This window comes from Mesorhizobium sp. M0030 (assembly GCF_040323695.1).
Taxonomy (GTDB): domain Bacteria; phylum Pseudomonadota; class Alphaproteobacteria; order Rhizobiales; family Rhizobiaceae; genus Mesorhizobium.
In genome coordinates this window covers 1-55710 of record NZ_JAMYVE010000001.1, presented here as the reverse complement: position 1 = coordinate 55710, position 55710 = coordinate 1, and the positions used below count along the sequence as shown (strand labels likewise).

Annotated in this window: 55 protein-coding genes and 3 pseudogenes (1 of these 58 only partly in view); 24 read left to right on the top strand and 34 right to left on the bottom strand. The window is 60.7% G+C overall.

Features of this window, described 5'->3' with window-relative positions; all coding sequences use genetic code 11:
- Positions 1 to 1135, bottom strand: partial view of a PAS domain-containing hybrid sensor histidine kinase/response regulator gene (locus NKJ80_RS00285; protein ID WP_352496853.1) — the beginning only. 2369 nt of this gene lie to the left of the window's left edge; 1135 of the gene's 3504 nt are visible here — the first part of the coding sequence; its start codon is at positions 1133 to 1135; its stop codon lies beyond the left edge, outside the window.
- A gap of 252 nt (positions 1136 to 1387) precedes the next feature.
- Between NKJ80_RS00285 and mscL the strand changes: the two genes are divergently transcribed.
- Positions 1388 to 1807 carry a large conductance mechanosensitive channel protein MscL gene (gene mscL / locus NKJ80_RS00280; protein ID WP_023681933.1) on the top strand — a complete coding sequence of 140 codons (420 nt, stop codon included), beginning with the start codon at positions 1388 to 1390 and terminating at the stop codon, positions 1805 to 1807.
- 157 nt (positions 1808 to 1964) lie between these two features.
- Positions 1965 to 3131 (top strand): pyridoxal phosphate-dependent aminotransferase, encoded by a 1167-nt coding sequence (locus tag NKJ80_RS00275; RefSeq protein WP_352496852.1) that lies wholly within the window; start codon positions 1965 to 1967, stop codon positions 3129 to 3131.
- 18 nt (positions 3132 to 3149) lie between these two features.
- On the opposite strand, the gene hemA is transcribed toward NKJ80_RS00275, so the two are convergent.
- Positions 3150 to 4427: a 5-aminolevulinate synthase gene (gene hemA / locus NKJ80_RS00270; protein WP_352497090.1), complete on the bottom strand. Its 1278-nt coding sequence runs from the start codon at positions 4425 to 4427 to the stop codon at positions 3150 to 3152.
- Positions 4428 to 4706: 279 nt separating this feature from the next.
- Between hemA and galE the strand changes: the two genes are divergently transcribed.
- Positions 4707 to 5702: a UDP-glucose 4-epimerase GalE gene (galE, locus tag NKJ80_RS00265; RefSeq protein WP_352496851.1), complete on the top strand. Its 996-nt coding sequence runs from the start codon at positions 4707 to 4709 to the stop codon at positions 5700 to 5702.
- A 97-nt stretch (positions 5703 to 5799) separates the two neighbouring features.
- The gene (locus NKJ80_RS00260) at positions 5800 to 7050 is read left to right on the top strand and encodes a D-amino acid dehydrogenase (RefSeq protein ID WP_023829799.1); all 1251 of its coding nucleotides are present in this window, start codon (positions 5800 to 5802) and stop codon (positions 7048 to 7050) included.
- Positions 7051 to 7057: 7 nt separating this feature from the next.
- Here NKJ80_RS00260 and NKJ80_RS00255 read toward each other — a convergent pair whose 3' ends face one another.
- Entirely contained in the window at positions 7058 to 7267 is a 210-nt protein-coding gene (locus tag NKJ80_RS00255; protein ID WP_352496850.1) for a hypothetical protein, read from the bottom strand.
- Positions 7268 to 7413: 146 nt separating this feature from the next.
- Between NKJ80_RS00255 and NKJ80_RS00250 the strand changes: the two genes are divergently transcribed.
- Positions 7414 to 9240: an alanine racemase gene (locus NKJ80_RS00250; RefSeq protein ID WP_352496849.1), complete on the top strand. Its 1827-nt coding sequence runs from the start codon at positions 7414 to 7416 to the stop codon at positions 9238 to 9240.
- On the opposite strand, the gene NKJ80_RS00245 is transcribed toward NKJ80_RS00250, so the two are convergent.
- The 7 genes from NKJ80_RS00245 to NKJ80_RS00215 form a co-directional block, all read right to left on the bottom strand.
- Complete coding sequence (locus tag NKJ80_RS00245; RefSeq protein ID WP_023740724.1) at positions 9241 to 10617, bottom strand: FGGY-family carbohydrate kinase; 1377 nt, start codon at positions 10615 to 10617, stop codon at positions 9241 to 9243.
- The gene (gene rhaM, locus NKJ80_RS00240; RefSeq protein ID WP_023681927.1) at positions 10614 to 10931 is read right to left on the bottom strand and encodes an L-rhamnose mutarotase; all 318 of its coding nucleotides are present in this window, start codon (positions 10929 to 10931) and stop codon (positions 10614 to 10616) included. Before rhaM ends, NKJ80_RS00245 begins: the two co-directional genes overlap by 4 nt.
- Positions 10931 to 11926 (bottom strand): ABC transporter permease, encoded by a 996-nt coding sequence (locus NKJ80_RS00235; RefSeq protein ID WP_023699530.1) that lies wholly within the window; start codon positions 11924 to 11926, stop codon positions 10931 to 10933. The genes rhaM and NKJ80_RS00235 overlap by 1 nt, the downstream gene beginning before the upstream one ends.
- On the bottom strand, positions 11923 to 12900 hold the full coding sequence (locus tag NKJ80_RS00230; RefSeq protein ID WP_023699531.1) for an ABC transporter permease: 978 nt from the start codon (positions 12898 to 12900) through the stop codon (positions 11923 to 11925). The genes NKJ80_RS00235 and NKJ80_RS00230 overlap by 4 nt, the downstream gene beginning before the upstream one ends.
- A complete protein-coding gene (locus NKJ80_RS00225; RefSeq protein WP_023708171.1) occupies positions 12897 to 14438 on the bottom strand; it encodes a sugar ABC transporter ATP-binding protein in 1542 nt (513 codons plus the stop codon). The genes NKJ80_RS00230 and NKJ80_RS00225 overlap by 4 nt, the downstream gene beginning before the upstream one ends.
- Before the next feature lie 84 nt (positions 14439 to 14522).
- Positions 14523 to 15518 (bottom strand): rhamnose ABC transporter substrate-binding protein, encoded by a 996-nt coding sequence (gene rhaS, locus NKJ80_RS00220; RefSeq protein WP_023669661.1) that lies wholly within the window; start codon positions 15516 to 15518, stop codon positions 14523 to 14525.
- A gap of 48 nt (positions 15519 to 15566) precedes the next feature.
- The gene (locus NKJ80_RS00215) at positions 15567 to 16370 is read right to left on the bottom strand and encodes a DeoR/GlpR family DNA-binding transcription regulator (protein ID WP_023669662.1); all 804 of its coding nucleotides are present in this window, start codon (positions 16368 to 16370) and stop codon (positions 15567 to 15569) included.
- 183 nt (positions 16371 to 16553) lie between these two features.
- Here NKJ80_RS00215 and NKJ80_RS00210 point away from each other — a divergent pair, with 183 nt between their 5' ends.
- From NKJ80_RS00210 to ggt, 3 genes are all read left to right on the top strand, one after another.
- Entirely contained in the window at positions 16554 to 18656 is a 2103-nt protein-coding gene (locus tag NKJ80_RS00210) for a bifunctional rhamnulose-1-phosphate aldolase/short-chain dehydrogenase (RefSeq protein WP_023732397.1), read from the top strand.
- Positions 18657 to 18763: 107 nt separating this feature from the next.
- A complete protein-coding gene (gene rhaI / locus NKJ80_RS00205; RefSeq protein WP_023692509.1) occupies positions 18764 to 20056 on the top strand; it encodes an L-rhamnose catabolism isomerase in 1293 nt (430 codons plus the stop codon).
- Positions 20057 to 20195: 139 nt separating this feature from the next.
- Entirely contained in the window at positions 20196 to 21935 is a 1740-nt protein-coding gene (gene ggt, locus NKJ80_RS00200; RefSeq protein WP_352496848.1) for a gamma-glutamyltransferase, read from the top strand.
- Between the two features lie 17 nt (positions 21936 to 21952).
- Here the strand turns inward: ggt and NKJ80_RS00195 are convergent, their stop codons facing one another.
- From NKJ80_RS00195 to NKJ80_RS00185, 3 genes are all read right to left on the bottom strand, one after another.
- A complete protein-coding gene (locus NKJ80_RS00195; protein WP_032885862.1) occupies positions 21953 to 22300 on the bottom strand; it encodes a hypothetical protein in 348 nt (115 codons plus the stop codon).
- 185 nt (positions 22301 to 22485) lie between these two features.
- Positions 22486 to 23835, bottom strand: coding sequence for a sigma-54-dependent transcriptional regulator (locus NKJ80_RS00190; RefSeq protein ID WP_352496847.1), 1350 nt, complete (start codon positions 23833 to 23835; stop codon positions 22486 to 22488).
- Positions 23832 to 25691 carry a sensor histidine kinase gene (locus NKJ80_RS00185; RefSeq protein ID WP_023692505.1) on the bottom strand — a complete coding sequence of 620 codons (1860 nt, stop codon included), beginning with the start codon at positions 25689 to 25691 and terminating at the stop codon, positions 23832 to 23834. The genes NKJ80_RS00190 and NKJ80_RS00185 overlap by 4 nt, the downstream gene beginning before the upstream one ends.
- Positions 25692 to 25921: 230 nt before the next feature.
- Here NKJ80_RS00185 and NKJ80_RS00180 point away from each other — a divergent pair, with 230 nt between their 5' ends.
- Together NKJ80_RS00180 and NKJ80_RS00175 are read left to right on the top strand one after the other, a co-directional pair.
- Complete coding sequence (locus tag NKJ80_RS00180) at positions 25922 to 27256, top strand: dicarboxylate/amino acid:cation symporter (protein WP_023681916.1); 1335 nt, start codon at positions 25922 to 25924, stop codon at positions 27254 to 27256.
- Between the two features lie 138 nt (positions 27257 to 27394).
- Positions 27395 to 27976 carry a histidine phosphatase family protein gene (locus tag NKJ80_RS00175; RefSeq protein WP_023703410.1) on the top strand — a complete coding sequence of 194 codons (582 nt, stop codon included), beginning with the start codon at positions 27395 to 27397 and terminating at the stop codon, positions 27974 to 27976.
- A gap of 22 nt (positions 27977 to 27998) precedes the next feature.
- Here NKJ80_RS00175 and NKJ80_RS00170 read toward each other — a convergent pair whose 3' ends face one another.
- Positions 27999 to 28751 (bottom strand): pseudouridine synthase, encoded by a 753-nt coding sequence (locus NKJ80_RS00170; protein ID WP_023816204.1) that lies wholly within the window; start codon positions 28749 to 28751, stop codon positions 27999 to 28001.
- 148 nt (positions 28752 to 28899) lie between these two features.
- On the opposite strand from NKJ80_RS00170, the gene NKJ80_RS00165 reads away from it, so the two are divergent.
- Positions 28900 to 29061: a hypothetical protein gene (locus NKJ80_RS00165; protein ID WP_023669672.1), complete on the top strand. Its 162-nt coding sequence runs from the start codon at positions 28900 to 28902 to the stop codon at positions 29059 to 29061.
- A gap of 28 nt (positions 29062 to 29089) precedes the next feature.
- On the top strand, positions 29090 to 29299 hold the full coding sequence (locus tag NKJ80_RS00160; protein ID WP_023669673.1) for a DUF768 domain-containing protein: 210 nt from the start codon (positions 29090 to 29092) through the stop codon (positions 29297 to 29299).
- An 89-nt stretch (positions 29300 to 29388) separates the two neighbouring features.
- Here the strand turns inward: NKJ80_RS00160 and NKJ80_RS00155 are convergent, their stop codons facing one another.
- Positions 29389 to 29847 carry a hypothetical protein gene (locus NKJ80_RS00155; RefSeq protein WP_023669674.1) on the bottom strand — a complete coding sequence of 153 codons (459 nt, stop codon included), beginning with the start codon at positions 29845 to 29847 and terminating at the stop codon, positions 29389 to 29391.
- Positions 29848 to 30412: 565 nt separating this feature from the next.
- Here NKJ80_RS00155 and NKJ80_RS00150 point away from each other — a divergent pair.
- Positions 30413 to 30592, top strand: coding sequence for a DUF982 domain-containing protein (locus NKJ80_RS00150; RefSeq protein WP_352496846.1), 180 nt, complete (start codon positions 30413 to 30415; stop codon positions 30590 to 30592).
- Positions 30593 to 30662: 70 nt separating this feature from the next.
- Here NKJ80_RS00150 and NKJ80_RS00145 read toward each other — a convergent pair whose 3' ends face one another.
- Positions 30663 to 31802 carry a glycoside hydrolase family 25 protein gene (locus NKJ80_RS00145; protein ID WP_023703407.1) on the bottom strand — a complete coding sequence of 380 codons (1140 nt, stop codon included), beginning with the start codon at positions 31800 to 31802 and terminating at the stop codon, positions 30663 to 30665.
- A 359-nt stretch (positions 31803 to 32161) separates the two neighbouring features.
- Here NKJ80_RS00145 and NKJ80_RS00140 point away from each other — a divergent pair, with 359 nt between their 5' ends.
- Both NKJ80_RS00140 and NKJ80_RS00135 read left to right on the top strand, forming a co-directional pair.
- Positions 32162 to 33247 carry a DUF3616 domain-containing protein gene (locus NKJ80_RS00140; protein WP_084013093.1) on the top strand — a complete coding sequence of 362 codons (1086 nt, stop codon included), beginning with the start codon at positions 32162 to 32164 and terminating at the stop codon, positions 33245 to 33247.
- Positions 33248 to 33274: 27 nt separating this feature from the next.
- Positions 33275 to 33595: a hypothetical protein gene (locus tag NKJ80_RS00135; RefSeq protein ID WP_352496845.1), complete on the top strand. Its 321-nt coding sequence runs from the start codon at positions 33275 to 33277 to the stop codon at positions 33593 to 33595.
- Between the two features lie 192 nt (positions 33596 to 33787).
- Here the strand turns inward: NKJ80_RS00135 and NKJ80_RS00130 are convergent, their stop codons facing one another.
- A complete protein-coding gene (locus NKJ80_RS00130; protein ID WP_352496844.1) occupies positions 33788 to 34114 on the bottom strand; it encodes a patatin-like phospholipase domain-containing protein in 327 nt (108 codons plus the stop codon).
- 483 nt (positions 34115 to 34597) lie between these two features.
- Here NKJ80_RS00130 and NKJ80_RS00125 point away from each other — a divergent pair, with 483 nt between their 5' ends.
- Positions 34598 to 35344 (top strand): Crp/Fnr family transcriptional regulator, encoded by a 747-nt coding sequence (locus NKJ80_RS00125; RefSeq protein WP_352496843.1) that lies wholly within the window; start codon positions 34598 to 34600, stop codon positions 35342 to 35344.
- A gap of 369 nt (positions 35345 to 35713) precedes the next feature.
- Here NKJ80_RS00125 and NKJ80_RS00120 read toward each other — a convergent pair.
- From NKJ80_RS00120 to NKJ80_RS00105, 4 genes and pseudogenes are all read right to left on the bottom strand, one after another.
- Positions 35714 to 35997: pseudogene (locus NKJ80_RS00120) on the bottom strand (PilZ domain-containing protein).
- Between the two features lie 185 nt (positions 35998 to 36182).
- Entirely contained in the window at positions 36183 to 36425 is a 243-nt protein-coding gene (locus NKJ80_RS00115) for a DUF982 domain-containing protein (protein ID WP_023669677.1), read from the bottom strand.
- Entirely contained in the window at positions 36425 to 36655 is a 231-nt protein-coding gene (locus NKJ80_RS00110) for a hypothetical protein (RefSeq protein ID WP_352496842.1), read from the bottom strand. Before NKJ80_RS00110 ends, NKJ80_RS00115 begins: the two co-directional genes overlap by 1 nt.
- Positions 36656 to 36860: 205 nt before the next feature.
- Positions 36861 to 37778 carry an NADP-dependent oxidoreductase gene (locus NKJ80_RS00105; protein WP_352496841.1) on the bottom strand — a complete coding sequence of 306 codons (918 nt, stop codon included), beginning with the start codon at positions 37776 to 37778 and terminating at the stop codon, positions 36861 to 36863.
- Positions 37779 to 38015: 237 nt separating this feature from the next.
- Between NKJ80_RS00105 and NKJ80_RS00100 the strand changes: the two genes are divergently transcribed.
- Positions 38016 to 38225 (top strand): DUF3072 domain-containing protein, encoded by a 210-nt coding sequence (locus tag NKJ80_RS00100; RefSeq protein WP_031193277.1) that lies wholly within the window; start codon positions 38016 to 38018, stop codon positions 38223 to 38225.
- A gap of 68 nt (positions 38226 to 38293) precedes the next feature.
- Here NKJ80_RS00100 and NKJ80_RS00095 read toward each other — a convergent pair whose 3' ends face one another.
- Complete coding sequence (locus tag NKJ80_RS00095; protein WP_050588655.1) at positions 38294 to 38479, bottom strand: nuclear transport factor 2 family protein; 186 nt, start codon at positions 38477 to 38479, stop codon at positions 38294 to 38296.
- Positions 38480 to 38593: 114 nt separating this feature from the next.
- On the opposite strand from NKJ80_RS00095, the gene NKJ80_RS00090 reads away from it, so the two are divergent.
- The 4 genes from NKJ80_RS00090 (at position 38594) to NKJ80_RS00075 (ending at position 41479) form a co-directional block, all read left to right on the top strand.
- Entirely contained in the window at positions 38594 to 38746 is a 153-nt protein-coding gene (locus tag NKJ80_RS00090; protein ID WP_352496840.1) for a GNAT family N-acetyltransferase, read from the top strand.
- A gap of 485 nt (positions 38747 to 39231) precedes the next feature.
- Positions 39232 to 39465, top strand: coding sequence for a hypothetical protein (locus NKJ80_RS00085; RefSeq protein ID WP_050591009.1), 234 nt, complete (start codon positions 39232 to 39234; stop codon positions 39463 to 39465).
- Positions 39466 to 40126: 661 nt separating this feature from the next.
- Entirely contained in the window at positions 40127 to 40372 is a 246-nt protein-coding gene (locus NKJ80_RS00080) for a hypothetical protein (protein WP_198032070.1), read from the top strand.
- 759 nt (positions 40373 to 41131) lie between these two features.
- Complete coding sequence (locus NKJ80_RS00075) at positions 41132 to 41479, top strand: VanZ family protein (RefSeq protein ID WP_023686079.1); 348 nt, start codon at positions 41132 to 41134, stop codon at positions 41477 to 41479.
- An 844-nt stretch (positions 41480 to 42323) separates the two neighbouring features.
- Here the strand turns inward: NKJ80_RS00075 and NKJ80_RS00070 are convergent.
- Together NKJ80_RS00070 and NKJ80_RS31430 are read right to left on the bottom strand one after the other, a co-directional pair.
- Positions 42324 to 42730 (bottom strand): annotated as a pseudogene (locus NKJ80_RS00070) (transposase); the annotation flags it as partial.
- 524 nt (positions 42731 to 43254) lie between these two features.
- The gene (locus tag NKJ80_RS31430) at positions 43255 to 43488 is read right to left on the bottom strand and encodes a Y4oE-related protein (RefSeq protein ID WP_023699541.1); all 234 of its coding nucleotides are present in this window, start codon (positions 43486 to 43488) and stop codon (positions 43255 to 43257) included.
- A gap of 367 nt (positions 43489 to 43855) precedes the next feature.
- Here NKJ80_RS31430 and NKJ80_RS00065 point away from each other — a divergent pair, with 367 nt between their 5' ends.
- On the top strand, positions 43856 to 44047 hold the full coding sequence (locus tag NKJ80_RS00065; protein ID WP_023672259.1) for a hypothetical protein: 192 nt from the start codon (positions 43856 to 43858) through the stop codon (positions 44045 to 44047).
- 2309 nt (positions 44048 to 46356) lie between these two features.
- Here NKJ80_RS00065 and NKJ80_RS00060 read toward each other — a convergent pair.
- From NKJ80_RS00060 to hxsD, 4 genes are all read right to left on the bottom strand, one after another.
- Positions 46357 to 46911, bottom strand: coding sequence for a PH domain-containing protein (locus NKJ80_RS00060; protein WP_023706350.1), 555 nt, complete (start codon positions 46909 to 46911; stop codon positions 46357 to 46359).
- A gap of 112 nt (positions 46912 to 47023) precedes the next feature.
- Positions 47024 to 48190 carry a His-Xaa-Ser system radical SAM maturase HxsC gene (hxsC, locus tag NKJ80_RS00055; RefSeq protein WP_050588172.1) on the bottom strand — a complete coding sequence of 389 codons (1167 nt, stop codon included), beginning with the start codon at positions 48188 to 48190 and terminating at the stop codon, positions 47024 to 47026.
- Between the two features lies 1 nt (position 48191).
- On the bottom strand, positions 48192 to 49610 hold the full coding sequence (gene hxsB, locus NKJ80_RS00050; protein WP_352496839.1) for a His-Xaa-Ser system radical SAM maturase HxsB: 1419 nt from the start codon (positions 49608 to 49610) through the stop codon (positions 48192 to 48194).
- Positions 49611 to 49641: 31 nt separating this feature from the next.
- On the bottom strand, positions 49642 to 49974 hold the full coding sequence (gene hxsD, locus NKJ80_RS00045; protein ID WP_023672253.1) for a His-Xaa-Ser system protein HxsD: 333 nt from the start codon (positions 49972 to 49974) through the stop codon (positions 49642 to 49644).
- 777 nt (positions 49975 to 50751) lie between these two features.
- Between hxsD and NKJ80_RS00040 the strand changes: the two genes are divergently transcribed.
- On the top strand, positions 50752 to 51120 hold the full coding sequence (locus NKJ80_RS00040; RefSeq protein WP_023750018.1) for a sunset domain-containing protein: 369 nt from the start codon (positions 50752 to 50754) through the stop codon (positions 51118 to 51120).
- 14 nt (positions 51121 to 51134) lie between these two features.
- Here NKJ80_RS00040 and NKJ80_RS00035 read toward each other — a convergent pair whose 3' ends face one another.
- The 4 genes and pseudogenes from NKJ80_RS00035 to NKJ80_RS00020 all read right to left on the bottom strand — a co-directional run.
- Positions 51135 to 51395, bottom strand: coding sequence for a PIN-like domain-containing protein (locus NKJ80_RS00035; RefSeq protein WP_023672250.1), 261 nt, complete (start codon positions 51393 to 51395; stop codon positions 51135 to 51137).
- Positions 51392 to 51757, bottom strand: a complete 366-nt coding sequence (locus NKJ80_RS00030) for a hypothetical protein (RefSeq protein ID WP_023672249.1) — start codon at positions 51755 to 51757, stop codon at positions 51392 to 51394. The genes NKJ80_RS00035 and NKJ80_RS00030 overlap by 4 nt, the downstream gene beginning before the upstream one ends.
- 23 nt (positions 51758 to 51780) lie before the next feature.
- Positions 51781 to 52017, bottom strand: coding sequence for a hypothetical protein (locus NKJ80_RS00025; RefSeq protein ID WP_023672248.1), 237 nt, complete (start codon positions 52015 to 52017; stop codon positions 51781 to 51783).
- Positions 52018 to 52092: 75 nt separating this feature from the next.
- Positions 52093 to 52320: pseudogene (locus NKJ80_RS00020) on the bottom strand (helix-turn-helix domain-containing protein); the annotation flags it as partial.
- Positions 52321 to 52853: 533 nt separating this feature from the next.
- Between NKJ80_RS00020 and NKJ80_RS00015 the strand changes: the two are divergent.
- A complete protein-coding gene (locus tag NKJ80_RS00015) occupies positions 52854 to 53051 on the top strand; it encodes a hypothetical protein (RefSeq protein ID WP_023750022.1) in 198 nt (65 codons plus the stop codon).
- A 277-nt stretch (positions 53052 to 53328) separates the two neighbouring features.
- On the opposite strand, the gene NKJ80_RS00010 is transcribed toward NKJ80_RS00015, so the two are convergent.
- Positions 53329 to 54642 (bottom strand): HlyD family type I secretion periplasmic adaptor subunit, encoded by a 1314-nt coding sequence (locus tag NKJ80_RS00010; RefSeq protein ID WP_023724595.1) that lies wholly within the window; start codon positions 54640 to 54642, stop codon positions 53329 to 53331.
- The coding region (locus NKJ80_RS00005) for a type I secretion system permease/ATPase (RefSeq protein ID WP_352496838.1) at positions 54629 to 55710 on the bottom strand (1082 nt) is incomplete at its 5' end. The genes NKJ80_RS00005 and NKJ80_RS00010, both read right to left, overlap by 14 nt.

The following is a 55710-nucleotide window of genomic DNA, read 5'->3' as shown; positions in this document are numbered from 1 at the left end:
CATTCTCAGAGGTCGTGGTCTTGAGCAGGCGGCGCACGAACAGCGGGATGACGAGGTCGTTGGAGATCATGATCGACAGCGCCACGCTTTCGACGATCACCATGGCGGTCGCCGCCGACAGCCCACCGATGAAGGCGGCCATGGCGAGGAAGTCATGGCCGCCGAACAAGGGCAGCGCCAGCACATAGAGGTCACTGGTGGTTTTGGCGCCGACCAGCGCCAGGCCGGCGAAGGCGATCGGCAGCACGAACAGGTTTATCGCCACGAGATAGAGCGGAAACACCCAGGTCGCGGTGCGCAGTTCGGCCTCGCCGCGGTTCTCGACGATGGTGACGTAGAACTGGCGCGGCAGCATGATGATAGCAAAGCCGCTCAGGCAAGTCAGCACCAGCCAGGTGGCGAGCGAGGTGTTGTAGCCCATGGCTTGCCGCACCTGGCTGTTTTCGGCCAGCTTGTCGATCATGTCGCCCGGGCCACCGAAGATCAGGAAGGTGACCATCAGGCCGATCGCCAGGAAGGCGGCGAGCTTGACCACGGTTTCGACCGCCACCGCCAGCACCAGCCCGTCCTGGTGCTCGGTGGCGTCGGCATGGCGGGTGCCGAACAGCACCGCAAACAGCGCCAAGAGCATGGCCACCACCAGCGAGATGTCGCTGACGAAGGGATCGAAGGAGGGCGGCGATCCCGTATAATGCTCGACCATCAGGCCGACCGAACCGGAGATCGCCTTCAATTGCAGTGCGATATAGGGCACCGCGCCGATGGTGGCGATCAGCGTGGCGATCGCCGAGACGGCAAAGCTCTTGCCGTAGCGCGCGCCGAGGAAGTCGGCGATCGAGGTGATCTTCTCGCTCTTGGCCAGCCGCACGATGCGATTGAGCAGCGGAAAGCCGAACACGAACACCAGCACCGGCCCGGTGTAGATGCCCAAAAATTCGAGGCCGCGCTCGGACGACAGGCCGACCGAGCCGAAGAAGGTCCAGGAGGTGCAGTAGATGGCGAGGCTGAGCGCATAGATGAAGGGCCGGGCGCGGCCGGGTCCCAGCGCCGTTGAACGCCGGTCGCCGAGGCTGGCGATGACGAACAGCAGCGTTACATAGGCGACCGCAATGATGACGATGAACCAGCCCTGCACGGCCCGAAAATCCTCCTCGGCCAGCTTTCACCCCGGCCTGCCCAGAGGCAATCACAGCTCTAAGGTCAAGTCCATCGCGGCTTTCCGGCGCATGGCCGCGACGCCGCCCTGTCGAACCGTGACCTAAGGTAAGGAGAAAGCGGTGTTTTCCAGCTTTTGCTTCTGTTGCAACCGCAGGTTTTTGTTATGGTGCGCACGGGCCGACGCCGGAGGGACGGCGGCAGCGCGGTCCGTCATGACAAGGAGGGTCGAATGCTGAAAGAATTCCAGGAATTCATTTCCAAAGGAAATGTGATGGACCTTGCGGTCGGCGTCATCATCGGCGCGGCCTTCAGCAAGATCGTCGATTCTCTTGTCAATGACATCATCATGCCTTTCATCGGCGCACTTGGTGGCGTCGACTTTTCCAACTACTTCATAGGCCTCTCATCAACAGTGCATTCGACCAATCTTGCCGACGCGCGTAAGGAAGGCGCGGTGTTCGCCTACGGCAATTTTATCACCGTGGCGCTGAATTTCGTCATCCTGGCTTTCATCATCTTCCTGATGGTCAAGGCCGTGAACAACATGCGCAAGCGGCTCGAGCGGGAGAAGCCGGCCGCACCTGCGGCTCCGCCGCCGGCTGACGTCGCACTGCTCACCGAAATTCGCGATCTCCTCGCCAGGAAATAGACAAGGCCAGATTTCTGGACCAAAACCCCGGTCGTTCGCGGCCGGGGTTTTCTGTTGCCGCATCTGCTAAGAGCATCCGCCAATGCATGTCGCCCATAAGTGCGCAGCGGTTCTGGATAATGACATGCATCAAAGCAGACATCAAAACGGACCTGTCATGACCCTGATCGATAGCTTGCGCGCCGAAGCGGTGGCCGCCCCCGAAAGCGGCATTGTCGCCGTCGTCAATTACGGCCGTACGCGCGAGGGCATGATCCCGCTCTGGGCCGGTGAAGGCGATTTGCCGACGCCTGCCTTCATTTCGGAAGCCGCCGCCAAGGGGCTCGCCAATGGCGAGACCTTCTATACCTGGCAGAAAGGCATTCCGGAGCTGAGGCAAGCGCTTTCCCGCTACTATGCCAGGCATTTCGGCAAGAGCTTCGCCGAAGAGGAATTCATCGCCACCGGTTCCGGCATGCATGCCATTCAGTTGGCATTAGCAGCGGTCGCCGGCAGCGGCGACGAGGTGGTCTATCTCTCCCCGGCCTGGCCGAATTTCGCCGCCGCCGCCGGTATTTCCGGCGCTACCCCGGTTGCGGTCACGCTCGACCAGTCGGGCAATGGCTGGTCCTGCGATGTCGACAAGATTGCGGCTGCGGTGACGCCGCGCACCAAGGCGCTGTTCGTCAACACGCCATCGAACCCCACCGGCTGGACGGCCGATAAGGAAACGCTGCAGGCGATCCTGAATCTCGCCCGCCAAAATGGCCTGTGGATCATCGCCGACGAGATCTATTCGCTGTTCCACTACGGCCACGGCCGTGCGCCGTCCTTCCTCGACATTTCGACCGCGGAAGACCGCATCCTGTTCGTCAACTCCTTTTCCAAGAACTGGGCGATGACCGGCTGGCGCGTCGGCTGGATCAAGACCCATCCCGAGCTGCAGCAGGTGTTCGAGAACCTGATCCAGTATTCGACCTCAGGCGTCGCCCAGTTCATGCAGCGCGGCGCCGTCGCGGCGCTGGACCACGGTGAGGCCTTCATCGTCGAGCAGGTGGAGCGCGCCAGGAAAGCGCGCGACCTGGTCTGCGATATTCTCGGCGCAACCGGCAAAGCGCGCTTCACCGTGCCGCAAGGCGCGTTCTATTTGTTTTTCACGGTCGACGGCATCACCGATCCGCGCCGGGCTGCTTTCGACATCGTCGACAAGGCCAATGTCGGCCTGGCGCCGGGCACCGCCTTCGGCCCTGGCGGAGAGGCGTTTTTGCGCCTGTGCTTCCACCGCCGCCTCGACCAACTCGAGGAAGCGGCACACCGGCTGGCGGGATGGATGAGGACGGTTTGAGGTGAATGGGCGGCGGCTTCAGCCGCCCGACTTCGGCACAAGCAGCGGCACAATCCGGTCGCTCTTGGCGACAGTGGGCCGTCCGGCGGAGCCGTAGGGAATGCCGAGCGCATCCCATGTCTCGATCAGCGCGTCCTGAAGTCCCGCAATCAGCGCATCGGTATGGAACGGCGTCGGGGTGATGCGCAGCCGCTCGGTGCCGCGCGGCACGGTCGGATAGTTGATCGGCTGGATGTAGATGCCGTGCACGCCGAGCAGACGGTCGCTGGCCATCTTGCAGAGTTCGGGGTCACCGACCAGCACCGGCACGATGTGTGTCGGCGATTCCATCACCGGCAGGCCGGCTGCAGACAGAACCTCCTTGGTCCGCGACGCTTGGCGCTGTTGCGCATCGCGCTCGGCTTGCGACCGCTTGAGGTGGCGGATGGACCTGGTGGCGGCGGCGGCGACGGCCGGCGGCAGCGCCGTGGTGAAGATGAAGCCCGGCGCATAGGAGCGCACCGCGTCGATGATGGCGCTGTTGCCGGCGATATAGCCGCCCAGCGTGCCGAACGCCTTGGCCAGCGTGCCTTCGATGATGTCGATGCGGTCGGCCAGCCCCTCGCGCTCGGTGATGCCGCCGCCGCGCGGTCCGTACATGCCGACGGCATGGACCTCGTCAATATAGGTCATGGCGTTGTAGCGTTCGGCCAGTTCGACGATCTGCTTGATTGGCGCGATGTCGCCATCCATCGAATAGACGCTCTCGAACACGATCAGCTTGGCGCGTTCGCGGCCCGCCACCTGTAGCAGGCTTTCGAGATGCGCGACGTCGTTGTGGCGGAAAATCTTCTTTTCGGCACCCGAGCGCCGCACGCCTTCGATCATCGAGGCATGGTTGAGCTCGTCCGAAATGATCAGGCAATTGGGCAAAAGCCGCGCAATGGTCGAAATCGAGGCCTCGTTGGAGACGAAGCCGGAGGTGAAGACCAGCGCGGCTTCCTTGTCGTGCAGGTCGGCCAGTTCCAGCTCGAGCTCGACCAACGGGTTCGAGGTGCCGGAAATGTTGCGGGTGCCGCCGGCGCCCGAACCCATCTTGCCGGCTGCATTCTGGAACGCGGCAATGACATCGGGGTTCTGGCCCATGCCGAGATAGTCGTTGGAGCACCAGACGGTGATTTCCTCGGCGCGGCCGTTTGAACGCCAGATAGCGCGCGGAAACTTGCCGACAATGCGCTCGAGATCGGCGAAAACCCGGTAGCGCCGCTCGGCGTGGAGCTGATCGATCGCTTCCTCGAAGAACCGCTGATAGTTCATGTCGCCTTCCCAGTTTTGCGCGGGATCATAATCGTTGGCCGATTCGTCGTCCACCGGGCCGTTTTGGTCAAAATGCCACGCCCCAAGCCTGTTCCTAACGATGCCGGATCGTGGCCTATTCCCTTGATGTGGATCAATTTTGTTTCCGTACGATGCCACAGGCCGGTGAGACTGTTACGGATTTAACATTCAGGCGTTTCTAATGGCCTTGCCGCAGGCTTTCCAGTAAGGCGGTGATTGAGACAGTTTCCGATAAATCATGAGTAAAAGAGGACACGGATGACGGTTTTGGTAACGGGCGGCGCCGGTTATATCGGCAGCCACATGGTCTGGGAACTGCTGAATGCCGGCGAGAGCGTCGTCGTTCTCGACCGCCTTTCCACGGGCTTCGAATGGGCGGTGGCGCCGGAGGCCAAGCTGGTCGTCGGCGATGTCGCCGATAGGGAATTGGTCGGCCAGATCATCCGGGATAACAAGGTCGACGCGATCATCCACTTCGCCGGTTCCATCGTGGTGCCGGAATCGGTTGCCGATCCGCTCGCCTATTACGAGAACAACACCTCCAAGACCCGCACGCTGATCGAAACCGCCGTGCGCGAGGGCGTGCCGCATTTCATCTTCTCCTCGACCGCCGCCGTCTATGGCGGCGCCGGCCTGGAGCCGGTGCGTGAGGATGCCCGCCTGGCGCCGGAATCGCCCTACGGCCTGTCCAAGCTGATGAGCGAATGGATGCTGCGCGATGCAGCGCTTGCGCATCCCTTGCGCTACACGGCCCTGCGCTACTTCAACGTCGCCGGCGCCGACCCCAGGGGCCGGACGGGTCAGTCGACGCCTGGCGCCACGCATCTGATCAAGGTCGCCTGCGAGACCGCGCTCGGCAAACGCCCCTTCATGCAGGTGTTCGGCACCGATTATCCGACGCCGGACGGCACCTGCATGCGCGATTATATCCATGTCAGCGACCTGGCTGCGGCGCACCGGCTGGCGCTGCAGCGCCTGCGCGCCGGCGGCGGCAGCCTCGTCGCCAATTGCGGCTACAGCCACGGCTATTCGGTGCTCGAGGTCATCGACAGCGTGCGGCGCGCCTTCGGCCGGGATTTCGAGGTCAAGATGGGCGACCGGCGCCCCGGCGACGCCGCCGCCGTGGTTGCCAATTCGGACCTTGCACGCGCCGAACTCGGCTGGACCCCGCAACGCGACGACCTCGACCAGATCGTCGCCGATGCACTCGCCTGGGAGCGTATCCTCACCGGCAAGAACTCCGCGCGGGGCTGAGCCGGGCACTTCCGAGGGCTCGCAAGGCGCGCGGCGAAGCGCTATTGAAGCAATGGCGGTGCGGCGTGGAGGCGCTGTGCCGCGAAGAGGGGGTGGCATGAAGATAACGGTGCTTGGAGCCGGCGTTGTCGGTACCGCGGCCGCCTATTATCTGGCCGCCGACGGCCATGAGGTCACCGTTATCGAGCGCCATCCGGCGCCGGCGCGCGGCACCAGCCAGTCCAATGCCGGTCTGGTGTCGCCGGGCGACGCCACCGCCTGGGCCTCGCCAGCGGCGCTGAAGACCTTCCTGCGCGCGCTCTGGAACCATGATCTCGGCATCAAGGTCAGGCTGCGCTTCGATCCTTATTTCCTCGCCTGGAGCCTGCGCTTCCTGCGCCAGTGCACGGTGGCGCGCCTGCGCGCCAACAGCCAGGTCAAACTGCGCCTGGCGCTCTATTCGCGCGACTGCATCAACGCGCTCTCCGACGCCACCGGCATCCACTATGACGAGCGCAAGAAGGGCATTCTTTATTTCTTCCGCTCGCAGCACAGCCTCGACACCGGCACCGACAACTACCAGTTTCTGGCGAAGCATGGCCTGCCGATCGAGATCGTGGGCCGCGACCGGCTGGTCGAACTTGAGCCCGGGCTCGCGGGCGTGAAGGAAAAGATCGCCGGCGGCGTTTATTCGCCGATCGACCAGACCGGGGATTCCAGGATATTCGTCGACGGGCTCGCCGCCTATGCGGCCGAAAAGCTTGGCGTCAGATTCCTGTTCGACACCACGATCGAGGGGCTCGACATAGAGGGCGACTGGGTACGTGCGGTCATGACATCGGCCGGCCCGGTGACGGGCGACGCCGTCGTCATCGCCATGGGCCCCGAGAGCGGCCTGATCGGTCGCCGCTACGGTATCGACCTGCCCGTTTATCCGGTTAAAGGCTATAGCGCGACCATCCCGCTGGAGGACGAGAGCAAGGGACCGACCATGGGCGGCGCCGACGAGGACCGGCTGGTTGGCTACTCCAGGCTCGGAAACCGCCTGCGCATGTCCTCGACAGCCGAGTTCACCGGCTTCGACCGCAGCTTCAAGCCCAGCGACTTCAAGTCCATGCTGAGCACCGGCAAAGACCTTTTCCCTGGCGCTTTCGACGAGAAGAAGGCGCTGTTGTGGGCAGGTCTGCGGCCGATGATGCCCAACTCGGTGCCGGTCATCGGCAAGGCGAAATACAAGAACCTTTACCTCGACACCGGCCACGGCCATGTCGGCTGGACCATGGCCTGCGGCTCGGGCAAGTTCCTGGCCGACCTCGTCGCCGGCCGCAAGCCGGAGATCGACCCGCAAGGGCTGGTCTACGGGAACTGAGGGAGCTCTAGTCGTCGTGTTGGCATCGAGTCCATTCGCCGTGCACCCATTCGGCAAGCCATCCGCGCTCAAGCTGGCCAATCTGTGCCAAGTTTTCCTGCCTGGCGGTCAAATGGCCGAGACCGATAACTTCGAAACCTCCGCAGTCCGCGGGGTGATCATGTTCGCCGCAGGTCAGTTGCCACTCACCATCGAAATGATGAACGACCAGCGTCACCGGCCTCTCCGATCGAAAGACGTGCCCACATACAATTGCTCTGGTTTCCAACATTGAGACCGTCACTGCGCAAAGTTTGACAAATATCGTACGACGATCTGGAAGATGCATCTGACTGACAGATTCTACAAACCCTGAGTGACGAAATGTCGGGACCGCAAGTCGCTATCGACCTTGGCCGCATCGAGCGCAACGCCCGCACCATCGTCGAACGCTGCGCATTGTCTGATATCAAGGTATTCGGTGTCACCAAGGGCACATGCGGCATGCCGCAGGTGGCGCGGGCCATGCTGCGCGGCGGTGTTGCCGGCATCGCGGAATCGCGTTTTGAGAACATTCGGCGGCTGCGCGACAGCGGCATCAATGCGCCGGTCATGCTGCTGCGCAGCCCGCCCATGGCGCGCGTCGAGGAGGTCGTGCGCACCGTCGACATCAGCCTGCAGTCGGAACTGACCACCATCCGCGAGATATCGCGCATTGCCGAGCGCATGGGCCGCGTCCACGACATCATGCTGATGATCGATCTCGGCGATCTCCGCGAAGGCATCTGGCCAAGCGACCTGATCCCCACCGTCGAGCAGATCCTGGAATTCAAGGGCGTGCGCATCGCCGGCATCGGCACCAATCTCGGCTGCTTCGGCGCCATAATGCCGACCCCGGAGAACCTTGGCCAACTCGTCGCCCATGCCTACAAGACTGAGCGCCTGTCCGGCAAAAGCCTCGACTTCATTTCCGGCGGCGCCTCGTCATCGCTGACGCTGCTGCTCGAAGGCAAGCTGCCGCCCGGCATCAACAATCTGCGCGTGGGCGAGGCGATCCTGCAAGGCGGTGTCGAAACCTTTCGCGACGTGCCGTGGCCCGAACTCGAACCCGATGCCTGCCGGCTGACCAGCGACATCATCGAGGTCAAACTCAAGCCTTCGCGGCCGATCGGCACATCCGGCTACGACGCCTTCGGCAACCAGCCGGTCTTTGCCGACGAGGGCGACCGGCTGCGCGCCATCGCCAATATAGGCCGCGAGGACGTGCTGGTGGAAGGGCTGACGCCGATCGCCAAAGGGGTGAGGGTGCTCGGCGCTTCCAGCGACCATCTGCTGCTCGATGTGCAGGATGCCGATCCGCGACCCACCGTCGGCGACCGCGTCGCCTTCCGCATGAATTATGGCGCCATGCTTCTGGCGATGACCTCGGAATATGTCGAGAAGGCGCCGATGCACGACGTCGCGGATTTCTCCGGCCGCAAGATGGTGTCGATCTCGGCCGAACCGGAAGCCGGCGGGATTATCGCCCGCGAGGGAACCGGCGCGCGGCTGGAGGCAATGAATTTCGACGTGGTCGAACTCGCCGACGTCGAGCGGCCGCCCTCGGGCTTGATCCGGCTCGCTGCCGGCGCCGATCGCCGTATCGCCCACAAGGCGCTGACCGCAACGGCGCGCGCGACGCATTCCTTCGGCCTGATCTGGATCGATTCCATCGCCGCCCTGATGCCCGAGTACGAGGAGGCCAAAGACATGCCTGAAGTCTCGGTGCTGGCCCGCGCGCTCGGTCTCGATCACAAGCCCTGCGCACTGCAGCCGCAGCTGTCGCCGGAAAATGTCGTCATCGTCGGCCTGCGCCATGCCGATCCGGCGGAGGCAAGGGTGCTCAAGGATTCGCGTGTCTCGGCCTTCACCATGACCGACATCGACGCCATGGGCATGCGCGACCTCATGCATGAGGCGATCCGCATCGCGACGTCGGGCACGCAGGGCTTTCACGTCAGCTATTCGCCGACGGCGACCGAATTTACCGGCTGGGCTGCGGGCTCGGGCGGGCTGACGGTGCGCGAGACGCATCAGGCAATGGAGGCGATCTCGCTGTCCGGCGGTCTGCTGTCGATGGATGTTTCCGGGCTGACCGCCGGTCTGGAGCCGCGGATCGGCGCCGACGCCGTCAACTTCGTCATGTCGGCCTTTGGGAAGCGGATTTTGTGATCAGCCTTGCGCGTCGACTGCCGCGCGCCACGCGGTGACATAGGCCGCCCAGACCGGGTCGGTCTGCGGCTCAATTCTTTCGCCCTTGCCGTGCGTCACTGGCTGATCGGATGCGAGCAGTGCCGCGCCGATGCTGGTGCCGGTGGCCGCCTCGGAGGCGATGACGATGCGCGCGGTCGCTGCCGCCAGCATGCCGACAAAGAGCCGGTTGCGAGCAAACGGTCCTTCCACGGTGGTCGGGCCGTCGGCGCCGATCAGCTCGAGGCAGGTCGCCGTCATCAGTGCCAGATAGAAGGAAATGGCGGCGAACCGCTCGCCTTTGCTGATGCCCTCGGCACCAAGCCATGCCGCGGCATGGTGCGGGAACGGACCTGATCCCTGCTGGGTAGAAGGCAAAAGCAGCATCTTTTTTGTCAGAACGGCCAGCACCTCGCTGCCGCTGCAGTCCTGCGGCTTGTCCTTGGTCAGCTGGGAAAACTCGCGGCCACCCATGAACCGCGCCGAGGGGACGGGAGCGCCAAGCGCGCTGACATTGACCAGCGTGTCGCGCGCAGCATCGAGCGCAATCTCTCTGCCGCCGACCGCCATCGATACCACCCAGGTGCCGGTCGAGACGACCGAGAAGGGCGGCTCGTCGGACAGAAGATGCGGCAATAGGGAGGCGTTGGAATCGTGCAGTCCGCAGAAAACCGGGGTCTGCGGATCGAGCCCGGTGCGCGCGGCAAGCGCCGGCAGGATCGGGCCGAGCTGGTCCCTGGCCGGCCGCACCGATGCCATCAGCCTGCGCCAATCCAGCCTGTCGACCATCGAGGAAAAGTCCGCCTCCCAAGGGCTCCACAGATCGGTGTGGCAGCCGAGCGAGGTCACCTCGTTGGCGGCAACGCCGGTCAGGCGCAGCGCCCAGTATTGCGGATACATCAGCATCGCGGCGGCCCTGGCGAATTCGGTGGGAAAACGCTTCTCAAGCCAGAAGAATTGCGCACCGAGATTGAGGCCGAGCGGCAGGCGCGGCGTCCCGGTCTCAATGAAGGGCGGACGGATCGCACTATACTCTGTAGCCAGCCTGTCGGGGCCGTCGAACTCATAGTCGAGGACAGGCAGCACCAGTTCGCCCGCGGCGTCGACCAGCACGCCGGTCGCACCATGCGTGGTGATCGAAATCGCGTCGATACGCTGTTCGCGGTCGAGGCTGGCAAGGCTGTTGAGGATAAACGTCCACAGCGCCTCGACATCGTGATGCGGATAGGGCGCTTGTCGCAGCGGCGCGTTCGCCATGCGGCGCAACCCCACCTCGCTCAGCGTGACGAGATCGACCAGCGCCACCTTGGCGTTGGTCTTGCCGATGTCGATGACGGCGATGTGGCGCAGCGCACTCATGCCATATGGAACATTGTTTCCAGGGGGATGGCCACCGGTTGGTTGTCCGGCCTGGTCTCCATGATGTCGGCCATGTGCGCCCACCAGCGCTGCATCACCGGATGCTTCGGCAGGTCGGCCATGCCATGGTCGTCCCGCCGCCACAGCACGCCGAACAGGATGTTGGTGTCTTCATCGAGATGGATCGAATAATCGGCGACGCCGGCCTCTCTCAGCAGCGCCACCAGCGACGGCCAGATCTCATCGTGGCGCTTTTTGTACTCGGCTTTCATGCCGGGTTTGAGCTGCATCTTGAAGGCGTATTTCTCAGGCATCAGCTGTTACCACGCAGCTGTCGCCAGACGATCGGCAGCGCGATGACGAAGATCAAGAGCAGGCCGATGAAGATCGACATGACGATGCCGGGCACGTTGAGCAGGCCGAGGCCGAAGGTCACCAGCCCCATGATAAAGGCGGCGAGCACGACGCCAACAATGCTGCCGGAGCCGCCCAGAATGCTGACGCCGCCCAGCACCACCATGGTGATGACCTCAAGCTCGTAGCCCTGCGCGATGGACGGCCGCGTCGAGCCGAGCCGCGAGGTGATCAGCACCGAGGCGATGCCCGCCATCAGTCCGGTCATGCAAAACAGGATGAATTTGATGCGGCCGACGCGAACGCCGGAAAACTGTGCCGCGACCGGATTGTTGCCGATGGCAAAGACACGGCGGCCGAAGCTGGTGCGATGCAGCAGGAACCAGTAGGCGACGGCCGCGAGGAGGAAGAGCACCAGTTCGAACGACACCACCCACCAGACGTAACCCTGGCCCAAGAAAGCAAAACTCTCGGGATAGCCTTTGTAGGCCTGATCGCCCAGGATGATGAAGGCGATGCCGCGAAACAGGCTCATCGTGCCGATGGTGACGACGATGGAGGGCAGGCCGAGCCTTGTCACCAGGAGCCCGTTGAAGGCGCCGCAACCGAGCCCGACGACGATGCCGATAGCCACCAGCACCGGCGTGTCGGCGCCGGCCTGCACAGCCATGCCCATCATGGTCGAGGCGAGCGCTATGATGGCGGCGACCGACAGGTCGATCTCGCCCGAAATGATCAGCAGCGCCATCGCGAAGGCGATCAGGCCTTTCTCGGTGAAATTGAAAGTCAGATCCGACAGGGAGTAGGCGTCGAGGAAATAGGGCGAGGCGAAACTGTTGATGGCGAAGATGGCGACCGCCACGACGACCAGCAGCGCCTCCCAGGAAAAGATCGCCGAGGAGAGCGGCTTGTCGAGCCGGTCGGGAATGTGGCGCGGGGCGGGGGTGTCGGTCATGCCGCTTCCGCTTTCCTCAGGATAATCCGCCCCTGCTGACGTTCGCCACGCGCGTTGAGCACGACGGCCAGGATGATGGCGCTGCCTGAAATCGCCATCTGCCAGAAGGGCGAGATGTTGATGACGGGCAGCGCGTTGGAAATGATGCCGAGGAACAGCGCCCCTAACACCGCGCCCCCGACCGAGCCGATGCCGCCGGCAATCGAAATGCCGCCGATGACGCAGGCGGCGATGATGTTGAGTTCATAGCCGTTGGCGACCTCGACCGAGGCGATGACATAACGAGAAATCCAGAGATAACCGGCGAGCCCGCCGATCATGCCGGAAATGCAGAAGACGATGAATTTGGTTCGGCCGACATCGATGCCGGCATAGACCGACGCCGTCGGGTTGACGCCGATGGCATAGATCGAACGGCCAAGCGCGGTTCGCGTCATCACCACGAAGAACAGCGCGATGACCAGTATGGCGATCCAGGACAGAACCGGAATGCCCAGGAAAGCTGCGCGCTGGAAGCCGATGAACTCAGGGCTCATCTTGTCGGCATTGACCCATGCGCCGCCGGACAGGACGAAGGTGGCGCCGCGATAGATGGTGAGCGTGCCCAATGTCACCACGATCGAAGGGATGTTCAGCCGCCACACCAGCAGGCCGTTGATGGCGCCGAGCACCAGTCCGACGGCCAGCGCAATGACGATCAGCAGCGGGATCGGGATCGCCGGATGCGCGGCGTTCAGCATCGCCACCACCATGCCGGTGAAGCACAGGTTGGAGGCCATCGACAGGTCGATCGAGCGGGTCAGGATGACGACCATCTGTCCCAGCGCCAGGATCATCAGGATCGAGGTGTCGTTGAACACCTGGGCGAGATTGCCGGGGTCGGCAAAGGCCGGGAAGCGCGTCGAGATCAGAGCAATCAAAGCGACGATCGCCGCTGCCAGCCAGATCTCGCGGAATTTCAGGAGAGCCTTCATGCCGCGATCCCCGCTGCCGTCCGGACCAGCGTTTCGGCGTCCAGCCCCTTATTATCGTAGACCGCCGCAACCAGCCCTTCGCGCATGACGACGACGCGGTCGGACATGCCCAGAATCTCCGGCAGTTCCGACGACACCATGATCACCGACAGGCCCTGCGCGACGAGCTCGGCCATGAAGCCGTGGACGGCGGCCTTGGAGCCGATGTCGATGCCCTTGGTCGGCTCATCCAGGATGATCACCTTGGGCGCCGTCGCCAGCCATTTGGCGATGACGATCTTCTGTTGGTTGCCGCCCGACAGCGTGCCGACATCCTGGCTGAGCGAGGAGGCCCTGAGGTCAAGCCGCTCGGTGTAGGAGCGGGCGAGCGCGAATTCTTCCGACAATCGCAGCAGGCCGGATTTGGAGGTGCGCTTCAGCGAAGGCAGCGAGACATTCTGGAAGATCGGCAGGCCGATCACCACGCCCTGCTTGCCGCGCTCTTCCGGCACATAGACGATGCCGGCTTCGATGGAATCCGCCGCCGATTTCGGCGTGATCGTCTTGCCTTCCAGCGTGATCGTTCCACCCGATATGCGGGTGATGCCCGATATCGCCTGCATCACCTCTGACCGCCCGGCGCCGACAAGGCCGTAGAAACCGAGGATCTCGCCCTTGTGCAGTTCGAAGCCGATGTCGTTGAATTCGGTCGGGTGCGAAAGGCCAGCGACCGACAGCACCGGCGCGCCGATCTCGGCCTTGCGTTGCGGAAAGATGTGATCGACCGAGCGGCCGACCATCATGCGCACGATCTGGCTCTGGCCGGTATCCTTGATAAGGCCCTCGCCAACCATCTCGCCGTCGCGGAACACGGTGTAGCGATCGGCGATCCGATAGATCTCGTCGAACTTGTGGCTGATGAACAGGATCGCCTTGCCTTCCTCCTTGAGGAATTCGATCAGCAGGAAAAGCTCCTCGATCTCCTTCATCGAAAGGGCTGCGGTCGGCTCATCCATGATGACGATCTGCGCATCGATCGACATCGCGCGAGCAACCGCTACCAGATGCTTGTTGGCGATGCCGAGGTCTTTCAGCCGCGCATCGGCGTTGATATGGCCGGCATGCATGGTGTCGAGCACTTCGCGCGCGTGTTTTCGCATGGTGCGCCAGTCGATGGTGCCTAGCCGCGTGCGCGGCGCATGGCCGAGAAAAATGTTTTCGGCGACGCTCAGATCGTCGAACAGCACGGTTTCCTGATGAATGGCGGTGACGCCGTGGCCGAAGGCGGCATGCGCGCTGGGCAGGGTGACGGCCTGGCCGTCAATGCTGATCGTGCCGGCGTCGGGCTGGTAGATGCCGGTCATGATCTTGACCAGCGTCGACTTGCCGGCACCGTTTTCACCGATCAGCGCCGTAACCTGGCCGGGGTAAAGCGACAGGCTGACATTGTGCAGCGCGCGCACGCCGGGAAAGCTTTTGGAGACGCCGGACAGCGTCAGGCGCGGGGCAGGACCCGTGGGCTCCTCCTTCGCAATGCCGTGCTGGGCTGTCGTGTCCATATCCGTATCAAGCCCTGAAACAAGGTCCGTTTAAAGTCGCGGCGGGATTTTGGTCCCGCCGCGCTTGGTCCGAGACGTCCGAGATCAATAGATCTTGGAGAACTTTTCGATGTTGGACTTGTCGAACTGGAAGGGCGGAGCCATCGCAGCCGAGTTGCTGTCATCGAGCGTGACCTTGCCGACGCGGCCGATCGACAGCGTTGCGCCCGGCTTTGCCTCTTCCTTCTTCACCGCCAGATCATGAGCGAGGTAGACGGCGGAATAGCCGAGGTCGATCGGATTCCAGAGGGCAACCGCCTGGCTGGAACCGTTGTCGATGAACTTCTTGAACTCCGACGGCAGCGCCAGACCCGTGACATTGACCTTGCCGATCAGGTTCGCGTCGGTGACGACCTGGGCAGCGGCAACGACGCCGACGGTGGTCGGCGCGATGATCGCCTTGAGGTTCGGATAGGATTTCAGCAGGCCCTTGGCTTCGTCGGTGCTCTTGGCCGAATCGTCATCGCCGTAGACGGTGGCGACGAGTTTGATCTTGGGGAATTTCTCCGGCAGGATCTTCTTGGCCGCGTCGATCCAGGCGTTCTGGTTGGTCGCGGTCGACGAAGCCGACAGAATGGCGACTTCGCCGCCTTCCGGCAGATAGTCGGCGGCCAGCTTGATGATGGTCTCGCCGATCAGGCCGGTGTCGGACGGGTTGAGATGCAGCTGGCGGCCTTCCTTGGCGACGCCCGAATCCCACGAGATGACGGTGATGCCGCGCTCCATGGCCTTCTTCAGCACCGGCACCAGCGCGTCGGCGTCATTGGCCGAAATCGCAATGGCGTTGACCTTCTGCGCGATCAGCGAATTGACCACTTCGATCTGCGCTTCGGCGGTCGCCTTGGTCGGGCCGGTGTAGATGATGTCGACATCGCCGAGTTCCTTGGCCGCCTCTTCGGCGCCCTTGTTGGCGGCGTCGAAGAAGCCGTTGCCGAGCGACTTCACCACCAGCGCGATCTTGACGTTCTCGGCATAGGCGGCATTCACGAACATGGCGGCCGAGAACGCGGCCGTCACCATCAATTTCTTCAGAAAGCTCATCGTATTTCCTCCCTTGAGCGTTGCATTCCATCGTCGCTGCGGTTGGCCTCAGGCCTGCAGCGAGGATTCTTCCTTTGCCGACTTGCGGGCGACGATCAGCGTCACACCCGCGGCCTCCAGCATGTTGGCTTCGCGATCCTCGATGCCGTCATCGGTGATGACGGTGGCGATGCGCTTGAGCCCGCACAGGATCAGGCTCGAGCGCTGGCGGAATTTCGATGAGTCGACCAGCACCACCAGTTCGTCGGCCTGGTCGATCAGTTTCTGCTCCGCCTGGATCAGCAGCGGGTCGCCTTCCATCAGGCCAAGCGGCCCGAGCCCTTGAGCGCCCATGAACATGCGGCGCGCGTAGAAATTACGCGTCACGTCATTGTCGAAGGGCGAGAGGATGATGTTCTGCTCGCGGTAGATGGTGCCGCCCGACAGCATGACGGTGTTCTTCGAATGCTTGAGCAGGTGCTCGGCGATGGGGAACGAATTGGTGAAGATCGGCATGCGGCGTCCGGTCAGGAAATGCACCATCTGGAAGGTGGTGGTGCCGCCATTGATGATGATCGGTTCGCCGTCCTTGCACAGCTCCACCGCTTCGCGCGCAATCGCGCGCTTCTGCGAAGCGTTAAGCGTTTCGTTGACGGAAAAGGGCCGGCCGGCGAGGCCGATGAACTGCGGTGGCGAGATCGCCTCGGCGCCGCCACGCACGCGACGCAGGCGCTTTTGCACATGAAGAGCCGCGATATCGCGCCGGATCGTCGCCTCGGAGGAGTCCGTCAGGTCGACCATCTCCTGCACCGTCACCACAGGCTTTTCCTGGACGGCGGACAGAATGATCCTGTGGCGCTCTTTTTCGTGCATGGTTCCTCCCTGCATGGTCATGAGGCACTAGAAAACCACCAGTGTCAATCATTTCCGCTCATATAATTTCATTGTGCAGTGCAATATGATCGATCTTGATCGTTTATGATTGACAACCGAGATGCTTGCGTAGACATTTCCGGCAAAATGGACCGCGCCTTTTGCGTCCCAGGGAGGATAATCATGCTCGACAAGCGCTCCGGCTCGCGCCTTGCCAACCTTTGGGACGATGCTAAAGCCAAGGGGCTGAGCGAGCCTGAGCTTCTGGTCTATCGCTCCAACACGCTCGGCTCCGACAAGCGTGTCACCAATTATGGCGGCGGCAACACCTCGTCCAAGATCCGGCAGAAGGACCCGCTCTCTGGCGCCGAAGTCGAAGTGCTATGGGTCAAGGGCTCGGGCGGCGACAGCGCCTCGATCAAGCTGGACGGTTTCGCCACGCTTTACATGGACAAACTGCAGGCGCTGAAAGGCCTTTATCGCGGCGTCGCGCATGAGGACGACATGGTGGGCTATCTTCCCCACTGCACCTTCAATCTCAACCCGCGCGCGGCCTCGATCGACACGCCGCTGCACGCCTATGTGCCGAAGCCGTTCGTCGATCACATGCATCCCGATGCCATTATCGCGATTGCCGCGGCCAAGGATTCCAAGGCGTTGACCAAGGAGATATTCGGTGACGCCATCGGCTGGCTGCCGTGGAAGCGGCCGGGCTTCGAACTTGGCCTCTGGCTGGAGAAATTCTGCGTCGAACACCCCGAGGCTAAGGGCGTCATCCTCGAAAGCCACGGCTTGTTCACCTGGGGCGACACACCCAAGGAGTGCTATGAGACGACGATCTCGGTCATCAACCAGGCGATCGAATGGTTCGAGCGCCGCTCCGAGGGTCTCGCCATCTTCGGCGGCGAAGTCGTCAAATCGCTAGACGCCGCTGAGCGCCGCGCCATCGCGGCGAGACTGATGCCGAGGATCCGCGGCCTGATTTCGGAGAAGAGCCACAAGCTCGGCCATTTCGACGATTCCGCCGCTGTGCTCGAATTCGTCAACTCCAGGGATTTGCGCCCGCTGGCGGCACTCGGTACCTCATGCCCGGATCATTTCCTGCGCACAAAAATCCGCCCGCTGGTTATCGAGTTCGACCCAGCGAAGCCCGACGTCGAAGCCGTGATTGCGCGCCTCGCCGACGATATTGCTGAGTACCGTGTCGGCTACCAGGCCTATTACGACAGCTGCAAGCATCCGGACTCGCCCCCGATCCGTGACCCCAACGCCGTGGTCTACCTGATGCCCGGCGTCGGCATGTTCACCTTCGCCGGCGACAAGGCCACCGCCCGCATCTCTGGCGAATTCTACGTCAACGCCATCAATGTCATGCGCGGGGCCTCGACCGTTTCGTCCTATGTCGGCCTGCCGGCGCAGGAGGCCTTCGACATCGAATACTGGCTGCTCGAGGATTTGAAGCTGCAGCGCATGCCGAAGCCGAAGTCGCTCGCCGGCCAAATCGCGCTGGTCACCGGCGGCGCCGGCGGCATCGGCCGCGCCACCGCCAATCGCCTGCTGCGCGAAGGCGCCTGCGTCGTGCTGGCCGATATCGACGAGACCGCACTTGCCAACGCCAACGACGAACTGGCGAAAGCCTATGGCAAGGACTTCGTCCGGCCGGTGCTGATCAACGTCACCGCGGAGGAGCAGGTGATTTCCGGCTTCGCCCAGACAGCCGTCGAGTTCGGCGGCATTGATATTCTCGTCTCCAACGCAGGCCTCGCCTCCTCGGCGCCGATCGAGGAGACGACGCTGGCGCTGTGGAACAAGAACATGGACATATTGTCGACCGGCTATTTCCTGGTCTCGCGCGAAGCCTTCCGGCTGTTCCGGGCCCAGAAGATCGGCGGCAATGTCGTCTTCGTCGCCTCCAAGAACGGTCTTGCCGCGTCACCCAATGCCGCCGCCTATTGCACCGCCAAGGCGGCCGAAATCCATCTCGCCCGCTGCCTGGCGCTGGAAGGCGCGGAAGCCCAGATCCGGGTCAACGTCGTCAATCCGGACGCCGTGCTGCGCGGTTCGAAGATCTGGACCGGCGAGTGGAAGGAACAGCGCGCCGCCGCCTACAAGATGTCGACCGACGATCTGGAAGAACACTACCGCTCGCGCTCGATGCTGAAGCGCTCGGTGTTTCCCGAAGACATCGCCGAAGCGATCTATTTCCTGGCGTCCGACATGTCGGCCAAATCCACCGGCAACATCATCAACGTCGACGCCGGCAACGCGCAGAGCTTTACGCGCTGAGTTAAGGGCGGAGCGCTTCTCTTCTCCCCGTCACTATACGGGGAGAAGGTGGCCCGAAGGGCCGGATGAAGGGCAGCGCTGACTGAACGCATTGGGAGGAATAGCACTTGTCCGAAACCATCATCGCCGCCGATCTCGTCTCCAGCCACAACGCCCAGCGCAAACCCGACCTCGAGCGCGACTACGCGTCGCTCGGCGAACGCCTCGACCGCCGCGGCATCGCCATCGATGCCATCCGCGACAAGGTCGAGAAATTCGCCGTCGCCATTCCGTCCTGGGGCGTCGGCACAGGCGGCACGCGGTTTGCCCGCTTTCCCGGCGCCGGCGAGCCGCGCGACATTTTCGACAAGATCGAGGACTGCGCCGTCATCAGCCAACTGACGCAGGCGACGCCGACCGTCTCGCTGCATATACCGTGGGACAAGACCGATCCGAACCGGCTGAAGCAGGCGGCCTCGCGCTTCGGCCTCGGCTTCGACGCCATGAATTCCAACACCTTCTCGGATGCCAGGGACCAAAAACTGTCCTACAAGTTCGGGTCGCTGTCGCATGCCGATGCCGGCACGCGCCGGCAGGCAGTCGAGCACAATCTGGAATGCATCGAGATCGGCAAGACGCTTGGTTCCAAAGCGCTGACGGTGTGGATAGGCGACGGCTCGAATTTCCCCGGCCAGGTCAATTTCGCCAAAGTCTTCGAGCGCTATCTCGACGCGATGAAGGAGATCTATGCCGGACTGCCCGCCGACTGGAAGCTGTTCACCGAACACAAAATGTACGAGCCGGCCTTCTATTCGACGGTCGTGCAGGACTGGGGCACTAACTACCTCATATCCAAGGAGCTGGGCAACAAGGCCTACTGCCTGGTCGACCTGGGCCACCATGCGCCCAATGTCAACATCGAGATGATCGTGTCGCGGCTGATCCAGTTCAAGAAACTCGGCGGCTTCCATTTCAACGATTCGAAGTATGGCGACGACGATCTCGATGCCGGCTCGATCGATCCCTATCGGCTGTTCCTGGTCTTCAACGAACTGGTTGATGCCGAGCTTTCCGGCGCCGAGGGTTTCGATCCCGCTCACATGCTCGACCAGAGCCACAACGTCACCGACCCGATCGAAAGCCTGATGCTGTCGGCAGTCGAGGTGCAGCGCGCCTATGCGCAGGCGCTGCTGGTCGACCGCAAGGCGCTCGAGGGTTTCCAAGACGGCAATGATGCGCTGATGGCGACGCAGACGCTAAAAGCTGCCTACCGCACCGATGTCGAGCCGATCCTTGCCATGGCGCGGCTGAACACAGGCGGCGCCATTGATCCAGTCGCCGCATATCGCGCGGCGGGCTACCGGGCGAAGGTCGCGGCGGAACGGCCGGCGGTTGTGGGCGGGTCAGGCGGGATTGTTTGAGATTGGCTAATCTCCACCACGGGGGGAGATTAGCTTGCCTCTGCCGGCAGGCGAACACCAATATGTGTTAGCTCATATTGATGATGGACTCGGCCGCTCCATGTAGCTCTTCTAGGCACACCGCACTTGGAGCACCGCCATGCCCTTGACCCGCCGGACGCTGATTGGCGTCACCCTTTCGTTCGCAATTGCGCTCGCGCCATCCGGCGCGCTCCATGCCGCATCGCCTCAACCTGCGAAGGGCGAGCACGGCATGGTCGTCACCGCCCAGCATCTGGCGTCGGAAGCCGGCGTCGAGGTGCTGAAGAAGGGCGGCAATGCCGTCGATGCGGCGGTCGCCGTCGGCTATGCGCTCGCCGTCGTCTACCCTAATGCCGGCAATATCGGCGGTGGCGGGTTCATGACCATCCGCTTCAAGGACGGCAAATCGACCTTCCTCGATTTCCGCGAGCGCGCGCCGCTGGCGGCAACCAAGACCATGTATCTCGACAAGGACGGCAATCCGGTGAAGGGCGCCAGCCTTGATGGCTACCTCGCGGTCGGCGTACCGGGTTCCGTGGCAGGGTTCGAGATGGCTCGTGAAAAATATGGCACGCTGCCACGCCAGGATTTGATGGCGCCGGCAATTGCCTATGCCAAGGATGGCTTCATCCTCGACCAGGGCGACGCTGCTTCATTCGCAAGCAATGCCGCACGGCTGGCGAAGGACCCTGCCGCCGCCGCCATCTTCCTGAAGCCGGACGGCAAACCCTATGGCGCCGGCGAGCGTCTCCTCCAGCCCGATCTTGCAGCCTCGCTCGCCGCCATCTCCGAAAAAGGCGCCGACGCCTTCTACAAAGGCTCCATCGCCGGCGCCATCGTCAAGGCGAGCGGCGCCAGGGGCGGCATTCTGGCCAAGGCAGACTTCGAGCAATATAAGGTACGCGAGCTGCAACCGGTGAGCTGCACCTATCGCGGTTACGAGATCGTCTCTTCGCCCCCGCCAAGCTCGGGCGGCGTCATCATCTGCGAAATCCTCAACGTGCTGGAGGGCTACCCGCTGTCCTATCTTGGCGCCGGCTCGGCCGAGACGGTGCACGTCATGGTCGAGGCGATGCGCTACGCCTATGTGGACCGCAACTCGGCGCTCGGCGATCCCGATTTCGTCGACAATCCGGTCTCGAAACTGCTCGACAAGGGTTACGCCAAGGAGATCCGCGACAAGATCGACCCGTTCCGCGCCGGCGTCTCGCAGGATTTGATGCCGAAGGGCTTCGGCGAGTCGAAGGAAACGACGCACTATTCGATCATCGACGATGACGGCAATGCGGTCGCGATCACCTATACGCTGAACGGCTCGTTCGGCGCCGGCGTGGTCGCGGACGGCACCGGCATCCTGCTCAACAACGAGATGGATGATTTCACCCAGAAGCCTGGCGTGCCCAACCTCTACGGTCTCGTGCAGGGAGAGGCCAATGCTATCCAGCCGAAGAAGACGCCGCTGTCATCGATGAGCCCGACCATCGTCGCCAAGGACGGCAAGCCGTTCATGGTTATCGGCAGCCCCGGCGGCTCGCGCATCATCACCATCACGCTGGAAGCCATCGTCAACGTCATCGACCACGGCATGAACATCCAGGAGGCGATCGACGCATCGCGCATCCACCATCAATGGCTGCCCGACACGATCTATGTCGAACCCTTCGGCCTGTCGCCCGACACTGAAAAACTGCTGGCCGGCATGGGCTACCACCTCGATCTCGCGGATTCTACCTGGGGTCAGGCGGCCGGCATTCTTGTCGGGGGCAAGAGCCTGGCGGAAATCGAGAAGGGCGGCGGCGCCCGCTACAACGGCGCCATCGACAGCCGCGCCGCATCCGGCGAGGCGATTGGCTACTGATCAAAACAAGAGATTGATCAGAGGACGAGCGTAAGCGTCGACCCGACGAGCATCAGCGCCGCGATCACGACGAACGCCGCGTAGATGCGGGGACGGTCGAGGAGCAGCGCATTGCCCGATATCCAGGCCGCGGTTGCGCCGCCAAGCGCAAACAGGAAGCCGTTCCGGTGACCAAAGGTCATGGAAGCGGCCATCAGCCCGCCAATGATCAGCGCGCCGAAGACGATGATCACGGCAACGGCGTATTTCTCGAAGTCGTTGCCGCCGCCCATGGCCGGGCCGATCGCGTTCAAATTCGTCAGATCGTCCGGATCGAACGGGTTGGTCGATCCATATTCATCTTGACCGACAGGTTCTCGCATCATTCATTCTCCGCTGACCGGCAACAAATCATCAACATCTGCCGAGCGCAACCGGATCGCGCCGTGCCGAAGGCCGCCGATGCGGTCTTCAACACTTTCTGATGCCGACTTGCCACGGTTTTTTTGCGCCGGTTCACAAAATCTACCCTGCTTTCGGGTCCACACGCCTGAATTGCCTGGAAAATGAATTACCTGGAAAAATCGCTGCGCACGATGCCGTGCCGCTGCAGCTTGTCGTAGAAGGTCTTGCGCGGAATGCCGAGCGCTTCGATCGTGCGCCGGACATCGCCGTCATTGCGGCCAAGCGCCTCGCGGATGACATTGGCTTCATAGCGTTCCAGCCGTTCCGGCAGTGAGCTGGCGTCATCCGGCTCCGCCGGGGCGGAAGGTGGCGCTTGCGCCGCTTCCTCGAGTCCCAGCACGAAACGCTCGGCGAAATGCGCGAGTTCACGCACATTGCCCGGCCAGTCGTGCTGGCTCAGATGGCGGTGCACTGAGGCAGGCACGGCTGGCATTTGCCGGCGGAAGCGGGCGGCTGCACGCTCTGCGAAGTAGAAGAACAGCAGGGCGACGTCGTCGCGGCGTTCGCGCAGCGGCGGGATCGAGATCGTCACCACATTGAGCCGGTAGTAGAGATCCTCGCGGAAGGCGCCGCGCCGGCTGGCATCGCCGAGATCGACCTTGGCGGCGGCGACGACGCGCAGGTCGGCCGGCCGGATTTCATTGGTGCCGAGCGGCGTCACCTCGCGCATTTCCAGCACCCGCAGCATCTGCACCTGGGTCGAGGCCGGCATGCTTTCGATCTCGTCGAGGAACAGCGTGCCGCCGCTCGAATGCTCGATCCGGCCGATGCGCTTCTTCTGTGCGCCGGTGAAGGCGCCGGCCTCATGGCCGAACAGCTCGCTTTCGATGACCGTGTCCGGCAGCGCGCCGCAATTCAGCGCCACGAAATTGCCCCTGGCGCGGCGGCTCCAGCGATGCAGCAGGCTCGCCACCACCTCCTTGCCGGAGCCGGTCTCGCCGGTCACCAGAACGTCGACATCGGTATCGGCGATTTGCCGCAGCGTCCGGCGCAATCGCTCCATCGCCAGCGTCTGCCCGATCAGCGGCAGGCCGTCCTGCGCCTGTTCGGCGCTTTCGCGCAAGGCGCGGTTCTCCATCACCAGCCGGCGCTTTTCCGCCGCCCGTGCCACACTTTGCGCCAGCCGGTCGGCGGCGAAAGGCTTGGTGATGAAGTCGTAGGCGCCATCCTTGATCGCCTTGACCGCAACCGCGATGTCGCCATGCCCGGTGACCAGGATTACCGGAATGTCGGCATCAAGCTGCAAGACGCGGTCGAAGAGCTGCAGGCCGTCAATGCCGGGCATGCGGATGTCGGACACCACCACGCCGGGAAAATTGGCGTCGAGCCCGGCCAGCGCCTCGTTCGCCACCGCAAAGGCCGAGACGGAAAAACCAGCGAGTTCCAGCGTCTGCCGCGTGGCCCTCCGCAATTCGCTATCGTCGTCGATCAATACGACCGGTGCGGTGTCCATCATGCTGCCCTGGCGAGGTGAATGGTAAAGCGCGTGCCGGCCTGGTCGCTCGCCACCTCGATGCGTCCGCCATAGTCGGCGACGATGTCCTGCGAGATGACGAGGCCGAGCCCGAGGCCTTTTTCCTTCGAGGTGTTGAACGGCGTGAACAATGACTTGAGGATGGCAGGCGAAATGCCCGGCCCATTGTCGGCGACGGCAAGCGCCACGCCGTCGGCCGTCTCCTGGGCCGACACCTGCACCCTGGCGCCGTCGCGCCCGTCCAGCGCTTCCAGCGCATTCTGGAACAGGTTGATCAGCACCTGTTCGAGCCGCAGCCGGTTGCCCATCACCTTGAGCGTTACCGGCGGAAGCGTGATATCGAGTGCGTCCAGCCGACCGGCAAAGCGGCTTCTGAGCAGCACCACGGCGCCCTCGATGACGCCGCGCAATTCGACCGGTTCGGCTGCCGTGCGCCCCTTGCGGGCAAAGACCTTCAACTCTTCGGTGATGCCTCCGATGCGCTCGGTCAGCGCGGCAATCGCGCCAAGGTTCTCCTCGGCCGAGGCGGTCTGCTTGCGCTCCAGGAACACACGCGCATTGTCGGCATAGGCGCGGATCGTCGCCACCGGCTGGTTGATCTCATGCGCGACCCCGGCGGCAACCTGGCCGAGGGTAGCAAGACGGTTGGCCTGCACCAATTCCTGCTGCATGACCTGCAGCTTGGCTTCGGTGCTGCGGTGATCGGTGATCTCGGCCTGCAGCCGGTCGCGCGCCAGGCTGAGGTCATGCGTACGCTCGACGACGCGGCGCTCAAGCTCGATGCGCGCTGCCTGTTCGGCAGCGATGCGCATCTGCGCCGACTGACGGCGCCACAGGAGATAGCCGGCCAGCGCCAGCAACGGCACCACGACGCCCAGCGCCAGCAGCCGCATCTCACGCACCGCAGCCGCGATCGGCGCTTCGACCGGCACGAGATAATCGAGCCGCCATGGCGTCGATTGGACCAGTGTCGAAAGCCTGAGATATTCGGCATCGCTGCCGCCCGGTGTTATCGCATGCACCATCGACACGTCAGGGCTCAATGCCTCGGGGCGTGTGATCGGCAAGGGGATCAGCGGCGCGTTGCCGAATTGCTGGCTGCTCCGGATGGCGGCAGCCACCGGGCCGGTCAGCGGCGCGGTGGTCATGAAGCGCCAGGACGGCACGCTGGTGATCAGCACGACGCCGTGGTCGTCGCTGACATAGGCCGGCCGGTTGGCCTCATGCCAGTCGGCTTCAAGCTGGTCGAATTCCATCTTAACGACGACGACGCCGAGCGGTGCCGCCGCATTGCCGACGCGACGCGAAATATAGAGGCCCGGGCGCTTGCTGATGTTGCCCAGCGCAAAATATTCGGCCGTTCTCGATTGCATGGCGCCGGAGAAATAGGCGCGGAAACCATAGTCGTTGCCGACGAAGCTGGTTGTTTCGCGCCAGTTGCTGGAGGCGATCGCAAACCCGTCGACGCCGGTGACGTAAAGCACCGAAGCCTTGGTGCCGGAGACCAGCCCTTCGAGCTTGCGGTTGAGCACGTCGATCGTGACAGCGCCCTTGTTCTGCAGGGCGTCATGCACCTGCTGGTCCTCGGACAAGAGCAGCGGCAGCGCCCGCGGGCTTTCCAGCACGGCGCGCAGCAACGCAACCTTCAGATTGGCATCGGTGCGGCCTTGCGCCGCCAGTGCCGCGACCTCGGCGCGGCGCGCGTAGAGGCCGGCGCCGGTGAGCGCCGTGGCAACGATCACCAGCGCGATCGCCGCAAACAGCAGCCAGGCGCGACGCGCGCGTTTGCCGAGTTGCTCGGGCGTCGGCGACAGGACCGCGGCAGGGCGTTGCAGCATTCCCTATTTGTGCATGATTTCGCACAAAGCACAATTCAGTCATGCGGATGTCCGCACTTGCGTTGAGCGGCAGCAGCCTCGATCGGACGAGCACCCAACAAAATCAATGGCTGCGGTATGCCGCACAGTCTGGCACGGCAGTTGCAGTGACCAATACAGCAGTCGCAAGGCTGCGGAAAACAACTGCCCCGGGAGGTCGAGCTTTCGATCGGGGCGCCATGGAGGACGTCATGCAGCCAGCATTCGCTGCCGCCGAACCGCGCGGCAAGCTACCCTTTTACCGTCATCTCTACGTGCAGGTCCTGACGGCGATCGCCGCCGGCGTGCTGCTCGGTCATTTCTATCCCGAACTCGGTGCTTCGCTGAAGCCGCTCGGCGATGCCTTCATCAAGCTGGTCAAGATGGTGATCGCGCCGGTCATCTTCCTGACGGTGACCACCGGCATTGCCGGCGTCTCCGACCTGAAAAAGGTTGGCCGCGTCGCCGGCAAGGCGATGATCTATTTCCTGGTCTTTTCGACCCTGGCGCTGGTCGTCGGCATGGTCGTCTCCAACGTCGTCCAACCGGGCGCCGGCATGCACATCAATGCGGCGACGCTCGACCCCTCGAAGGTCGCCACCTTCACCGAGAAGGCGCATGACACGACCATCGTCGGCTTCCTGCTCAACATCATCCCCGACACCATCACCGGCGCCTTCGCGCAAGGCGACATTCTGCAAGTGCTGTTCTTCTCGGTGCTGTTCGGCATCTCTCTCGCTCTGGTCGGCGAGCGCGGCCGCCCGGTCGTCGATTTCCTGCAGGCGCTGACCTCGCCTATCTTCCGCCTGGTCGCCATCCTGATGAAGGCCGCCCCTATCGGCGCCTTCGGCGCCATGGCCTTCACCGTCGGCAAATACGGCATCGGCGCGATTGCCAACCTCGCCTTTCTGATCGGCACCTTCTACCTGACGTCGCTGCTCTTCGTGCTGGTCGTGCTCGGCGCTGTCGCTTGGTACAACGGCTTCTCGATCCTCGCCTTGATCCGCTACATCAAGGAAGAGCTGCTGCTGGTGCTCGGCACCTCGTCCTCGGAAGCCGCTCTTCCCGGCCTGATGGCCAAGATGGAGCGCGCCGGCTGCAACCGCTCGGTGGTCGGCCTGGTCATCCCGACCGGCTACTCCTTCAACCTCGACGGCACCAACATCTACATGACGCTGGCGGCGCTGTTCATCGCCCAGGCGACCGACACGCCGCTCACCTATGGCGACCAGATCCTGCTGCTGCTGGTTGCCATGCTGAGCTCCAAGGGTGCCGCCGGCATCACCGGCGCCGGCTTTATCACGCTGGCCGCCACGCTCTCTGTCGTGCCTACGGTACCCGTTGCCGGCATGGCACTGATCCTCGGCGTCGACCGCTTCATGTCGGAATGCCGAGCGCTGACCAATTTCGTCGGCAATGCAGTGGCGACGATCGTTGTGGCGCGCTGGGAAGGCGAACTCGACCAGACCAAGTTCGCCGCCGCCATGGCCGGCACATTGTCCGAGGAAGCCGACCTGGCGCTGTCGGGCGATCTGCAGCCCGCCTGATTACTGAACGCAGACGTTCGCCACAAGGCCGCAGCCGGTTCGCCCGTTGCGGCCTTTTGTTTTGGCGCGCATGGCGGCTGGTGTTGGCCAAAGCTTCCCGGCTAGGATGTCGGCGGTTTTCAACCGAAAGGCCGGCGAATGAGCAGTGCATACCCCGAGATCTATCTGGTCCGTCACGGCGAGACGGAGTGGAGCGCTTCGGGAAAACACACCGGCCGCACCGACATACCGTTGACGCCAAAGGGCGAGGCGGCGGCTCGCGGCGTGGCGGACCGGCTCAAGGATCTGTCCTTCCAGGCGGTGTGGTCGAGCCCGTCGCAGCGCGCCTTCAGCACCTGCACGCTTGCCGGCTTCGGCGCTGCTGCCGTCAAGAAGGACGACCTGCAGGAATGGGACTATGGCGCCTATGAGGGCGTTAAGACCAAGGAGATTCTTGTGCAGCGCCCCGGCTGGCAATTGTTCCGTGACGGCTGTCCCGACGGCGAGTCGGTAGCGGATGTTGGCGCCAGGGCCGACAGGATCATCGCCGGGCTGCGGGCAATCGAGGGCAATGTGCTGGTGTTTTCAAGCTCGCATTTCCTGCGCGTGCTGGCCGCGCGCTGGCTCGGTCTGCCACCCGAAGGCGGTGCGCACTTCGTACTTGATACCGCGAGCCTCAGCATCCTCGGCTATGAGCACGATCTGAGCGAGCCGGTGATACGCAGGTGGAACCAGAAGTAGGGTTTCGCGGCAAGCCTGCCTCTTAACGCGCGAGCACCGCCAATTCCTCCGATGTCAGATGCCGCGCCTTGCCCTTGGCGAGTTCGCCGAGCTGCAAACCGCCGATCGCCACCCGAACCAGCCTCAGCACCTCGATGTCGAATGCCCCGAGCAGGCGGCGGATCTGGCGGTTGCGGCCCTCGTCGAGCACGATTTCCAGCCAGGCAGTGCGGCCGCCGCTGCGCAGCAGTTCGATCGAACTTGCGGTCAGCAGTTCGCCGTCGACGATCGCTCCGTCGCGAAAGCGCGCCAGCATCGCTTCGTCGGGCGCGGTGCCGATCTGGACATGATAGGTCTTGGCGACATGCGAGGCCGGATCGAGCAGGCGGTTGGCCCAGCGCGTGTCGTTGGTCATCAGCAACAGGCCTTCGCTGGCCTTGTCGAGGCGGCCGACCGGCGACACGAAAGGCAACTCCAGTTCCACCAGGCAGTTATAGACGGTGCCACGATCCTGCGGGTCATCGCGCGTGGTGACCTGTCCGCGCGGCTTATTGATCATCAGGTAGACTTTTGCCTCGCCGACGATCTGCTCGCCGTCGACAGCGATGCGGTCGCGGCCGAGATCGACACGCAGCGACGGATCGCGCACCACCTTGCCGCCAACCCGCACGCGCCCTTCGGCTATCAGCAGCTCGGCCTGCTTGCGCGAACACAGGCCGAGTTTGGAAAGCGCCCGGTTCAGGCTAACGCCTGCCTTGGCGGCCTGGTGTCGGGCGATGTCTGGTGGCCGTGCCATGTCCTGCTTGCCATCCCAATGATCGGCATCGACAAATGCCACGCCCCGCATTGGCTTCGCAACCTGCCGCGGCATCAACATCACGGGTCGCGGGAGCGGGGCTGTTCTCAAATACGATGTGTCAGGGGGTCGGGCTCAACAGCCCGCCATGGAACGCTGCCCCGCGACGGACGTTGTTGCCGACGAGCGATTTGTCGCGAAAGGCACCGCCATGAAGAAAATCTACCAAAAGCCGACGCTCGTGAAGCGAGGCAGGCTCACCAGCCTGACGGCTCAGATCGTCGCTTCTGGGGTCATTCTGGGGGAATGATCCCCCAGATAAGGGAAGGGATAAATCGATGAGCGAGCGCGGCGTTGATTTCCTGCAGGGCTGGATCCACGAGCACCTGCCGGGCGAACTGCCTGCCGACAAGGCAACGGCTCGAACCCTAACCACGCGAGCTGCCCTGGATGCTCGGCATTTAGGCCTTGAGGTCAGCGAGATCGAAGAGGATCTCGGTCCGCTGGAACGGGTGATTTTCGAGGCGCTGGATCAGCCCGATATCTGAGCCCCCGATATGAGCCCATTGCAGGCGATATTGGCCCATCGCCATCCTGGCGGGGGCTTTTCCGTGATGGCATCCGTGGGTGCGCAGCCCTAGGCAGCCCGCGCAGCTGACGCTCCCCGTGCCGGCGGCAATTCGAACACAGTGGCGCCGTTCTCTCGGCCGCGTTCGACATAACCGATGACACGGAACCATTTGCCGACGTCGGCCCGCTGCAGCCAGCTGCGCGAGTGGATGGGAAGGTTGCCGGCCAGCGCCTGAATGTGGCGGATGTGGCGCCTGCAGAAGCGGACCGTCGCGGCGCTGAAGAAACCCTCCTGCGCGGCAAACAGCGTGTCGGCGGCGTCGCTGTTCTCGTGCCAGGCGACGATCGCCACCGTCTTGTCGCCCTCGACCAGCGCGTGCGCTCGGCCTTCCTTCAAATTCATCATCAGATTGTCGTAGGCGACCTTGCTGTCCTTGCCGGCGGCCACATACTCGTCCGACATCCGCGTGGACAGATCACGGAAGACACTTTCGAGATCGCCGATCGTAGCTGCGCGTGCTCGCATTTCTCCTCCTGCAGCCCCGGCAGGCAGTTTGCCCTAGGTGGAGGGGATCACCAAGCAAAGCGAATCCGCCATTTGGCCGATGGGCGCAAAGTGATTTCATTGGGCGGCAAATGTTGGACGCCGCCATCTCCTATCGCGGCAAGCCTGTCATTCGCGTTGCGCCGGTTTTCGTATTTGCTTGACATTGGGCTGATGGAGGCGCGGGTTGCGCCGGGCGTTTGGGCCTTGGGGCATATTTCAATGAAAGAAGTATACGAAAAGCCGGTCCTGCACCGGAAGGGCAAACTTGCGGCGCATGTTGCTTCGCCTACGTCAGGTGGCGGCGGAACCATTGACGTTCCGCCATCCACTGACGAGACTTGATATAGACCTCCACTGAGCGCGAGACTTGCTGATCAACAGAAAGCCCGCTGGCTCAGGCTGGCGGGCTTCTTTCGTTTCTGGAACCATTTCAGTGCATGCCGAATTGACTCGCGATCGCGTTCGGGAGGGGAAGCATGCAAGACCAGCATGTCGATGAGCCGGTTCGCGTGGCGCTCGGCAGGTCCGGAAACACCATCTACGCGTGGCGCAGGCCGCCGACATCCTGATGAACCGCTGGCCCGCGAAGACGGGCCGCTATCACGTCGCCGCCCGCAAGGCCTGCCTCGGCGTTCTCGAAGGCCTGAAAGAGGCGCACTATGCCCGCGCTGCCTTCGTCAATGCGGCGATCGAGGCCGATATCCTCGTTGAACGCGACGCCTAGGCTTGAGCGGCCACCGCTCAAGTCAGTTCAAATCGTGCTGTGGGGCACAGGCCGTGGCTTCCCGGCCTACTCAATGATCGAGAGGCCACGCTGCCTGAAGTGCCGCAACGGTCCCCCCGTAGACATTTAGGTCCATGTCAGGGTCGGTCCCCGGTACTCGGTATGGGCAGGAAGCAGCAGAGCAGTTTATCTCGCTGGAGAATTGCCAGAGCGTGTAGCCGTGCCAAGGCCCTTCGGGGAAGTCGGTTACGTGCCGCTTGAAGCGTGCATACCAGAGCGGGACGCCGCCGAACTCGGTCGAGCCGTGCCAGTGGCGGGAGAGCTCTTTGGCGACGGAATGGTTCACATAGAGCAGCGGAAACCGTCCAGTCTCCGACTTCATCCTGCGAAGCGCGCTCTCGATCTGCACGAAAGTGACCTTGAACGTTCCATCCTGGCAGTCTGAGGACGTGGAAAGGCATTCCACATCAACGGCATGGGTCTCTGTCGTATCGTTTCCGACCACCTGGAGGTAGTTGCTGATCTGCCGGTCAACGTCGCTTTTTGTCAGGAGGTGGTATGAGCCCCATTTGAGACCGAGCGCCTTTGCCTCGCCTTTGCGGGTGGCATATGCGGAATCTCTGCCGAGCCCCTGCGTCGCCTTGTGAATAACCGCGGCGACGCGCCGGTCCGTCTTTACTTTGTGCCAGACGATGCCGTTGCCCTTGAACGGATCGAGCACGATTGCGTTCTGCGAATTTTCCCAAGGCGCTGAAAAAGGATCAGAAGTATCGGAAGGCGCCTCTTGCCGTGCAGCCTCCTCGCCATTGCCGGCCACGCAGGTACCCTTGGCGATGGCCCCGTCCGTCACCTCCACGAACTTACCGTCCGCTCCGGCGTAAAAAATTGTGAGGGCCGGCGTCTCGGTGGTGATTTCGCCCGCTTGCATCAAACCTTTCACATGAACGAGAGCGGCGAGGGCGCCGTCCAGTTCAACGAATGTGGCGTCAGAGGAAGTGCTGCCCTCTGCCTCAAGATCTTCGGGGTTTGATGCGACCATCTGGTAAGAATAGTTCGAATGCTCTGTGTTGATTTCGATAAGCCGGCTGCCATCGACGCCAGCCTGCCCCTCATAGGTACATTCGAGCGATTTCGCGGCACTCGGCGAATTCATGGCGATCGGGAAAAGCACCGACATTCCAAAAATCCACACGCGCACAATGCCTGACATGCCAGTGCCTCCATAAATATCAGAATTTGCCCAGCACAGTGCTACTGCGCCGCACGAAAATAGACAACGATCATTCAAAAGTGAGAAGCCGACAGGAGAAGGTTACTTTGATCTATTGTAAAAATCCAGTGGCTATTTCAGCGTCTTCGAAAATACCTGAATGCCATGGAAGGAATTGAGCGTGTATCGAGACAAAGACTTGAAGTGCGTCGCAGGATCCCGTTTAAATACGACGCGCTCGGAAGAAGCTGTTCAAAACGGACAAAGCAAGTCAATCGTCTGCTCCACCCGTTCCCGACGGCTGTGCCGCATCGCGCGTTTGGCATGTTCTTGACGGGCGGGCGGATGGATTGAGCGCCATGACATGGTCGATTGACTCTCGCAAACTAAGCGCCTCGCTTGTGGCTGCGTGCCTGGCGGTTGGCTGGAGCGGAGCGGCGCTTGCGCAGGCTCCGCAACCTTGGACGATCCAGGGCAAGCTGACAGGCAAGCCGAAGAATCTCGAGGGATCGGAGAGCAAGAATTCCAAGGATGTGAGCGGCATTGCCTGCGCGACGGAAAGTGGCTTCCCGCGGCTTTGCCTCATTGCCGATGACGAGACGCAAGGGGCACAGATCATCATCCTGCAGGACGGTAAGCTGATCGCCGGGGATTTCGTGCGGCTGATCGACGACAGTTTCGTCGGCAAGCCTCTCGAACTGGACGCCGAGGGCGTGGCCTTCGCCGGCGGAGCCTTCTATGTCATAGGTTCACATGGCCGGCCGCGCCATGAATCCGGCGTCGACGCCGCCGCCGAGGTCGAGGCGAGGGTCATGGCGAGCAGTGAGATTTTCCGCATTCGCTTTGCGCCCGATTCGATCGATATGACGACCGGCAAGCTCATGGCCGAGCCGGAAAAGAGGCGATCGACGGAACTGCCGGCAATCGTGCGCGCCCAGCCCGAGCTCGCGCCCTTCGCCCAAAGCCCGCTTGAGGAAAACGGCCTCACCATAGAGGGCGTGGCGGTGCGCGACGGCGCCCTTTTGGCGGGGCTGCGCGGGCCGGTTCTGGAGGGCAACCGGGCCGTCATCCTGTCGGTGCCGCTCGGCATGCTGTTCGATCACGGGCCGGGCGGCGCGACCCTGCTGAAGCTGGAACTCGGAGTCGACGGCGAGGGACATGCGCGCGGCGTGCGCGATCTTCTCGCCTATCAGGGAAAGCTGCTCGTGCTCGCCGGTCCCGTCAACGACCCGCCCGAAGGCCAGCCCATCAAGCTCGGCGACTACTCAGTGTTCTCCGATGGCGATCAGGCCGATAAGCTTCTCGATCTCGAAGGCTATGGCGCCGAGATCAAGCCGGAAGCGCTGCTGCCGCTCGGCGAGGCCGATGGCAGGCTGCGCGCGCTTCTGCTGTTCGATGGGCCGGCCGGCGGTCAGCCGACGCCGGTCGAGTTCGGACTGAAATAACCGGCGCTAATCGGCGCGGCGTTTCGGATGGCTGCAGGCGGAGTTCAACTCACTGGCGGCGCTGACACCGCGATGTGCAGCGCGGAGGCATTGCTCAGCTATGTGTCCGGAATGGACCCTAGGGTGATGGTGCCCAGAGGCGGAATTCAAGTGAAGAAAATCCCGTTTTGGTTTCAGATACTTAGGGGAATGTTAGCCGCATCTGCTACCAACATAAATACCAACAAAATATTCCTGTGGATTGGTTCGGTTCCTGCTATTTCTCTCAATGCCTTGCACCTGCACCTTGTCTCTTCCGGTTTAGTCTACATCCTTCTTGGTCATACCTCATCATGCGGGGTCGAGTGAAGACCACGGCTGGCCAAGACGACTTAATCAGAACGGATGGCCATTGCGCTCAATATCGGGATCGCTTTAGGCGGTTTCTGAAAGCCGACATCGTGCGAAGAACAGGTGGCTATTTACGGGTCCTGAGACCTTGGCCCATACACCGCTTTGTAGGGTGGACGCGGCGCAACGAAAAGCGCGGCCAGCCGTTCCTCATGTTGCTGACCAGTGAGGCAGCAATAACAGGTAACTCTGCGGCGGACCGGTGTAGTCGTCGAGGTCGATCGGATTAGACTTCATAGGTGCTCCGTCGACGCGTAGTAGACGGTCTCGTCCTACCAGCAGCCCAGCTTGGCCCAGTGCATTCTGGCTTTGCAGGCGCATGGCGGCAGAAATGATCTCGCGCCAGTGCCTGATACCGCCCTTGGCGATTTGGTCCTTGGTGAAGGCGAACTCCAATTCAACGCAGCCGAGAGACAGGATGTCGATTTGATGTCGGTCAATTGCGTAGCAGGCCATGGCATCGACCAACGCTGTCATATAACTGGCATAGTAGGATCGGCGCCTCGGAGGTGCCGGGCCACATCCCACCCGCTTGGGCCGTCCCCAAGTCTGATATCTGTCAGGAGAGCCACAACTCGCTCCGGCTCACGATCGAAAGTCGCAATCGCTTGAAGGCCCTTTTAAGCCGGCGACCACCTCGAACCCGGCCTCCCGGAGAGAGTTCTCGACGTCTCCATGATCAGCACGGAACCCGATGACATTGAAGCCTGCTTCGTGCGCCCCAACAGTTGAACGGCTGCGAACTCTTAAGGTTCCTGGCGCGCAATAGCACTCGTTAATCCGGTGGAAAGCAGGTTGTGATCCAGCCGTTTCGAATTAGGTTGCGGCAGGCGAAAAGGATTGAGGACAGCTGAACTTTGCGCGCATCATCGACGCACTGACCATTGGCCTTCGTCTCCTCTAGGCAGCGGGAACATTAGCGCCAACTAAAAGTTGGGAGCAAACACGAACAGGTTCTTGATGGCACATGATCATTCTTTCAAAATGTTGATCCGCAAGCTCCAAGCCATCTCGGAACTCGCAGAATCAGACATTGCGACCTTGGGGAACATCTCGATTCAGGAGAAGAGATATCAGGCCAACGAAGACATTCTGCGCGAGGGCGATAAGCCGAGCCTTTCGTTCGTCGTTCTTGAAGGCTTAATAGGGTCGATCAAACTAACCGGGGAGGGGAAGCGTCAAATCTCCTCCTTTTTTGTTCCGGGCGACATTCCCGACCTGCATGGTTTGCATTTGTCGGTCATGGATTGCACTTTCACCCCTCTCATGCCCGCTAGGGTGGGCTTCATGCGGCACGACGAACTTCGCGCCGTTTGCGACCAGCACTCTTCGATAACGAGAGTGTTTTGGCGCTCCACTGTGATCGATGCGGCGATCTATCGAGAGTGGGTCACCAACGTCGGAAGGCGCGACGCCTACTCTCGTATGGCTCACATTCTTTGCGAACTTATTGTCCGCCTTCGCTCGGTCGGTCGCATTGAAGATCATGTGGCCTATCTCCCCATAACGCAGGCTGCACTTGGCGACGCACTTGGCCTCTCCTCCGTGCACGTGAACCGAGTGCTTCAGGACCTTAGACGCGACGGTCTGATATCTACCCTTGGCTCGCGTTTTCATGCGCCCGACTGGGCAGGGCTCGTTCGCGCCGCAGATTTTGACTCTACCTATCTGCATCATAGGCCTGCGCAGACGGGTGCCGGTTTCTGAGCCTGCTGGGTCGCTCACCAGCCGCTGAGCCAACCCCTCGCGATACTTGGAACCGAATCTGCTCAAGAACATGCACTCCCACACGATGTCGAATCGCTGCTTGAGAACTGAACCGCAGAATGACCTAGCAACGGAGTCACTTCTCAAAGATACGGCCTCAGGAAGAAACCCGACGAAACCTGAACGTGTGGGCGCTCCGGCTGAATATCTGGACGAGGAATATTCCCGCGATCTCGTCAGCCTTCTCACCGTGTCGACCTGAAGCGAAGGTTCGCCGGGGGGTAACCTCTAAAGTATGACTGCCATGGAACACGTGTGGAGCGCCGGAGAATGTCCAAATTCCCGAGTCTGTGCATCCCGGGCATAGGCTTAGCCATAGTGGAGACGCGGCTTTGGCACGCTCCTATAAATTGAACCCCGATTAGGTCGTTCCTGCGCCACCGCAGAACTGCTTGGTAGGCAACGCCGTCGGTCGGCACGTAAAGCACGAACCGCTCGGGGACACGCGATTCCACCGGGACTTTGAGTTCAGCTCCGCCACTGTTTTGGTTCCGAATGGTGCAACTGATCTCGGAGTTTGTGATTCCGCTGATGATTGAGGCGCCTTTCAGCACCCGCTGCCTCCGTTCGCGGCGATGCTCTTCATCAACCATGTGACCTCCATCGGTCACCCGCGGCCCTATATGGTACGCGCACCGGCGAATAACTGTCCATCTAGGTCGTCGCTCGTTAGTGTCTCACTTTAAAGTTTGACGACGGAGACGGACAGCATAAATGCCCGTTGCGCCGGTGAATTCGCAACGCGAACAGACCCGAATGGGCTCGTCGTATAGCGTTGTTAATCCGGCAGCAGCATCTCCTCTTCATCGGCCGCGGCTTCGAACAGCAGCCGGAAGTCATTACCCGGCATTTTGCCATCCATCGCAGATAGGCAAGCCTCGGCCGCCAGCCTCCACTTGGGGCCACGATTGGACCACTTTAGGAGCTCCTCGGCGGCGGCATCAACCCGGTTGACGCCAAGGCGAAGTCCCGGGCGCTCGGTCTTCACATAAACTGGAGGGTTGAACCAACGGTGGGGCATCACGCCTCTCGAACGTCAAAGGCGATGAACAGTCCCCAAGCTGAGGCTGCACGAACGATCATTTCGACTAACTGGCAGTCAGTTTCGAGAAGATCGCCGCCGCGCTCACGGACCGCTACAATGGTCGCTTTGACGGAAATAATGTCGCCGGGTTGAGAGCCCAACAGGACCTCGCGGACCAGCTCCTTGGCCGTTTGCTGCGTAGGCCGAACAGGTGCTTGAATGTCCATCCCATCCTCCCAGAGAGATAGAACCTCAATCAGCTATTCTGTGGGTCACTTTCCGAAAAAGGCAAGAGTCGGAAACGTACAAAGTAGGTTCCCGCAAACACCGCCCTACGATGGCTAAATCCCGCGACAGGCGCTGATTTGCACCTCACCGTGTCAGCTGCCGACGCGACCATAAGGAGCGAGGGCCCGCCTCTCTCCCAAGTTCTCACGGACGAACGCGGACAACGGTCTTGCCCGCGCGTCGGTCCGTTGAGTTGAAGGTGCCGATGGCATCATCCAAGCTCGAAACCTTGCCGATGTTCGTCCGCAGTCGTCCATCGCGGATCCGCTGCACTATCTCAGAAAGCTGGGCTCGATCAGCCTCGACGACGAAGTCAACCGCCAAGCCGTCTGCAGGTCGAATATCCGTTGGTCCGACGACTGTGACAAGGATACCTCCGGCCCGGACGAGCGTTGCGGATCGCTTCTGGACATCGCCGCCGATGACATCGAACACCAGATTGACGCCGCCGACATCTTCAAGGGTGTCTTTTGCGAGGTCGAGGAATTCATTTGCACCGAAGTCGAGCGCTTTCTGGCGGTCGGCGGCCCGCCCGGTGCCGATCACATAGGCTCCGGCCTCCCTGGCAAGCTGCGCCACCATCGAACCGACGGCACCGGCAGCGCCATGCGCGAGAACGCTCTGCCCGGCCTTGATGCGGCCATGCTGGAACAGCCCCTGCCATGCGGTTAGGCCGGAGATCGGCAGGCTAGCGCCCACCGTAAAGTCGACATCGCCGGGCAGCGGCGCGAGGTTACGGGCCTCCATGGCAACATACTCGGCGAGGGTGCCGTCGCGATGCCAGTCCGCGAGGCCGAACACCCGCTGACCTATAGAAAGCCCCGTAGTGCCGTAGCCGAGCGCAGTGACCACACCAGCCAGTTCGTGGCCGAGGATCGAAGAGGTCCGGTCACGGAAGGCTCGGTCGGCCCACGTCGAGGGCCACTCCAGTTCGGTGTTGACGAATCCTGCCGCATGAACCTGTACGACCACGTCGTTAATTGCCGCCCGAGGCTCGGGCAGCTCCACCAACTTCATCCCGGCCGTTCCTGCAGTCAGGTCCGTCGCTACGATTGCTTTCATGGGGCGTCTCCTCACCGTTGGGGTAAATTGCGGGCGCGGAGGGTCTTCGATGTCTCGAGTTGGCGTTGAGTTCATCGTTGGCGACCGCGAGCGGAAGCTAAGCAATCTCGTCGGATTCTTCCAGCACGGGTAAACTTGCGTTCGTGAACACCCCTGCCATCGCAATCTCAGACACTTCAGGCATGTGGAACAAAAGCAGATCAAATGCGTTGTGCCGTTCCCAACATGGAGAGCGTCATGCAAACTACACCCCGAGCCAAAGGCGAAGCTATCAGCAAGGATCCTGACGAATGGACGACGGGAGACGAGCCAATGACTCCGTCGCAAGCTTCCTACTTGAAAACATTATGTGAGCAGGCGGGCGACGACAGAAGCTACGCCGAAGATCTAAGCAAAGCCGAGGCCTCGAAGCGAATCGACGCGCTAAGGACTGAGCTCAAGCTCTAAAGGCGCTGGGAGACCTACGACAGGTTGGTCAGTTTTGCGGTATTTGGCCTCTGATCTGGACGGTCGTATTAGTGAAGGTGGTAGAGTTTGCTAAGGATCTTCAATTCTCCTGCGATCTTGAGCAGAGAAAGATAGTCGGTGAACCTTGTGGTTCCAAATTCGTCCTCGACCTTCGCAGTGGCTGCATCGCCCGTAATGTCGAGCGATGCGACTGCCCAGTTGGGGCTGGTGTTCGGCGGCAAGGCCGCACTCATCACCTCGCCGACATAGGCATCGACACTCAGCCATGGAGCTCGAAGAGATCGCGGCTATCTACCCGCTCTATCAGCAAACCGGGTATGGGCGGAAAGTGGGCGTAGGCCGACCATGTGGTTGTCGACGCCGAGATGCGCAGTGCTGGTATCGGCGCCAAACTGATGGGGCGGATCGAGAAGGAAGCAGCGCGTTTCGGCTGCGACATCACCCGCATCTCGATACGAGCGCACACACAAATTCTACAGCCTAAACGGTTAGGCCGATGATGCGCTCGTTCTGGTCAGCCACTGAGTGCGTGGGCGAGGCAGAGTTCCCACAATATGCTGCGCACAAAGTAGCGACAGAGCGGGCCTAGAAGCGACATAGCGCCGGGTGTGAACGCGAACGCAGCCGGCGCCCGAATGCGTTCAGCGAGCGCCGTCGCGTCCACCTTGCCTTTCTTTGACGGCCCTGTGTTCAGCTTCCCACGGCAACGCGTGGAAGTCGGGCTGGTGCCCCGCTTCACGGTAGCCAGCCTGAGTGAGTAACTTGCTTTGTCCCGCTCCACAACGCAAACAAACGGCGGATTCCCCAAGCACCTATAAACGCCTACAGCTTTTTCCATGCGACAGGTGTGCTGCGGGTGCTCGAAGATGTCGTCCTTCATTGCGATGACAGAACAGGGAGCGAGGACAACTCTTTTTTTGATTGCAGAGAGAGTCTGAGCGGGCTTACTAGTGAGGGGTTTGCCATCGCTTTGAGGGAGGCTGCGATGGTTGCAACGCCCATAGATATCGCTCAAGCGGCCACTACGGCCACCTTGCTGATGCGCCTTCGTCAACGTCATCGCGATGACGTGGCGCGAGGCTGGGAAGATGCCGACCCTTCTACTGTTGCCGTCTCCCGTACGCCTGAGTGTCAATGGCGCGATTTAGCCAAGGCCCTGGTGCACGATTGGTTCGAGCTGATCGAAACTGGCTTGGTGGATTGGATCGTCAGCAAGTAGCCGCTGCCCGCCAGCGGCCCAGCAGCCGTCTGCGGGACTTTGCAGCGGGCGCGCTGGGCCTGACCGGTGGGGCGGTGTGGTATCCGCCGGCTGGCGAACATATGCGCCTCCTCCCAACGCCAGCGAAACATCCAAACGAACGAGGCGATCTAACAGCGATCTCACCGTCCAGCCAACACATAGGCCTACAGCAAAGGCTTATAATCGCTGAGAGAACGAAAATGGCCGACGCCATGGTTGGGGAACCCGGGTGGGTAGGCGCCGGCCACAAGCGGAACAGGCCCGCCGCGCCACACACATGGCTGATTTGTCATCACGTGGTTATGGTGTGATCGCGTAGGGCTAGACCAGCGGAACCTAGTAAACGCCGCTTATTAAGCGATCCTCGACGCGATCGTTCATCGCCACGACGACCTGGGAAACTTGACGGTTGCAGCCCTCTGCCATGTCGAGCTCAAGTCATGAACATCGGCCCTCCGATCATGAGCAGGCATGCGCCCATCCTACCATATCGCGCTGCCGGTATCGCAAGGCGCCGGCAGCAAGGGGGAGGCGACCAGAGCCGATGTGAAGGGACTAGGCAGCTAATATTCGCTTGCGCTAATTTAAATGTGCCGTAACGTCAGGCTCAGCCTTTTTGGGGAGGCACAACGTGGGGAGTATGATGAGAGTAGCTGTGTTTTGCGCGGCGATCGTGATCGCTGTGACTGGTGTCGCTGTTGCCAAGGAGAAGAAGGTGGTGGTGAGTGACGCCACGGACCTTTGCTCTACGAAGCACTCGGCCAAGAAGCAGGTGCTCGAGCTGGACTGCAGGCCGACCGGAACCGCCAAATTGCCGGCCGGTGGAACGCCGGAAAAGCCGCGCCTCGGATACGACACCGATCCCTGGCTGGTTAAAGGCCTTTAGACACTAGGCGACGGCAACACAGCGCGGCTAAGGGGATTGTGCGCTGGCGGTGAAGCCTTCTTTGTTCATCGGTGGAACATTGTCGCCTGGAAACGCTTCGGACGGTGCACTGCCCCATCAGTGCAACGTTCCCTTCCTTGTTTGCACTGGCCGGCTGCCGAAAGGTGGCCGGCTTTTTTTGTATACAAGCGCAACCTGATGTTTGGAGCTTGTTGATTGGACAGCAGCGAGTGGCCGCTGCTGGCTTAGCGTCCAGGATTAGAATCTGTAAAGGCGAGATCACCAAGGCAGGGATGACCAGACTAAATAACGGTTTCGTCTGTTAGCCGCCACGCCGACGATAATTGAATTCAGAAGGGAGTCGGCCCGGCTGCCCAACATCAGGGTGCAAAAGACAGCCGGGCCAAGGCTGGAAAGAGTTCCGCTCCAGCCCAGCCGTGCCCGGCACGATACGCATCGCACCTGGGCGCAAGCGGTACCAATGGCTCGCCTATTCCGCCGCGTCTTTTCGGCAGGAAACCCTCGGCCTCATCACAATGGAGGGCGACATTCGCAGCGCCCTATGGAACCATCCAGAGTGACATAGGCTGTTTCATGCAACTTCCTGATGACATCAGGAGGCCTGTTAAGCATGCCAGTTGTTCGCGCTCGTAGCTCAGATGCAGGTTGGAGCTCTGCCTAGTGCACCAGTATCGGAAGCGAGAACTAGGAACCGGGAGTGCTGCGGATAGATTGCCGCAGTGGAGCTTTTATCAGCGCATGGCAAGGGCTGCCTTTCTCTCCACGTTGGCGGTCGTCCTGTTGCTCGCGCTATTGCCAGACCACTTGCTGCACGCCCTCGGATTGGCCCTTACGTCTCATCACGACAAGCTCAACCACGCCGCCGCGTTCGCCACCTTGTCGGCTTTGGGTAGCCTCGGCTGGCCCCAACAGGTGGTCCGGCTGGCGGTTCTACTTGCTTTAACGGGCGCAGCGATCGAAATCCTTCAATGCGTCACAGGCCGTGACATGAGTGTCTTCGACTGGTTTGCCGACTGCGCAGGAATGGCATACGGGCTGAGAACTATGAGCTGGGTGAACGAGATTCTGGGCGAACCGGTTATTTGATCGCCACAGGCTCCGCTTTACCGCCGCTGTCTTGGCCCCACTTGCCAGCCTCACGCCCGGGGCCGCCTTCGATCACCCTCGCTATTTCATTTTCCGACGCAAAGGCCGATAGCAAGGCGAATGGGTTTCAGGCCGCTCACCATTTAGACTTAGGTCCGATTCTTTCGCGCAAATGGCCGAAGCCGGAAACATTTCTCCTTCTACTTTGTTGCAGTGGCCGTGCCGCTGAGGAGAACATGCACAGTGCCTCTATCAAATGAACTGCGCGACGTACCGATAGAATTCCAATGCCCCTCCTGTTCGTGCCCAATGGTGAGAAGGGGATCCTGGCTGAAAACGATTGCCGGTTTCAGCTGCGATAGCTGCAGGTCCAGAGTGCGGATCGGCTACGAAGCGAAGCTGGCCATATTCGACCGGCACCTTAAGCGACGCGCGCCGGATCTGGGCCGACGACCAATGGAGTGCGATCCCGGCAACGGTTCCTGAGAGTGTGTCGGCAATTCAAGCTCCAACTGCTTGCGGTCTGCCGCAAGTCCAAGCTTTCATCTGGTCGCAGGGTCAGGCGGCTCTTTCGTCCGTACGGAACCGATGATGGCGAGAGGTTTCGATGCGCTCGGAGCACCGAGCAGGTCGACACGTTTTTCGTAGCGACCACCAATCTCTATTTGGCCGCTCCGATGCTCTGACGAGGTGCGAGCAACTTGATCTTCAATAGTCTTTTTCGAGCCAGCATGCGCGCCGCCTTCGCGATGCGGTCTCCGTAAGCATCGGCGACGAATGATAGCGTCGACAGGTCGATAATGAGGTCGTCGATCGCGCCCGCCAAGACACTGGACCCGCGCCTCTCCTCGCACAGCCGCGAGACCTGGCTCTTGGATATGCCGCTCATACCCATGGACCAGGTCGTCAACCGACCGGGTCGAGATGCCTTGCACATGAGCTTCCTGGATGACGGCGGTTAGCGCCTTCTCGGCCATGCGGCGCGGTTCGAGGAAACCTGGGAAGTAGCTTCCCTTCCTGAGCTTCGGGATGCGCAGCTCGACCGTGCCGGCCCGCGTCTCCCAGTCCCGGTCGCGGTAGCCATTGCGCTGGGCGAGCCGCAGCGGGTTCTTCTCGCCATAGCTGGCGCCGGTGGCCGCGCCCACCTCCATTTCCATCAGTCGCTCGGCGGCAAAGCCCGATCATCTCCCGCAGCAGATCGGCTCCGGGGTCTTCTCCACGAGTGCGCAGGTTCATCATGTCGTCGGTCATCGGTGGTCCTTCCGAAATGGGTTGGCGTCAACAACCAAACCCTACCGGAAAGCGCCGATGACCACCCACACGCCGCTCGCTCGCTACAGCGCTGCTAACGGCGCGCTCGTGAGCGGCTTCGCTACCGCCGAGCTACACCACCTGATGGGACATGACCTTTCATTTGCTTTAGGAACAACGCGTAAATGGAAAAGTTGGTCCACCGCAGCGCTCGTGAGGATGCCTTACCGCTGCCGGCCGGCGGCAAAGGGTCCGGCCCGCGCTTTCATTCCTAGTGTGACGTGGCCCTGAAGGCTGCCAAGTTGTTCCTGCCTCACTGATCCAGTTCAATTGGATCGTGATCTGGTTGCTCGTGCCACATCACCTGGCGGAAATCGCGTTTGTCGACCTGCTGACCGCAGATCGGGCATGCGTGAAATCGATCGTCACAGTCCTGCGGTTGGTGTGGCTTGCCGGGGATAGGCGGTCCAAGGTCGGCTATTCTAGCCATGCGCGACCGAACAAGATGCTGCGGCAAAGTTCCGTCAGTTTGGTTTTCTCAGTTGGTGAAAGACATCGCACCAAAAGCGGTAGTCATCTGGTCGACCGTCGAAATGCGCCTCCAAAGCGCAGTGCGCCACGGCGGTCGGTGCTTCCATCCCATAAAGTTCGATCGCAGATTGAGCGGCCTGATCTCTGTCGACGAGATCGGCAATCTTCAAAGCGGCGAAATCAGCGCTCCGGATCGCGAGCCTCCGTGGACCAAATATTCCCAACACCTAAGGGTGACTATATGATCCCCTCATGGCAACTCTGCGGTACGACGAAAGGCAGGAACCGGATGGGACGTGGACGGTATTCGACGTGTTCACCGGGCTCCCGGCTATTGTAGCGGGCCACCCATCTGTCGACCTTCCCGATGGAGTATGCCGAAGAGCTGGCCGCCATCCTGAATGCCAACGACCTGAAGCAGAGGTTATCTCACGGTAGGTTCCCCGGAGGGTTCGCCTGACCGAAGTGGCATTAGCCCCCGGTCGTATTGCCCATCCAGGTTGGTTCGTCCGATCCGAACAAGCAATTGTTATTGATCAACCGGCTACGACGGTTTTAAGTCGACTCGCCATTGCTTTTCGTAGGGAGGACGTGATGGGCAACGTGGTGCCAATCTGCAAGGCCGCGCCTTGCGTGGAAGTGGTCGGAGCCAGTGGCGAATGGGTCGTCCGCATCATTGAAACTGACCAGGAAATTACACGCTCATTCGCCCTGGAATCGTTCGCACTGGCCTTCGCAGAAGGCCAGCGGATACGCCTGCATCTCGACAAGGTTGTGCGGCTTTAGGACCTCCTGCGGCTGGGTACCCTCAGGGCCGCGACGGTGATGGCCGATTGTTCCATTGCTGGTGAGGCTTGCGGTGTGACGTCTCTGTCGTCCGCCCGCGCGGCCGGAAGGGCGGCAGGCTTTTTATTGGTTGAGATCGAGCGGCTCGTGATCGGGCTGCTCGTGCCACATCACCTGCCGGAAGTCGTGTCGGTCTACCTGCTGGCCGCAGATGGGGCACGCATGGAAATGCTCCGGCCAGTCAGCGTCATGTGGCTTGCCGGGCTTAGGCGGTCCAAGGTCAACAATTTTCGTCATCACCAACGAACACGGCGACCCGGCAAAAGTTCCGGGGGGTGTGTGTGCATGCGTTCGACGGGCTGACAACAAGACCCCCACGCCGGAAGGTGAATGATGATCGCGACGCTAGCCTAGCCATTCCCCAACGGCTCGGACAAATCCGGTTCCCGGCGGCGTTCCCGTCGTTCTTCAAGGAACAGCTTGGTGTGCTCGTCCCACTCAAGGGGCGTTGTCCCGCGCTCTTGACGAAACTTTCCAAACTCCTTGCGCAGGTCGGCAAGGTCCAATGCCCAAAGATGCTCACTGCTTCCGGGGTTCGACAAAGCGCTCACCAGTTCCGTCCGCTCTCTCGGAATTAAGTTGGCTTCGCGGTTGAGCCTTCAAGGTGGCATTGCGAGATAATTTGCTCGCTTGATAATATGCCTATATCTTAGGCAGAGGAGTGGGGGTCCCTATATCTTCCCGCAGTGGCCGGTGCGGTTAAGCCCCACAAGCACCCCCAACTGCACCGGCCATGTCCCACGGCTGGGTATGGTCTTTGCGCTCGGCATATCTTTTCAAGAGCTTCCGTGAAGCCTGACGCAAATTTGTTGCTGCTGCGAGCCGCACCCCCCGTTTGGCGGAGCTTCGTATATCTCTCGCTTTACCACGATCTTATCCGAAGTGATTAGGCGAGCTAGGCGCTTCAGCGAGCTGCCACTACCTCGTAGGCGTCCAAAGCTTCTTGATGTGTCGATGCCGAAAAGCAACCCAGCGGCCGGTCCATAAACGGCCAGAAGTCGAAGTCCTGGCCTCCATTCGTAGGATGGGTCGACGAGCGGGTCGAACAGTGGCGCGCGCGCCCCCGAGAGGAAGAGGGAATGTCTTATAACGGAGCGTCCGCAAGTGTCGGACGCTGACCGGGCTGCCCAGCGCAACCCTGCTGAACCCGACGCTTTGGTGTCACTTCCAAGTATACCCTGATGTGCAACAACAACATATGCGCAAATCGAAAGCCGTCCGGCTTACCGGTCAAGAACGGGAGCGCCGCTAAGACGAAAAAGCATCTCGCTGTAGGGTAGCCGAGCAAGGATCTTGCCGTGGTTGGCAATTGCCGCAGCTGTCATTCCTCTACATAGGAGACTGACGCCCCCTTGGGTTCGTTGGCAGATGGCATCCGGACTGTCAACGAGATGCAGATCCGGAACCCCATATACTATGGCAGTTACACCCTCAGGAATGGCTCCGATCGGTTGAACTACCAATATGCGCACACCGAGCAGCCACCCTATCATAATGGCGGCTACGCAACCAGTGCAGCCAAAGACGCCGAACTTCTTCATCGCATCGCACCTATTCCCCGCATCCCATCATCGTACCTGATGGCGTGATGGTGCATTCGTTGCCTTCAGTGTCCACGGAATGAGTTCCGGTGCTGTCTGTCCAGGAGCGAATGGAGTAGGAGTTTCCTTCGCTATCGCTACTGGTGACCTCTTGGCCTCCGTTCGGAAAGCGAAGAGTTTCGGTGTCAATCGAATAGTTATTCCTTCGGTATCGTACGATCTCACATGTTGATCCCCATTTTTGCCGGAATAGGAATCTGTGCAGACCCTGTAGTCGCTTTCACCCAAGCAATCAGCGTATGCGGAAGCGGTGCAGCCGAGTAGAAATGCTGCCGTCAATCCGATGACGTTTACTTTCATTGAATTTCCTCGATAAAAACACTAAAGCCCCGCCAACAGTCATAACGGCTCTGGGCGCGAGGAACCGCAGCGGCTAGGTATCCTTGAAGTTAAACCGCCTATCAAGCCAATCTGCGCCTCTGAAATACACCGCACTCGAGTGCCACGAGTTGTTCAAGGTAAGCGTCCAGGCCCAAAGGCTTATGGATACAAGTGCACCAATCCACCCGTACAGCAGAGCTGCCGCAAAAAGCGATGGGGTCGACATAACGAGTATCCACCACTCCCAAATGAAGCGCAGGGTAATACCGACGCAAAAATAAATAGAGATGAAGAGTATAATCCCGACAACGACCCCTGTAAATTCCATTATCCTGCCAGTATTTTTCTTTTTTGCTGTTCGAATTCTTGATCTGTGATGATTCCGGTCGCCTTCAAAGCGCCGAGACGCTCAAGCATTGACACCACGTCGGTACCCTGCGGTTGATTGTAGACTGGAGCTGGCTGCCTTCTCTGCTCCAGTGCATCCCTAACCTTATTGACGAATTTGACAACAGTCTTCTTCCAAACGTTGCTGATGTGCCGCTGCGAAGCTCCGTCTTCGATGGTGATCGAACCAAAGATGAGCCCCGTTTTGCCGCTAACAGCATTTACCTTGTCAAGGCCTATGCTGGCCTGCTTCAGGCCGTAGATCATTCCTTTGTCGAGAAAGATGATACGTCGGTCTGTCAGGGTGATGAGCCACGTGTCGCCGTCCATGAGCCCAGAAGTGAATGCCAATACCTGCTCACCGTCTGAAAGAATCTCCGGAAGGTGATTTAGCTCTTTCTTTGTAAAAAATTGATCGTCGCCGATTTCATCGGCGATACGTTTATACTCAATTCGAAGCTCCGCCTTGGACGCATTTTTAAAATCGAAGGTCATATTCTCTCCAATCGCTATCCGAGTCAGCAGCGCACAGATTGTATTTCTAAGATTTAGGCTAGGTTATCCCACCGGGCGAACGGCTTTCGTAATTTTCAACCAATCTGATGTTCTATTTTGTTTGAAACGCCGAGATATGGGAGCTTCGTGCAAGGTGGCTAGATGAAAAGAAGCCACCACATTCGGCGCGCTTGGAGCAGCTTGTGCACTCGTTCAAGTACGCATTTTTCCAGTCACTAATCGACCGCTTTGCATACTTGTGGATAGAGCCATCAAGAAGACAGAGCTGGTGATTGTAGACTGAAACATTGATCCTAGCCGCAGCCAGATATTGCACAGCCGCCCGCAACTCACTTCGATAGTCGTACGGGTCCATCCAGAGCTTATCCATATTTGCCCTTGTGAAGCCAGTGATCTCCAGTCCCATAAACGTCACGTGGTCTACGAAGGTGAGGTTTCTAAAAATGAAATCTGACAGGTCGACGAGACCTTCATAGGTCTGCTTGTGAACGACAACTCGTATCTCAACCTCAGCCCCGACGGCCTTCAGGTTCATGATCCCGCGGATGGTCTCATCGAAGGCGCCTTTGGACTGAACCACGTAGTCGTGAACTTCCGGGTCGGCGGAATAGATCGGTATGCCGACCGAAAGACGAGGATGTCCAATCCCTTGATAGCGCTCTGCGAATTGCCGATCCTTGAACGTCCGGCCATTGGAAAGAATATGAACCGGCGTAGACGGAAGGTGGTCACGAGCTGATGACAAAATGTCAAAAAAGTCCTCACCCACCAGCGTTGGCTCACCGCCAGTGATCCCGAGAAACGGGGTCGTTACGGGCAGCAGGGGCAGCACATCCAAAATCTCCCTCGCCAACCAGCGATCATCAACGTCTTTGGGTGGCTGGGAGCACATCAAACACAGGTGGTTGCACCGCTCCGTTACGAGGAAATAGTTCGCGTTGGCATCCTTTCTGAACAGGACACGCACTGCCTTTCGATCCGGCACAAAGCGGATGACGTCTCCTTCGCTAAGGTAGTCGAACTCGTGGGGCAGAACGACTAGTCGTCGGTCTGAAAACAGTCGCTCAGCTTCCGGCCGATGCTCCTCAAAGGTGACAACCCACTGGCATTCAGGATGAAACGTCTGCCCCTTGAAAAGATACGCATCATGTTCTCGGTTAGGCGCTTGGTCAGCTTGGCCCGTCACGAGCCTAAGTGCCACTCGCTGTGAGAAATCACCGACGCTTGCTGACACAGCGAAGCCACTCAGTCGCAACATCCTAATTCGCCCAACTTAGAAAGAGTTCTCGGGCGGTAACGTCCCTCTCCATAAGGTCGATCAGCCTCTTGAAGATCGACATATTGCGATTGCAGAATCCCGACCGCGTTTTGAGGCCAACAAAGTCGCCCTGCGTTGCGGTATGGAATACTGGATCGGAGCCACAGAACGGCTCGTAAGCGCAGTCGGCGCACATCGGTACGGAGCCTGCAAAAGATTGCTCGATAGGATCGAGGAGAGCGTCGGACCCGAAAATCTCGCCATAGGTGTTTTCGTGGACATTCCCGAGCAGAAATGTCTTGCCGCCCATTTCGGCCAACATTCGTGCTTCGTCGGACGCGTAGACGCTGGCGTCATAGTTATAGACAACGGCGGAGATACCGATGCCTGCCGGGCTCATAAGATCCACATATCCTGGCTCGAAAGGCGTGAGCATCTTTGTAAGGATGGTGGCCGCGTAAAACTCCTTGAAAGGAATGCCGTTACGGTTCAGTTCCAGGATGTAATTCAGCCCGTCGAAGTAGAAATCGAGCCAGCGGTCCACGTCATAGGCTGCGTACGATTTCGTCTTGACCGCGAAGCCGTAAGGGGAAAGCGGCCGAAGGAATATTCCGGGGAAATCTAGCCGCACGTATTCGTCAATGATCTCGCGCGCCAGTGGAAGACTGGCTTTGGTCGTTGTCATAAGTGCGCTGACGCGTTCATGGCCGAGAGCCAGTCTGGCCTTGTGGATACCTGCCACAGCCAATTCGTAGCTGTTCTTTCCCGGGCGCGGTCGATTGGCATTGTGAAGAGTGGCCGCTCCGTCGAGCGACGTTGAAATTAGAATCCTGTGCACGCGACAGAATTCCAAGATTTCGTCGGTGATGACGGCGAGATTCGTCGTGATGACGAATTGCAGCGACCGCCCGGCGACCTTGTTGATCGCTTCAGCCCGATGCACGACGTGTTGGATCAACAGGAAATTCAGGAGCGGCTCGCCGCCTTGGAACTCGATCTTGATAGCCGGACTTGGAGACTGGAAAATGAGCGCCAACGCCTTCTCGGCAGTCTCCTCTGACATATCGAAGGCTGAACGATCTTCGCTTTGGCGAGATACCTGACAGTAGGGGCAGGAGTGCTCGCACCGCAAAGACACGACCATGATGTGAAGCGATGTGAAGTTCTCAAGCCTTCTTGCCTTGGTCCGAACCTTCAGCGCCAGCAGCTCCTTGCCGATATTGGAGGATGCACCAAAGAGGAACTGCCTGCTGCGCAGGCGGGAGTAGGCGGGGTGTGTGCTGGGAAGCTCGTGCCTGATAAACGAAGCCAGCACGGCGCGCGGCAATAGCAGATATTCGCCCGCTTGGTTGGTCAGCACATACCGCTCGTCGTCCAACTGGGAAAAACGAAAGTACGCGAGCTGATAAGTGTCGTCCAACGGTCGTTGGAACTCAGTTGCCGGAGCAAACTTAGTCATCGGACTGCAGGCCCGATCTGGAAAACGCAAGCGCCAGTATCGCGTTTCTAACAGTGGCGGTTTCGGCGGCGATGCTGCTACGCAGGTCCTGATCCAAGACCTCTAGCCGCAGTCTTTCTACCGCTGCGTCGGCCGAAGTTCGCGCGGCCGCCTTGCTGAAGTTGATCGTGCATACTGCGAAGCCGCCCTCGATCGTGATCTCAACCGCAGCGTTGCCGGTTACCCGATACGCTGCGCGCTTTACACAGTCGAGGCTGAAGACTGACAGATCAAACTTGACTTGGGCAGTCTGGACGAGCTCGCTCTCGCGAGGGGTGTCCGCCATCAACAATAGCTGTAGCCAGAGCAGTGAGACCCGTGACTAGCATGGCTCGAATGGCTGGTGTGGTACGCCATGATAACGTCCGTACCATTTGAGCGATCTAGCACCTCACCGTAGCCGAGGTCCGCCGGGACAGTGCCAGCTTCAGCGAGCTTGGTCGAAGGCTGATTTGCCGATTCGACAAGGACTGCAGCCTGAACTTGGCCGCCGAGAATCATCGTGGCCGACAAGGCCATTGGTGACAGGAAATTGCGTTTCGACATTATCCAAACCCCCGTTTGTACGGACTCATTAGCAAAACGCGCCAAGCCGGACAAGTACCGCTTGTGGAGAAGTGCTTAAGGGACCACTAATGTTCCGGGTCAAATACTTGTATTGTGGAGTTGACGGGGTCCGTCTTCTGAGCGCAATCGATCGCAGAAGCGGCCCGACGATGCTCTTTTGCAGCCGCTTCGGCTGCCGCCAGAAAGCGCTCGGATTTCAGCCCGAGACAGCTGTTCGGAAGGTTTGGTTCTGGGCCATTGGCGATCTCCGCTTGATGGGGTTCGCCGCAACGCGGACCATAGTCCTACATGCCACGCTGCCTGACCTCCTGGCCTACTCTCACGGGAGCGATAGGGCCAGGCGCCAAGCGCCACCATCAGGAGGGAAGCGGTCGTGCCGACCATGTCTCGCGCCTGAGCGTCGCGGGCGCCGCATCAAGGAAGCGGGGTACAGCGCTGCGGCCTGATACTGGACTCCCGGCTTCAGACGATGCATTCTCGCCTCGGGGAAGGGATCATGGGCAATTCTGTTCATGCCAGGAGGTTGCAGAGGCGACGGCCTTGGTGGCGCTCGCTTTTCCGCTATCGTCTCGCCGCCGTTCTGGTGATGCTCGGGGCGACTTCCGCGGGCTATCTTGCAGTCGGCGACGATCGGCACGAGCTGCCGCGCGTTCACCATGGCGGCGATTCGTCGGCCAGCAACGCGGCTGTCCGCGAGGCGGGCTGCGATATCAAGGGCAACATTAACGAGCGCGGCGAGCATATCTACCATATGCCGGGGCAGGAATATTACTCTGCTACGCGCGTCAACCCAGCTCGAGGAGAGCGCTGGTTCTGCTCACAATGGGAAGCGTGGTGGGCGGGCTGGCGGAAAGCGAAAGTGTAGCGATTGCCTTTAGACTACACCTTCAGTTGCTCGATGCGCGTGCTCTTTATTGGAAGTTCGAACATCGCGCCGCCCGCGAGTTCCGGGTAATGCGTCGATCGCCAGAGATGACGATCCAACGCCCCCTCCGTGCTCAGCTGGGCGATCCAGGCCACATCTTTCACGCCGGGGCCGAACTTCTCTCTGATATGGACGATCTCATGCTCCCCGGCGAACAGGGCATTTAGCGAACGGGCGAGAGCGGGCGACAGGTTTTCGTCGACCAGGGCTTTCACGCGGCACTCTGAAGGCTCTCTTCGAATTTCATGGCGTCTCTAACAGCGGTAGCTGAGACATCGAAAAGGCGCGCCACCTTTTCCACAAATCCTTCGGCTTCTACAGCTTGCGCAAGCGCCACGGTCGGGACGCCATATTTGGAGGCGATCGGCTGACCGAACGAACGATGGGGGTCGATCACGATGGACTGCTTGCCATTGAAGGGCCGCCAGCGCGCCACCGCGTCATCCTCGATATCCAGGTCTTTGAACGTCCGCTCTATGCAGGAATGCAGCCAGAGCGACGCGGCAAAGCCCATCGGGACGCGCCAGCCTAGGTCTTCCTCCCCCCGCTGCATGCCAGACGTATTGTCCTTGGGCATCGCGCCGCTCCATCGGCGAGGCGTCAGTTCGTCTCGTCTACGATACTGTCATAGTCGCGGCCGATCAGTAGCAGCACGAAGCCGCAGGGCACTGTCACGCTGGTGAGGGCAATAAGGCCGAGCCATCCATAGTCCGGCTTCGCAAAATAGTAGTACCAGCTAATCGCCTGCACCAGCGGAGACACGATCAACATCCAAGCACCCCATTTGCCATCCGTGTTGAGCCGGATCGTTGTCGTCGCCCGATATCTGATTGCCATACGTATGCCCTCCCGTTCCTCAAAAGGCAGCTTCGCGTCGGTTGAGCGCGAACGCAAGCGCCGGCCCGGCTACGGCTTTGCCAGCCTCACGCCGGCGCCTCCTCCATTCTGCGGAATGAGCTCAACCCCGGCAGCCTCCAGAGCGGCCTGCAGGTCGACCAACGTGCGGTCGTATGGCGTCCGCTTGCCAGCTTCGAAATTGGCAATGGTCGTCTTGGCCACCTGGGAGGCCGCTGCCAGCTGATCCTGCGACCATCCAACAAGCGCCCGGGCTGCCCGGCATTGAGATGGCGAAAGTGTCATTTTAGTTAAACCTTACATTAAAGTGACTGTACGATACGTGCAGCCTTATACCATTAGTGCAACGTTATCGCAAATGCAGACCCAAATGCCTAACACCCCTCTTCTGGAGGCCGGCGAAGCTATGGCCGCTGCCTTCCCTTTAGAAGATTTTCCCGCGCCCTGCTCGGTGCCATCGCCTCTATTCCGGCCATAAGAGGCGCGGCCGCGGCGCATGTCTCGCCGCAACCGGCGCCTCTGCCCTCCGAGGAGGAACTGCTGCAAGCCTACAGTGAGTGGCTGTTCTTCGAACGTCTGCTGCTTATGCGCGACATCTACCCTCGCGAGCGCAACCCCTACCGCCAAACAGCCCTCGTGCCCTGCAACACTCTTGCGGCGCATTACCATTTCCCGCTACGATGACCGAGAGTTGTAGCCCGACATGGGAAACGGTGCCCTCGCCAGCCACGCGTGCGCTGCTCGTCTTGCAGACTGTCGGCGTTGACTTCAGGCCGCTGAGTGAACGGCAATGATCTTTCGTTCAGAAGGAAACTGCCATGCGATGGTTTGTGGTCGACGTGATGCGCCGCGAAGCCCGGAAGTGGGACTGGGCGGCGCTTGTGACCGATACGCATCCTGACGATCTAGAAGCTCGGATCTTTGCGAAGCAGTGCTGGGTCCCCATTCCCGGCAAGCACCGAAACCGAGATGCGGCTTGGGATATGTTCGAGGCGATGTCAGCCACGCGGCACTGACTGACTTTCATTCCGCAGAAGAGAAACGAACAGCCCGCTGCGGCTGGTGGCGGGTTTTTCATGTCGCGTTTCATGTCGCGTCCATCAGCCGCGCACCAGTAAAAACCGTTGGAAACCAAGGATACTCAGTTGCAACATGGTGCAACATCAGCTGAATATTACAGAAACAAGCGGTGCCCAGAGGCAAGTAGGAAATGTCTGTGCTTTCAGATCTTACCACGCACATAGCATGCGGACAACCAACAGAAATAGCAACAATAGATTCTTGTGGGTTATTTCATTCCTCCCGGAATGTCCGACTGATTTGGTCCGACAGCGGCTTCACGAAATAGGAAAGCGCCGTACGCTCACCCGTCTGGACCATCGCTTCGGCCGGCATACCGGGCACGAGCGTCAGGCCCTTGAGCTTCGTCAGTTCCGCCTGCGGAACCGACAGGCGCACCAGGTAGTACGAAATGCCGTTTTTTTCATCCGTCGCCAGATCGGCTGCGATCCGGCTGACATATCCGTTCAATATCGGCGTGGTTCTCAGATTGAAGGCTGACATCCGCAGCACGGCCTTGTGACCAAGCTGGATTTGGTCGATGTCCTTCGGGGTGATTCGTACTTCAAGCGCAAGATCGTCGCCTTCCGGCACGATTAGCATGATCGGATCGGCGGGCGTGATCACTCCGCCGACCGTATGAATTGCGAGTTGTTGAATGGTGCCTGACTGCGGCGCGACGATATCGATCCGCCGCAGTTCCTGTTCAACCGCCACCTTGCGCTCAACATACTCCCCGACCTGCGCCTGAACCTCTCTGAGCTCCTGGCCCACTTCCGACTTGAAATCCTGATCGATCTGCGGGATCTGCAGGCGCGTTTCGGCTATGCGGGCTGCCGTCTGTGCCTGATCTGCGATCTTCTCACCGCGTTCGCCACCGAAAGTGGCAACCTGGATCTTCAGGCTGTTCAACCGTTGGTCCGAGACAATGCCTTGGTTGCGCAGCCCACTTAGAACAGCAATTTCCTTTTGGAGAACCTCGATCATTTTTTCACAGGCAATTTCCTGCGCCTTGAGTCCTTCGATCTCGTGGTGATATTGAGTAATGCGTTCCGCCAATTGCGCCTGCTTCCCGTCGCGGGATTGCCTGCGGAATTCGAACAGCAACGTCTCGCTATCTATTGCCGAAGCTACGTCCGGAACATCTCTTCGGGCGAGTAGCCAGTCCGGGAAGGGGATTTCCGCGAGATCGTCACGCTCAGCATCGAGTCTTGCCAGGTAGGCGGCCAGCTCATCGAGCCGCTTGGTGACTATGGCGAGATTAGCGCGCGCCTGGGTGGCATCGAGCCGCATGAGGATGTCGCCGGCTTTTACCTTATCGCCTTCGCGCACCAGGATTTCTCCCACCACCCCGCCAGTCGGGTGCTGCACCTTCTTGACATAGGAAACGACGACAAAGTGTCCGGACGCTACAACCGCACCGGAGAGATTCGTGAAGTTCGCCCAGGCTCCGGCTCCTCCCACAAAGATCACGCTCGCCAGAAAGCCCGCCACCAGGTGGCGGCGAATGGAGCTTGAAACGTCATTGTTCTGATCAATGCCGGACACCGGTATCCTCCATGTCAGCGCGCTCTGCCACGTTATCCTGTGTAGACTCGATGGCCTTCAGGACTTTGGAAGGCGCACCGAATGATCGCTGCCGTCCACCTTCCATCACCAACACCAAATCGACGGCGCGGATGACGCTCGGCTGATGGCAGACAACAACCGCAATGCCCTTGCGCTCGCGCACAGAGGCGATCGCCTTAGCGACTGCAGCTTCGCCTTCCGCGTCGAGATGGATATTGGGTTCATCCAGCACAACAAGGAACGGGTCTCGATAAAGGGCACGGGCAAGACCGATAAGCTGGCGCTGCCCGGCGGAAAGTGCCGATCCGACCTCACCAATCGGAGTTTCGTATCCGTGCTCAAATCGGAGGATCAGTTCGTGCGTGCCCGCTGCTTTCGCCGCGGCGACAATAGCCTCAGGGTCAGGATCATGTTCAAAACGAGCAATGTTTTCGGCAATGGTGCCGTCGAACAGTTCAACACCTTGCGGCAGATAGCCGATATGACGGCCTAGTGCTTCCCGGTCCCATTGATCGAGGCTTGCGCTGTCGATGCGAACCTTCCCGGCGACCGGCGTCCATGCGCCGACGATGGCGCGCGAGAGTGTCGACTTGCCCGAGCCCGATGGACCGATGACCCCGAGTGCGCTTCCCGCCTGAATGGCAAACGCAATGCCGGTCACGGTCGGCTTGCTTTCGCCGGGCGGAACAATTGTCACGCTTTCGAGGCGCAGTTCGCGTTCAGGTGCAGGCATAGGCACAACAGGAGCGGTTTCAGGAACCTTTTCCAAGAGGTCCTCCAGCCGCGCCCAACTCTGGCGCGCCATGAGGAAGGGTTTCCAGCTTGAAATGGCCAGATCGACCGGAGCCAGCGCACGCCCCATCATGATCGAACTGACAATCATGACCCCGGCCGTAGCCTCCTGCCTGACGACAAGGTACGCACCGACGGTAAGAATGGCCGATTGCACCTGCAGGCGCAAGTCGGCATTGCAACGCGCTGCTTGCAGCAGACCATTGCGTGCCATGTTGTGGGCAACGGTATCGCTTATCGGCCCTTGCGAGAGAG

Excerpts from the sequence above, each read along its gene's own strand:
- NKJ80_RS00110 (WP_352496842.1), bottom strand. The coding sequence starts at position 36,655 with ATGGACATTCAAGCACCTGTTCGGCCTACGCAGCAAACGGCCAAGGAG.
- NKJ80_RS00075 (WP_023686079.1), top strand. The coding sequence starts at position 41,132 with ATGGCAAGGGCTGCCTTTCTCTCCACGTTGGCGGTCGTCCTGTTGCTC.
- NKJ80_RS00175 (WP_023703410.1), top strand. The coding sequence starts at position 27,395 with ATGAGCAGTGCATACCCCGAGATCTATCTGGTCCGTCACGGCGAGACG.
- NKJ80_RS00140 (WP_084013093.1), top strand. The coding sequence starts at position 32,162 with ATGACATGGTCGATTGACTCTCGCAAACTAAGCGCCTCGCTTGTGGCT.
- NKJ80_RS00245 (WP_023740724.1), bottom strand. The coding sequence starts at position 10,617 with ATGAGTGCGCTGCGCCACATCGCCGTCATCGACATCGGCAAGACCAAC.
- NKJ80_RS00105 (WP_352496841.1), bottom strand. The coding sequence starts at position 37,778 with ATGAAAGCAATCGTAGCGACGGACCTGACTGCAGGAACGGCCGGGATG.
- NKJ80_RS00190 (WP_352496847.1), bottom strand. The coding sequence starts at position 23,835 with ATGATGGACACCGCACCGGTCGTATTGATCGACGACGATAGCGAATTG.
- NKJ80_RS00115 (WP_023669677.1), bottom strand. The coding sequence starts at position 36,425 with ATGCCCCACCGTTGGTTCAACCCTCCAGTTTATGTGAAGACCGAGCGC.
- NKJ80_RS00085 (WP_050591009.1), top strand. The coding sequence starts at position 39,232 with ATGGTTGCAACGCCCATAGATATCGCTCAAGCGGCCACTACGGCCACC.
- NKJ80_RS00155 (WP_023669674.1), bottom strand. The coding sequence starts at position 29,847 with ATGCGAGCACGCGCAGCTACGATCGGCGATCTCGAAAGTGTCTTCCGT.
- NKJ80_RS00065 (WP_023672259.1), top strand. The coding sequence starts at position 43,856 with ATGGGCAACGTGGTGCCAATCTGCAAGGCCGCGCCTTGCGTGGAAGTG.
- NKJ80_RS00080 (WP_198032070.1), top strand. The coding sequence starts at position 40,127 with ATGATGAGAGTAGCTGTGTTTTGCGCGGCGATCGTGATCGCTGTGACT.
- NKJ80_RS00230 (WP_023699531.1), bottom strand. The coding sequence starts at position 12,900 with ATGAAGGCTCTCCTGAAATTCCGCGAGATCTGGCTGGCAGCGGCGATC.
- NKJ80_RS00095 (WP_050588655.1), bottom strand. The coding sequence starts at position 38,479 with ATGAGTGCGGCCTTGCCGCCGAACACCAGCCCCAACTGGGCAGTCGCA.
- hxsD (WP_023672253.1), bottom strand. The coding sequence starts at position 49,974 with ATGGCGGACACCCCTCGCGAGAGCGAGCTCGTCCAGACTGCCCAAGTC.
- rhaS (WP_023669661.1), bottom strand. The coding sequence starts at position 15,518 with ATGAGCTTTCTGAAGAAATTGATGGTGACGGCCGCGTTCTCGGCCGCC.
- NKJ80_RS00225 (WP_023708171.1), bottom strand. The coding sequence starts at position 14,438 with ATGGACACGACAGCCCAGCACGGCATTGCGAAGGAGGAGCCCACGGGT.
- NKJ80_RS00125 (WP_352496843.1), top strand. The coding sequence starts at position 34,598 with ATGGCACATGATCATTCTTTCAAAATGTTGATCCGCAAGCTCCAAGCC.
- mscL (WP_023681933.1), top strand. The coding sequence starts at position 1,388 with ATGCTGAAAGAATTCCAGGAATTCATTTCCAAAGGAAATGTGATGGAC.
- NKJ80_RS00170 (WP_023816204.1), bottom strand. The coding sequence starts at position 28,751 with ATGGCACGGCCACCAGACATCGCCCGACACCAGGCCGCCAAGGCAGGC.
- NKJ80_RS00100 (WP_031193277.1), top strand. The coding sequence starts at position 38,016 with ATGCAAACTACACCCCGAGCCAAAGGCGAAGCTATCAGCAAGGATCCT.
- galE (WP_352496851.1), top strand. The coding sequence starts at position 4,707 with ATGACGGTTTTGGTAACGGGCGGCGCCGGTTATATCGGCAGCCACATG.
- NKJ80_RS00210 (WP_023732397.1), top strand. The coding sequence starts at position 16,554 with ATGCTCGACAAGCGCTCCGGCTCGCGCCTTGCCAACCTTTGGGACGAT.
- NKJ80_RS00260 (WP_023829799.1), top strand. The coding sequence starts at position 5,800 with ATGAAGATAACGGTGCTTGGAGCCGGCGTTGTCGGTACCGCGGCCGCC.
- NKJ80_RS00195 (WP_032885862.1), bottom strand. The coding sequence starts at position 22,300 with ATGATGCGAGAACCTGTCGGTCAAGATGAATATGGATCGACCAACCCG.
- NKJ80_RS00145 (WP_023703407.1), bottom strand. The coding sequence starts at position 31,802 with ATGTCAGGCATTGTGCGCGTGTGGATTTTTGGAATGTCGGTGCTTTTC.
- NKJ80_RS00215 (WP_023669662.1), bottom strand. The coding sequence starts at position 16,370 with ATGCACGAAAAAGAGCGCCACAGGATCATTCTGTCCGCCGTCCAGGAA.
- NKJ80_RS00235 (WP_023699530.1), bottom strand. The coding sequence starts at position 11,926 with ATGACCGACACCCCCGCCCCGCGCCACATTCCCGACCGGCTCGACAAG.
- ggt (WP_352496848.1), top strand. The coding sequence starts at position 20,196 with ATGCCCTTGACCCGCCGGACGCTGATTGGCGTCACCCTTTCGTTCGCA.
- NKJ80_RS00275 (WP_352496852.1), top strand. The coding sequence starts at position 1,965 with ATGACCCTGATCGATAGCTTGCGCGCCGAAGCGGTGGCCGCCCCCGAA.
- rhaM (WP_023681927.1), bottom strand. The coding sequence starts at position 10,931 with ATGCCTGAGAAATACGCCTTCAAGATGCAGCTCAAACCCGGCATGAAA.
- NKJ80_RS00180 (WP_023681916.1), top strand. The coding sequence starts at position 25,922 with ATGCAGCCAGCATTCGCTGCCGCCGAACCGCGCGGCAAGCTACCCTTT.
- NKJ80_RS00060 (WP_023706350.1), bottom strand. The coding sequence starts at position 46,911 with ATGACCTTCGATTTTAAAAATGCGTCCAAGGCGGAGCTTCGAATTGAG.
- hemA (WP_352497090.1), bottom strand. The coding sequence starts at position 4,427 with ATGAACTATCAGCGGTTCTTCGAGGAAGCGATCGATCAGCTCCACGCC.
- NKJ80_RS00015 (WP_023750022.1), top strand. The coding sequence starts at position 52,854 with ATGCGATGGTTTGTGGTCGACGTGATGCGCCGCGAAGCCCGGAAGTGG.
- NKJ80_RS00185 (WP_023692505.1), bottom strand. The coding sequence starts at position 25,691 with ATGCTGCAACGCCCTGCCGCGGTCCTGTCGCCGACGCCCGAGCAACTC.
- NKJ80_RS00135 (WP_352496845.1), top strand. The coding sequence starts at position 33,275 with ATGGCTGCAGGCGGAGTTCAACTCACTGGCGGCGCTGACACCGCGATG.
- NKJ80_RS00130 (WP_352496844.1), bottom strand. The coding sequence starts at position 34,114 with ATGACAGCGTTGGTCGATGCCATGGCCTGCTACGCAATTGACCGACAT.
- NKJ80_RS00030 (WP_023672249.1), bottom strand. The coding sequence starts at position 51,757 with ATGCCCAAGGACAATACGTCTGGCATGCAGCGGGGGGAGGAAGACCTA.
- hxsC (WP_050588172.1), bottom strand. The coding sequence starts at position 48,190 with ATGTTGCGACTGAGTGGCTTCGCTGTGTCAGCAAGCGTCGGTGATTTC.
- NKJ80_RS00160 (WP_023669673.1), top strand. The coding sequence starts at position 29,090 with ATGAGCGAGCGCGGCGTTGATTTCCTGCAGGGCTGGATCCACGAGCAC.
- NKJ80_RS00250 (WP_352496849.1), top strand. The coding sequence starts at position 7,414 with ATGTCGGGACCGCAAGTCGCTATCGACCTTGGCCGCATCGAGCGCAAC.
- NKJ80_RS00165 (WP_023669672.1), top strand. The coding sequence starts at position 28,900 with ATGGAACGCTGCCCCGCGACGGACGTTGTTGCCGACGAGCGATTTGTC.
- NKJ80_RS00025 (WP_023672248.1), bottom strand. The coding sequence starts at position 52,017 with ATGGCAATCAGATATCGGGCGACGACAACGATCCGGCTCAACACGGAT.
- NKJ80_RS00040 (WP_023750018.1), top strand. The coding sequence starts at position 50,752 with ATGGGCAATTCTGTTCATGCCAGGAGGTTGCAGAGGCGACGGCCTTGG.